This window comes from Catenuloplanes japonicus, from assembly GCF_000717135.1.
Taxonomy (GTDB): domain Bacteria; phylum Actinomycetota; class Actinomycetes; order Mycobacteriales; family Micromonosporaceae; genus Catenuloplanes; species Catenuloplanes japonicus.
On sequence record NZ_JNXY01000022.1, the window covers coordinates 1 to 56,639 of the forward strand.

General features: G+C 70.1%; 58 protein-coding genes, 1 pseudogene and 1 riboswitch (1 of these 60 running past the window's edge). Of the genes and pseudogenes, 6 read left to right on the plus strand and 53 right to left on the minus strand.

Features of this window, described 5'->3' with window-relative positions; all coding sequences use genetic code 11:
• Window positions 1-408: 408 nt before the first annotated feature.
• The 4 genes from OP04_RS27765 to OP04_RS27780 form a co-directional block, all read right to left on the minus strand.
• Entirely contained in the window at window positions 409-1,029 is a 621-nt protein-coding gene (locus tag OP04_RS27765; protein ID WP_033342827.1) for a GTP-binding protein, read from the minus strand.
• A complete protein-coding gene (locus OP04_RS27770) occupies window positions 1,010-1,375 on the minus strand; it encodes a DUF742 domain-containing protein (protein ID WP_033342928.1) in 366 nt (121 codons plus the stop codon). Before OP04_RS27770 ends, OP04_RS27765 begins: the two co-directional genes overlap by 20 nt.
• Before the next feature lie 80 nt (window positions 1,376-1,455).
• Window positions 1,456-1,869 carry a roadblock/LC7 domain-containing protein gene (locus tag OP04_RS27775; protein ID WP_033342828.1) on the minus strand — a complete coding sequence of 138 codons (414 nt, stop codon included), beginning with the start codon at window positions 1,867-1,869 and terminating at the stop codon, window positions 1,456-1,458.
• On the minus strand, window positions 1,866-5,018 hold the full coding sequence (locus OP04_RS27780) for a sensor histidine kinase (protein ID WP_051799243.1): 3,153 nt from the start codon (window positions 5,016-5,018) through the stop codon (window positions 1,866-1,868). Before OP04_RS27780 ends, OP04_RS27775 begins: the two co-directional genes overlap by 4 nt.
• A gap of 419 nt (window positions 5,019-5,437) precedes the next feature.
• Here OP04_RS27780 and OP04_RS27785 point away from each other — a divergent pair, with 419 nt between their 5' ends.
• Window positions 5,438-6,613: an ABC transporter substrate-binding protein gene (locus OP04_RS27785; protein ID WP_033342830.1), complete on the plus strand. Its 1,176-nt coding sequence runs from the start codon at window positions 5,438-5,440 to the stop codon at window positions 6,611-6,613.
• A 56-nt stretch (window positions 6,614-6,669) separates the two neighbouring features.
• On the opposite strand, the gene OP04_RS27790 is transcribed toward OP04_RS27785, so the two are convergent.
• A complete protein-coding gene (locus OP04_RS27790) occupies window positions 6,670-7,464 on the minus strand; it encodes an ABC transporter permease (RefSeq protein WP_033342831.1) in 795 nt (264 codons plus the stop codon).
• 138 nt (window positions 7,465-7,602) lie between these two features.
• Between OP04_RS27790 and OP04_RS27795 the strand changes: the two genes are divergently transcribed.
• Window positions 7,603-8,373 carry an ABC transporter ATP-binding protein gene (locus OP04_RS27795; RefSeq protein ID WP_033342832.1) on the plus strand — a complete coding sequence of 257 codons (771 nt, stop codon included), beginning with the start codon at window positions 7,603-7,605 and terminating at the stop codon, window positions 8,371-8,373.
• A gap of 72 nt (window positions 8,374-8,445) precedes the next feature.
• On the opposite strand, the gene OP04_RS27800 is transcribed toward OP04_RS27795, so the two are convergent.
• Entirely contained in the window at window positions 8,446-9,426 is a 981-nt protein-coding gene (locus OP04_RS27800; RefSeq protein ID WP_232323761.1) for an ABC transporter substrate-binding protein, read from the minus strand.
• A gap of 287 nt (window positions 9,427-9,713) precedes the next feature.
• Here OP04_RS27800 and OP04_RS27805 point away from each other — a divergent pair, with 287 nt between their 5' ends.
• From OP04_RS27805 to OP04_RS56855, 3 genes are all read left to right on the plus strand, one after another.
• Complete coding sequence (locus OP04_RS27805) at window positions 9,714-10,646, plus strand: LLM class F420-dependent oxidoreductase (protein WP_033342834.1); 933 nt, start codon at window positions 9,714-9,716, stop codon at window positions 10,644-10,646.
• A 28-nt stretch (window positions 10,647-10,674) separates the two neighbouring features.
• Complete coding sequence (locus tag OP04_RS50180) at window positions 10,675-12,402, plus strand: hypothetical protein (RefSeq protein WP_051799202.1); 1,728 nt, start codon at window positions 10,675-10,677, stop codon at window positions 12,400-12,402.
• 1,921 nt (window positions 12,403-14,323) lie between these two features.
• A complete protein-coding gene (locus OP04_RS56855; RefSeq protein WP_408606789.1) occupies window positions 14,324-14,587 on the plus strand; it encodes a pentapeptide repeat-containing protein in 264 nt (87 codons plus the stop codon).
• 3,467 nt (window positions 14,588-18,054) lie between these two features.
• Here OP04_RS56855 and thiC read toward each other — a convergent pair.
• The 9 genes and pseudogenes from thiC to OP04_RS27860 form a co-directional block, all read right to left on the minus strand.
• Window positions 18,055-19,647 (minus strand): phosphomethylpyrimidine synthase ThiC, encoded by a 1,593-nt coding sequence (gene thiC / locus OP04_RS27820; RefSeq protein WP_033342836.1) that lies wholly within the window; start codon window positions 19,645-19,647, stop codon window positions 18,055-18,057.
• Window positions 19,648-19,668: 21 nt separating this feature from the next.
• Complete coding sequence (gene thiD, locus OP04_RS27825; protein WP_033342930.1) at window positions 19,669-20,436, minus strand: bifunctional hydroxymethylpyrimidine kinase/phosphomethylpyrimidine kinase; 768 nt, start codon at window positions 20,434-20,436, stop codon at window positions 19,669-19,671.
• A 26-nt stretch (window positions 20,437-20,462) separates the two neighbouring features.
• A complete protein-coding gene (locus tag OP04_RS27830) occupies window positions 20,463-21,032 on the minus strand; it encodes a thiamine phosphate synthase (RefSeq protein WP_033342837.1) in 570 nt (189 codons plus the stop codon).
• Window positions 21,029-21,799: a thiazole synthase gene (locus OP04_RS27835; RefSeq protein ID WP_033342931.1), complete on the minus strand. Its 771-nt coding sequence runs from the start codon at window positions 21,797-21,799 to the stop codon at window positions 21,029-21,031. The genes OP04_RS27830 and OP04_RS27835 overlap by 4 nt, the downstream gene beginning before the upstream one ends.
• 5 nt (window positions 21,800-21,804) lie before the next feature.
• Window positions 21,805-22,005 (minus strand): sulfur carrier protein ThiS, encoded by a 201-nt coding sequence (thiS, locus tag OP04_RS27840; RefSeq protein ID WP_033342838.1) that lies wholly within the window; start codon window positions 22,003-22,005, stop codon window positions 21,805-21,807.
• Window positions 21,996-23,141, minus strand: coding sequence for a glycine oxidase ThiO (gene thiO / locus OP04_RS27845; RefSeq protein WP_051799205.1), 1,146 nt, complete (start codon window positions 23,139-23,141; stop codon window positions 21,996-21,998). Before thiO ends, thiS begins: the two co-directional genes overlap by 10 nt.
• A gap of 146 nt (window positions 23,142-23,287) precedes the next feature.
• Window positions 23,288-23,965, minus strand: a pseudogene (locus tag OP04_RS27850) (thiamine phosphate synthase); the annotation flags it as partial.
• Window positions 23,934-24,042, minus strand: a riboswitch (TPP riboswitch). (Overlaps the previous pseudogene by 32 nt.)
• A 112-nt stretch (window positions 24,043-24,154) precedes the next feature.
• Complete coding sequence (locus tag OP04_RS27855; RefSeq protein WP_033342839.1) at window positions 24,155-25,831, minus strand: ABC-F family ATP-binding cassette domain-containing protein; 1,677 nt, start codon at window positions 25,829-25,831, stop codon at window positions 24,155-24,157.
• Window positions 25,832-25,879: 48 nt separating this feature from the next.
• Window positions 25,880-26,488, minus strand: coding sequence for a class I SAM-dependent methyltransferase (locus OP04_RS27860; protein ID WP_033342934.1), 609 nt, complete (start codon window positions 26,486-26,488; stop codon window positions 25,880-25,882).
• 3,508 nt (window positions 26,489-29,996) lie between these two features.
• Between OP04_RS27860 and OP04_RS53640 the strand changes: the two genes are divergently transcribed.
• Window positions 29,997-31,523, plus strand: coding sequence for a hypothetical protein (locus OP04_RS53640; RefSeq protein WP_157240443.1), 1,527 nt, complete (start codon window positions 29,997-29,999; stop codon window positions 31,521-31,523).
• On the opposite strand, the gene truA is transcribed toward OP04_RS53640, so the two are convergent.
• From truA to OP04_RS55845, 38 genes are all read right to left on the minus strand, one after another.
• The gene (truA, locus tag OP04_RS27870) at window positions 31,513-32,328 is read right to left on the minus strand and encodes a tRNA pseudouridine(38-40) synthase TruA (RefSeq protein WP_033342840.1); all 816 of its coding nucleotides are present in this window, start codon (window positions 32,326-32,328) and stop codon (window positions 31,513-31,515) included. The genes OP04_RS53640 and truA overlap by 11 nt on opposite strands.
• Window positions 32,329-32,397: 69 nt before the next feature.
• Window positions 32,398-32,955 carry a 50S ribosomal protein L17 gene (rplQ, locus tag OP04_RS27875; RefSeq protein ID WP_033342841.1) on the minus strand — a complete coding sequence of 186 codons (558 nt, stop codon included), beginning with the start codon at window positions 32,953-32,955 and terminating at the stop codon, window positions 32,398-32,400.
• A 61-nt stretch (window positions 32,956-33,016) separates the two neighbouring features.
• Entirely contained in the window at window positions 33,017-34,039 is a 1,023-nt protein-coding gene (locus tag OP04_RS27880; RefSeq protein WP_033342842.1) for a DNA-directed RNA polymerase subunit alpha, read from the minus strand.
• A gap of 92 nt (window positions 34,040-34,131) precedes the next feature.
• Window positions 34,132-34,758 (minus strand): 30S ribosomal protein S4, encoded by a 627-nt coding sequence (rpsD, locus tag OP04_RS27885; RefSeq protein WP_033342843.1) that lies wholly within the window; start codon window positions 34,756-34,758, stop codon window positions 34,132-34,134.
• Window positions 34,759-34,774: 16 nt separating this feature from the next.
• Complete coding sequence (gene rpsK, locus OP04_RS27890; protein ID WP_033342844.1) at window positions 34,775-35,182, minus strand: 30S ribosomal protein S11; 408 nt, start codon at window positions 35,180-35,182, stop codon at window positions 34,775-34,777.
• Between the two features lie 39 nt (window positions 35,183-35,221).
• Window positions 35,222-35,602, minus strand: coding sequence for a 30S ribosomal protein S13 (gene rpsM, locus OP04_RS27895; protein WP_033342845.1), 381 nt, complete (start codon window positions 35,600-35,602; stop codon window positions 35,222-35,224).
• A 185-nt stretch (window positions 35,603-35,787) separates the two neighbouring features.
• Window positions 35,788-35,901 (minus strand): 50S ribosomal protein L36, encoded by a 114-nt coding sequence (rpmJ, locus tag OP04_RS52075; protein ID WP_085066825.1) that lies wholly within the window; start codon window positions 35,899-35,901, stop codon window positions 35,788-35,790.
• A gap of 114 nt (window positions 35,902-36,015) precedes the next feature.
• Window positions 36,016-36,237 (minus strand): translation initiation factor IF-1, encoded by a 222-nt coding sequence (gene infA / locus OP04_RS27900; RefSeq protein WP_007073013.1) that lies wholly within the window; start codon window positions 36,235-36,237, stop codon window positions 36,016-36,018.
• A gap of 240 nt (window positions 36,238-36,477) precedes the next feature.
• Entirely contained in the window at window positions 36,478-37,011 is a 534-nt protein-coding gene (locus OP04_RS27905; RefSeq protein ID WP_232323762.1) for a DUF1707 SHOCT-like domain-containing protein, read from the minus strand.
• 558 nt (window positions 37,012-37,569) lie between these two features.
• A complete protein-coding gene (map, locus tag OP04_RS27910; protein ID WP_033342846.1) occupies window positions 37,570-38,415 on the minus strand; it encodes a type I methionyl aminopeptidase in 846 nt (281 codons plus the stop codon).
• Window positions 38,416-38,478: 63 nt separating this feature from the next.
• Window positions 38,479-39,132: an adenylate kinase gene (locus OP04_RS27915; protein WP_033342847.1), complete on the minus strand. Its 654-nt coding sequence runs from the start codon at window positions 39,130-39,132 to the stop codon at window positions 38,479-38,481.
• 41 nt (window positions 39,133-39,173) lie between these two features.
• Entirely contained in the window at window positions 39,174-40,505 is a 1,332-nt protein-coding gene (secY, locus tag OP04_RS27920; RefSeq protein WP_033342848.1) for a preprotein translocase subunit SecY, read from the minus strand.
• Window positions 40,506-40,789: 284 nt separating this feature from the next.
• Entirely contained in the window at window positions 40,790-41,233 is a 444-nt protein-coding gene (gene rplO / locus OP04_RS27925) for a 50S ribosomal protein L15 (RefSeq protein ID WP_035086812.1), read from the minus strand.
• Window positions 41,234-41,416: a 50S ribosomal protein L30 gene (rpmD, locus tag OP04_RS27930; RefSeq protein WP_033342849.1), complete on the minus strand. Its 183-nt coding sequence runs from the start codon at window positions 41,414-41,416 to the stop codon at window positions 41,234-41,236.
• Window position 41,417: 1 nt separating this feature from the next.
• Entirely contained in the window at window positions 41,418-42,041 is a 624-nt protein-coding gene (gene rpsE / locus OP04_RS27935; RefSeq protein ID WP_033342850.1) for a 30S ribosomal protein S5, read from the minus strand.
• A 12-nt stretch (window positions 42,042-42,053) separates the two neighbouring features.
• A complete protein-coding gene (gene rplR, locus OP04_RS27940; protein ID WP_035086815.1) occupies window positions 42,054-42,449 on the minus strand; it encodes a 50S ribosomal protein L18 in 396 nt (131 codons plus the stop codon).
• The gene (gene rplF, locus OP04_RS27945; protein WP_033342851.1) at window positions 42,446-42,988 is read right to left on the minus strand and encodes a 50S ribosomal protein L6; all 543 of its coding nucleotides are present in this window, start codon (window positions 42,986-42,988) and stop codon (window positions 42,446-42,448) included. Before rplF ends, rplR begins: the two co-directional genes overlap by 4 nt.
• Before the next feature lie 12 nt (window positions 42,989-43,000).
• Window positions 43,001-43,408: a 30S ribosomal protein S8 gene (rpsH, locus tag OP04_RS27950; RefSeq protein WP_033342852.1), complete on the minus strand. Its 408-nt coding sequence runs from the start codon at window positions 43,406-43,408 to the stop codon at window positions 43,001-43,003.
• A 100-nt stretch (window positions 43,409-43,508) separates the two neighbouring features.
• Window positions 43,509-43,694: a type Z 30S ribosomal protein S14 gene (locus OP04_RS27955; protein WP_033342853.1), complete on the minus strand. Its 186-nt coding sequence runs from the start codon at window positions 43,692-43,694 to the stop codon at window positions 43,509-43,511.
• Between the two features lie 7 nt (window positions 43,695-43,701).
• Window positions 43,702-44,271 (minus strand): 50S ribosomal protein L5, encoded by a 570-nt coding sequence (gene rplE, locus OP04_RS27960; RefSeq protein WP_033342854.1) that lies wholly within the window; start codon window positions 44,269-44,271, stop codon window positions 43,702-43,704.
• Window positions 44,271-44,591, minus strand: coding sequence for a 50S ribosomal protein L24 (gene rplX, locus OP04_RS27965; RefSeq protein ID WP_198154004.1), 321 nt, complete (start codon window positions 44,589-44,591; stop codon window positions 44,271-44,273). The genes rplE and rplX overlap by 1 nt, the downstream gene beginning before the upstream one ends.
• Window positions 44,588-44,956: a 50S ribosomal protein L14 gene (gene rplN / locus OP04_RS27970; RefSeq protein ID WP_007465279.1), complete on the minus strand. Its 369-nt coding sequence runs from the start codon at window positions 44,954-44,956 to the stop codon at window positions 44,588-44,590. The genes rplX and rplN overlap by 4 nt, the downstream gene beginning before the upstream one ends.
• Window positions 44,957-45,086: 130 nt before the next feature.
• Window positions 45,087-45,368, minus strand: coding sequence for a 30S ribosomal protein S17 (rpsQ, locus tag OP04_RS27975; RefSeq protein ID WP_033342855.1), 282 nt, complete (start codon window positions 45,366-45,368; stop codon window positions 45,087-45,089).
• On the minus strand, window positions 45,368-45,601 hold the full coding sequence (rpmC, locus tag OP04_RS27980) for a 50S ribosomal protein L29 (protein WP_033342940.1): 234 nt from the start codon (window positions 45,599-45,601) through the stop codon (window positions 45,368-45,370). Before rpmC ends, rpsQ begins: the two co-directional genes overlap by 1 nt.
• Window positions 45,601-46,026 carry a 50S ribosomal protein L16 gene (rplP, locus tag OP04_RS27985; protein ID WP_033342856.1) on the minus strand — a complete coding sequence of 142 codons (426 nt, stop codon included), beginning with the start codon at window positions 46,024-46,026 and terminating at the stop codon, window positions 45,601-45,603. Before rplP ends, rpmC begins: the two co-directional genes overlap by 1 nt.
• 3 nt (window positions 46,027-46,029) lie before the next feature.
• Complete coding sequence (gene rpsC / locus OP04_RS27990; protein WP_033342857.1) at window positions 46,030-46,878, minus strand: 30S ribosomal protein S3; 849 nt, start codon at window positions 46,876-46,878, stop codon at window positions 46,030-46,032.
• Window positions 46,878-47,330 carry a 50S ribosomal protein L22 gene (gene rplV / locus OP04_RS27995; protein WP_035086821.1) on the minus strand — a complete coding sequence of 151 codons (453 nt, stop codon included), beginning with the start codon at window positions 47,328-47,330 and terminating at the stop codon, window positions 46,878-46,880. Before rplV ends, rpsC begins: the two co-directional genes overlap by 1 nt.
• Before the next feature lie 38 nt (window positions 47,331-47,368).
• Window positions 47,369-47,650 (minus strand): 30S ribosomal protein S19, encoded by a 282-nt coding sequence (gene rpsS / locus OP04_RS28000; RefSeq protein ID WP_033342858.1) that lies wholly within the window; start codon window positions 47,648-47,650, stop codon window positions 47,369-47,371.
• 25 nt (window positions 47,651-47,675) lie between these two features.
• Complete coding sequence (rplB, locus tag OP04_RS28005) at window positions 47,676-48,515, minus strand: 50S ribosomal protein L2 (RefSeq protein WP_033342859.1); 840 nt, start codon at window positions 48,513-48,515, stop codon at window positions 47,676-47,678.
• Window positions 48,516-48,527: 12 nt separating this feature from the next.
• Window positions 48,528-48,830: a 50S ribosomal protein L23 gene (rplW, locus tag OP04_RS28010; RefSeq protein ID WP_033342860.1), complete on the minus strand. Its 303-nt coding sequence runs from the start codon at window positions 48,828-48,830 to the stop codon at window positions 48,528-48,530.
• Window positions 48,827-49,474, minus strand: a complete 648-nt coding sequence (gene rplD / locus OP04_RS28015; protein WP_033342861.1) for a 50S ribosomal protein L4 — start codon at window positions 49,472-49,474, stop codon at window positions 48,827-48,829. The genes rplW and rplD overlap by 4 nt, the downstream gene beginning before the upstream one ends.
• Window positions 49,471-50,133, minus strand: a complete 663-nt coding sequence (gene rplC, locus OP04_RS28020) for a 50S ribosomal protein L3 (protein WP_033342862.1) — start codon at window positions 50,131-50,133, stop codon at window positions 49,471-49,473. The genes rplD and rplC overlap by 4 nt, the downstream gene beginning before the upstream one ends.
• 13 nt (window positions 50,134-50,146) lie before the next feature.
• Entirely contained in the window at window positions 50,147-50,455 is a 309-nt protein-coding gene (rpsJ, locus tag OP04_RS28025) for a 30S ribosomal protein S10 (protein WP_007073037.1), read from the minus strand.
• 419 nt (window positions 50,456-50,874) lie between these two features.
• On the minus strand, window positions 50,875-52,068 hold the full coding sequence (gene tuf / locus OP04_RS28030; protein ID WP_033342863.1) for an elongation factor Tu: 1,194 nt from the start codon (window positions 52,066-52,068) through the stop codon (window positions 50,875-50,877).
• Window positions 52,069-52,247: 179 nt separating this feature from the next.
• Window positions 52,248-54,344: an elongation factor G gene (gene fusA, locus OP04_RS28035; protein ID WP_033342864.1), complete on the minus strand. Its 2,097-nt coding sequence runs from the start codon at window positions 54,342-54,344 to the stop codon at window positions 52,248-52,250.
• Between the two features lie 120 nt (window positions 54,345-54,464).
• On the minus strand, window positions 54,465-54,935 hold the full coding sequence (rpsG, locus tag OP04_RS28040; protein WP_033342865.1) for a 30S ribosomal protein S7: 471 nt from the start codon (window positions 54,933-54,935) through the stop codon (window positions 54,465-54,467).
• Between the two features lies 1 nt (window position 54,936).
• Window positions 54,937-55,311: a 30S ribosomal protein S12 gene (rpsL, locus tag OP04_RS28045; protein ID WP_033342866.1), complete on the minus strand. Its 375-nt coding sequence runs from the start codon at window positions 55,309-55,311 to the stop codon at window positions 54,937-54,939.
• 515 nt (window positions 55,312-55,826) lie between these two features.
• Window positions 55,827-56,639, minus strand: the 3' portion of a protein-coding gene (locus tag OP04_RS55845; protein ID WP_232323763.1) for a phage holin family protein. 216 nt of this gene lie beyond the right edge of the window; 813 of the gene's 1,029 nt are visible here — the last part of the coding sequence; the start codon falls outside the window, past its right edge; it ends in the stop codon at window positions 55,827-55,829.

A 56,639-nucleotide genomic window follows, 5' to 3' on the forward strand; every position in this document is an offset into this window, starting at 1 on the left:
CAGACAATCCCTGGACCACAGCGCTACAGCACCGCCGTGTGCGACCAAGCCAGCAACCCTCGATCTACCCGTGCGCTCAAACCTCAACAGCGCACCCCGTAAAACCACTGCCCAGCGGCTACGCCAAGCCCCCAATACAAACTGCCACCGCCCCACCCAAAGTGACCACCGGAGGGGTTCGGGGCGTGGTGCCTCACTGAGGGATCAAGCCTGACCGCCCGAAGTGAGGCACCATGCCCCGAACCCCCACCCAACGCCACCCGCGCAGACCACGTCAGACGTCGCGGAAATCGCGTAAAACGCAACCACCCACAAGCTGAAAGCCCGCGGGAGCACGCCCAAAGCGGGAAAACAAAAAAACGGCGACGCGGGAAAACCCCCGCGCCGCCGTTCAAAAAAGTAAGGCCGTCAGCCGACAAGCTGCCCATGATCACGCTGCGACCGCAGCATGATCATGGCGTGCTCAACAACCGTGACCAGGACATTCTTCGTCGACTCGCGTTCACGAGCATCACAGAGAACGAGCGGAACATGGTTCGGAATGGCCAGCGCCTCCCGAACCTCCTCGATCTCGTACTGAGTAGCCCCGTCGAAGCGGTTGAGCGCCACAACGTACGGAAGCTTACGGTTTTCGAAGTAGTCCAGCGGTGCGAACGCATCGGAGATGCGACGGGTGTCGACCAGGACGGCCGCACCCACCGCACCCTTGATGATCTCGTCCCACATGAACCAGAAACGAGTCTGCCCGGGGGTGCCGAACAGGTAGAGGATCAGGTCATCGGCCATGGTGATACGGCCGAAGTCCATGGCGACGGTGGTGGTCTGCTTACCAGGCACCTTCGACGGGTCGTCGATCCCGACGCCCGCCGCCGTCATGACGGCCTCCGTGGTCAGTGGAGTGATCTCTGAGACGGCGCCGACAAGAGTGGTCTTGCCGACGCCAAATCCGCCGGCGATCACGATCTTGGCGGACGTTATCTCTTTTCGCCGCTCCGGGCCCCCCGCTCGGTCAAAGCCTGCGAAGTCCACTTAGCACCCTTTCAAGGAGATCCATCCGCTCCTCATACGCTTCAACGGGAGCGGCACTGTGCAGGGTCAGCAGACCGTCGACCACCATGTCGGCGACGATGACGCGTGCGACACCGAGCGGCAGGCGGGCGTACGCGGCGATCTCCGCCAGAGACATCGCATTACTCTCACAGAGAGAGGCGATGCGGTGCTTGTCGTGACCGGCGAAGCGCGCCTCCTGCACATTGGCGACGCTTGCCGTAAGGATCGCCTCGACGGCGATGTCTCGGCGCGCCTCTGTGCGGCCACGAGTGACCGCGTAAGGACGGACCAGTGACCCACGTGGATCATTATCTGGTTGCACCATGACGGTCACCTCCTAGTAGCGCACTGCCCCGTTATCAGAACCATCGATGATATTAACTGCTATCCGGCGTGGCCGGGGGGTCATACCGAGTGACCCACGGCCTCGCGTGGGAGCGGGCGGAGAGCCGCACCGACCCGCTCCACGAGAAGCGCCATCTCGTAGCCGACCTGGCCCACGTCGCAGCTGCGGGCGGCCAGGACGGCCATCGAGCTTCCGTCCGAGATGGACATCAGGAAGAGATATCCGCTGTCCATCTCGATGATGGTCTGCTGGACGCCGCCGCCGTGGAACATGCGGGCGGCGCCCTCGGTCAGGCTGACCACACCGGAGGTGATGGCCGCCAGCTGGTCCGCCCGGTCGTGCGGGAGGTCCCGCGACGACGCGAGCAGCAAGCCGTCCGCCGACACGGCCACCACGTGGGCGATACCGGCGACACTGTCGGCGAAGTTGGTCAAAAGCCAACCCATGTCCTGCATCGCAGCTTGGCGGGTCATCCGTTGGTCTCCTTGGGGTTGGACTCGGCGTCGCCTTCGGCACCGGCGCTGCGGCCCCGGTGCACGCCGCGGTGGTACGCGGACAGCAGGCCACGAACCTCGTCGGGGGTACGACGGGATCGCTCGGCAGGCTTCGTCTCGACCCCACCGGGGACGAGCTGAGCCTGCGGCACGCGCTTCGGCAGACCGGACCGGGTCTGACCGCTGACCGCCGGCTTGGCGGCCTCCTGGGCCCGCTTCCAGCCGTCGTCGGCCGCGGTCCGCCAGGCCTCGTCACCGGGGGCTGCCGCAGGGGCGGCCACCGGGGCGGGGGTGACGGGCGCCGCGGGCGCCGGAGCTGCGGGCGAGCCGAACGACGACGCCGACTCCGTGCCGTACGAGGTCGTACGGCTCTCGGTCCGGCGAGGGGCCGCCGGCTCGGGCGTGCGGACCGGCAGCACCGTGGTGTCCGCGGACAGCGCGGACGAGTGGGCCACCGGAGCCGGAAGGGCCGCGGCGGGCGCCGGGGCCGGAGCCGCCGTGGTCGTGCCACCACCGACCGGCGGCGGCGCGTAGCCGGCCGTCGGCATGGACCAGACCGCGGTGTCCGCCTGACCGTGCGTGCGGAACCAGACCGCCTCCATCTGCCGGAAGATCGGCGCTTCGGCCTGCTCTCCCGGGGCTCCACCGCGCTCGAACGGGGCCGTGCTGACCCCGCCCGCCGATGCGGACATCGGGTGGACGGTGGCGGAGATGGTCTGCGCCTCGGGCGCCGAGGCGACCGGGGGCACGATCGGCGCCTGCATCGGCGCGGGCGGTGCGACCGGCGGCGGGGCGATCGCGGGGGCCGAGGCCGGAGCGATCGCCGCGGGCTGGGTCTGCCGCTGGCTCGGGAACGCGGAGCCGCCGATGGTCGGCAGCTGCTGCGTGGCGCCGTGCTGCGGCCGCAACGGGCTCTGGCCGGCGACCGGGAGCGCCTGGGTGGCGCCACCGGCGTTGACCTGGAAGTCGCGCGGCTGCTGCGGTGCGGGTGCCGGGTCACGCGGCGGGGTGAGCGTCGCCGTGCGTGAAGGAGTGAACGACTCGCCCCACGCGGGCGGTGAGCTGACCGGCGCCGACGGGCCCTGCTCGACTGCGAGCGGGCTGCGCGGGCGCGGCAGGGCAGGCTCGCGCCCACGGGTGCGAGGAAGCACCACCACACCGTGCGGGAGTGTCACTTGTGCGACAGTACCACCCTCCACATTGGGTCTGAGCTCGACTCGGATCCCGTAGCGGGAGGCCAGACGGCCGACGACGGCCAGACCCATGAGGCGGAACGCGCCGACGTCCACCGTGGGCGGGCTCTCGAGCCGCTGGTTCAGCGACTCCATCTGCTCCTCGGTCATGCCGAGGCCGCGGTCCTCCACCTGGATGAGCACGTAGTCCCGGACGCGCCGGGCGTCCGCGACCACCACCGTGTTCGGCGGGGAGAAGCGGGTCGCGTTGTCGAGCAGCTCGGCGACGAGCCGGACGACGTCGTTGACCGCGTGCGCGGAGACCGAGATGTCCGTGTCGACCGTGCCGAACTCGATGCGGTTGTAGAGCTCGACCTCGGACTGCGAGGCCCGCAGCACGTCGATGAGGAGCGCGTCCTCGCGCCGCGGAGGCGCGGAGTCCGCACCGGCGAGGACCAGGAGGTTCTCGTCGTTACGGCGCATTCGGGTGGCGAGGTGGTCGAGCTGGAAGAGCTGGGCGAGGCGCTTGGGGTCCTCCTCACCTCGCTCGATCTTGTCGAGCTCACCGATCATGCGGTCGACCAGCGCCTGCGAGCGGCGGGCCAGGTTGAGGAACATCGCGGAGACGCTGGTACGCAGCGCGGCCTGCTCGGCCGCGATCCGGACCGCTTCGCGGTGGACCACGTTGAAGGCCTGGGCGACCTCACCGACCTCGTCACGCGTGTTGAGGCGGATCGGGTCGCGCAGTTCCTTGACGATCTCGTCCGCGCCGCCCTCACCGAGGCTGCGCACATCACGGAGCCGGGCGACCGCGTCGGGCAGGTCGTGGTTGGCCACCGTCATGGCACCCTCACGCAGCCGCCGGAGCGATGCGTTGAGCGAACGGGCGAGCAGGAACGCGAGCGCGATGGCGATCGCCAGCGCGATGAGGACGGCGGTGATCTCGATGACCACCTGACGGACGACCGTGCTCTGCTCGGTCTCCGCGTCCCTGATCAGCTGCGCCTCGATCCGGATCTCGGCGTGCCGCATCAGGTTCGCCACCGCGCCGATCGCGGCGGACGCGGCGTCCGCGGTGATCTCGGGTGCGTCCGTCGAGGAGGCCGTCGTGATGATCGTGTTCGCGACACGGTCGGCGAACGTGACGGCATCACCGGTAATGGTGGTGTTGACCACGTTCTTCAGCTCGGTGTTCTCGGACGATGCGACCGAGACCTGCGCCTCCTGCTGCTCCGCCATGGTGGCGAGGAACGACGCGAGCTGCTCCTGGCCGAGGTTCCGGTTGCCGAGCAGCGAGACGTACGCGACCGCCTGCTCCTCCGCGGTGGCGTTCTTCGCGTTGGAGAACGCGAAGGACGTGCGCAGGGAGTCGGCTAGGTCACCCTCGCCGGCGGTCTGGCTGATCACCTCCAGGTAGGCCATCAGGTCGTCCATCGCCACGCCGTAGCGCAGGACGGCCGCCTGGGGTGTGGTCTTGGCCTGCGACAGCACGTCCTGGCGGGTGGTTTCCAGCCGGTCGATGTTGTCGTCGATGGCGCTCAGCCTGGTCTCGACGTTCGCGGCACTGTCGGGCAGATCGAGATCTGCCCTGGAGGCCTTGTACTTCGCGATCCGCTGATCCGTCGACGCGGTCGCGGCCGTGAACGCGTTCGACGCGTCGGCGTTGTTCCCGGCTGCGAGCAGGCGAGCGGCTGCCATCCGCTCGCTGTGCAGATCATGGGAAAGCGCCGAAACATCGGTGCTGAGCGCGGTCAGTGACCGCACCAGCCCCGCGTCCGCGGCCCGGTTGGTGCTGTCCCAGAGCCGCATACTTGCGAGCACGAGGATGGCGGCCACCGGGACCACGAGGATCATGGCGAGCTTTGTACGGATCCGGGCGTCGCGAAGTCGCGGCAGTCCGGATCGACGCGCGGGACGCGCGAGGTTGCCCAAATTCGCTTTGGGGTGCGTGCTCACGAGACCTCCGTCGTTCTCGTCCACGCGCAACCCGCCTTCATGACGGCATGGGGGGTGGGGTTGTCACACGCGGCACGATCCGCGATTTCACCAGAAGAGCCAGCGAATGGGAAGCCTCAGGTAGGCAGGAATCGGTCGGGGAGGACCGAACAACCGCTAACACTCACCTTGTGTGGAGTCGGTCTCACCGCGTTGAACTGCACGAATGACTCGTTGCGTGCTATTTATCACCGCAAAGTTATGCCTAATGCACCCCACCCCCGTCCGCATCGTGGGACAAAGTGTCCACGAACGAGCGTCTACTCCGGCTTGACCAGTAGACCGCTAGGTTGGCACAGTTCTCGCGTTTGCCGCCTCGTTCGCGAGGCGCACGTGAGCGCGCGCAGCCGTCGCTGCGCCGCGAAGAGGAGGACTGACCCTTGAGGCCAACCCGCGCCACGCTCGCGGTGGTCACCTCGGCCGCACTGCTGGCATCGGCCGCCGGATGCGATTCAGCGACCACTGAGGACACCGCCGCAACAACTATTCTCATCGCCGCTGATCTGGAGCTGACCGGTTCCGCTGCATCGGTCGGCAACGCCTACCGGCAGGCGCTGGAGCTGAAGAGAGATCAGCTCAACGCGGCCGCGGGCCCGAACGGTCTCAGGATCGAACTGGACATTAAAGACAACCGCTCCGACAGCAAACTGTCTGCTCAGAACATCACCCAGTTTGCCAACAACTCGAGCGTTGCGGCGCTCATCACAGGCACGTGCGCCGAGTGCTTGACCGCATCCCTGGAGACGATCAAGCAACGGAAGCTTCCGACGATCTCTCTGTCACCGTCGTCCGATGTGGTGACGCCGCTCGACGACTCACGTCAATTCGTGTTCAAGATCGCGTCGAATCCGCTCGACAACGCGTCCGCACTGGTGTCCGAAATGGAGAGCGCGGCAATCGATCGCGTCGCACTCGTCTGGACCGAGGACGCGTACGGCAAGAATGCACGTGACGCGATCGTCGGTGAGACCGGGGCCGCGGACATCCGCATCGTAGCCAACCGGCAGATCACGCCGGGCGACGAGAAGGTGGACACCGCCGTCGGCCAGGCGATCGCGAGCAGCCCGAAGGCCCTGGTGGTCGCCGCGCTGCCGGACCGCGCGCAGGAGGTGGTGATCAGCGCCCGCAACGCCGGTTTCGAGGGCCAGATCTTCCTGGACGCGGCCGCGGCCGGCGACCTGTTCCTGTCCAAGGAGGGCCAGGCCGCGACGGACAACGCGACGCTCGTCTTCTCGCAGACGCTCAGCATCAACGGCGTGATCGCGAACACGCCGATCAAGGCGCTGCGCCAGGCCTGGGCCGCGGAGTACACCTCGCGGTACGGCACGTACTACGGCCCGTCCTCGTTCGCCGCGGACGCGATGCAGATCATCGCGAACTCGGTGGACCGTGCCGGTGGCACGAACGGTGACGCGCTGCGCGGTGCGATCGAGACGGCCCAGCTGGACGGCCTCACCGGCCCGATCCGCCTGACGCCGACGAACCACTCCGGTCTGATGCCGCAGACGCTGGTCACGCTGGTCGCGAACGGCGGCCGCTGGCAGCTCAAGGCCTGACGCCGTAGAACGCAGAAGGGGGCCCGCCGTCCGGCGGGCCCCCTTTCGCATGCGTGTCAGGCCGAGGTCTCGCTGGCCCACGGCAGCAGCAGCTTCTCCGCCCACACGATCAGGTAGTACGACAGCACGCTCATCAGCGCGAGCATGAAGATCCCGGCGAACGCCAGGTCCGTCGCCAGCTGACTGCGCGCCGAGATGATCACGTAGCCGATGCCCTCCGCGCCGCCGCCGATGAACTCACCGACCACCGCGCCGACGAACGCCAGCGAGATGCCGAGCTTGAGCCCGGTGAAGAACTGCGGGAGCGCCCACGGCACCCGGACCTTCAGGAACGTCTTGATCCGGGACGCGTCCATCGACTCGGTCAGCTCGATCAGCTCGGCCGGCACCGACTTCAGGCCCGCCATCGTGGACAGCACCACCGGGAAGAACGAGAGCAGCACCACCACCAGCACCTTCGACTCGTAGCCGAAGCCGAACCACATCACCAGCATCGGGCCGACGGCGATCTTCGGGATGGCGTTGAAGCCGACCAGGATCGGCGAGATCGCCTTGTCGAGCGTCCTGGAGCCGGTCAGCGCCAGCGCCAGCAACACACCGACCACGATGGCGATGCCGAAGCCGAGCCAGACCTCCCAGAGCGTGAAGAGCGACTGGTCGATCAGGTACTCGGCGAGCGTGCCGGTCAGTGCCTTCACGGCCAGCTCCGGCGACGGGACCACCGACTCCGGCACGTCCCAGATCCGGACCGAGGCGTACCAGCCGGCTATCAGAATCGCGAAGGCGATCAACGGCAACACGATGCCGCTGATCTGCGGCCGTTTGAAACGCCCTGCGGCCTGCGTGGTCATGGAAACTCCTCTGTGGAGCACGGGGGCGAGAAACACGCGATCATGTCAAATCATGAGATATGACGCTATGTACGGGTGAAGTAGGCAGGGACTAGCCTGTGCGCTCAGAGTGCTCGACGACCGCACAGGAGAGGGCAAATGATCCAGCTCAACAACGTCTCCCGGACGTTCCACGGACGCCGCGGCACCGTGGAGGCGCTGCGGGGCATCAACTTGCACATCCGCGAGGGCGAGTTCGTCGCCATCGTGGGACGCTCCGGCTGCGGGAAGTCCACGCTGCTGCGCCTGATCGCCGGCCTGCTGCCGGTGACCGACGGCAACATCGTGGTCGGCGGCACCACCGTCACCAAGGCCCGGCGCGAGACCGCCATGCAGTTCCAGCGCCCGGCGCTGCTGCCGTGGCGGACCGTGCTGGGCAACGTGCTGTTCCCGACCGAGATCTTCGGCTGGAAGCGGCGCCAGCACATCGACCGGGCCCGCCAGCTGCTGGCCACCGTGGGCCTGGAGGGCTTCGAGGACCGCATGCCGCACGAGCTCTCCGGCGGCATGCAGCAGCGCGTCTCGCTGTGCCGGTCGCTGATCCAGTCACCCAAGGTCATGCTGATGGACGAGCCGTTCTCCGCGCTCGACGCGCTCACCCGCGAGGAGATGAGCGTCGAGCTGCAGCGCATCCACATGGAGGAGCGGACCACCACGGTCTTCGTCACCCACTCGATCGACGAGGCGGTGCTGCTGGCCGACCGCGTGGTCGTGCTCAGCCCGCGGCCGGGCCGGATCAAGGAGGTCGTCGAGATCGACGTGCCGCGTCCCCGCTCGCTCGGCCGGAGCGTGCACCTGGAGACGCTGGCGCGCCACCAGGCCCGTCTGCACGAGCTGCTGATGCACAAGGACGAGCCGGTCGCCGCCTGACGACCTATGTGGACACACATTCGGCCGTGCCCCGCGAGGGACACGGCCGAATGCTTGTGCGGCATGGCTCGATCAGGCCTTGGGAGCCAGATCGATCTTCACGAAGTCCGCCGGGGTCTTGCCCGCCGGGATCTGGTTGGCGCTCTCGAGCAGCGCGACGACCTTGGCCACGCGGGCCTCGTCGACGACACCCAGCTTCGGCGCGTCACCGATGGTGTAGACCTTCATGATCTCCATCTCGGCGGCCGCGATGGTGGCGTTACCGGTCGGCACCGCCTTGAGCAGGATGTCGGCCGACTCCTTCGGGTTGCTGTTCGAGTACTCGAGGCCCTTGAGCAGCGCGCGGGTGAACTTCTGCGCCACCTCGGGGTTCTCGTTCGCCATCTTGTCCGAGGTCAGCAGGAAGTGACCGTAGAGGTCGGTCAGCACGTCCGAGAACGGCAGCGAGACCGCCTTGCGGCCGTCCTTGGCAGCGCCCTCGATCAGCGGCTTGCCCACGACGAACTGGCCGATCGCGTCGACCTTCTTCTGGGCGAGCGCGCCGGCCAGGACACCGGCCTCGGTCGGGACGATCGTGACCTTGCTGGCGTCGATGCCCGCCGCGCTGGCGTACAGCGGGAACAGGATGGTGGTGGTGGCACCGGCCTGGTCGCCCATCTTCTTGCCCTCGAGGTCCTTCGGCGTGGTGATGCCGGTGTCGTCGAGGGTCATGATGCCGACCATGGACCGCTGCTGGATCGCGGCGATCGCGGTGATGCCCTTGGTCTTGCCCGAGCCCTTGGTCAGCATGTAACCGGTGGAGTCCACCGGCGCGAAGTCGGCGGTGCCGGTCTCCACGGCGGTCATGTTCTCGCCGGAACCCTTGCCGACCTGGATGTCGACGTCCAGGCCCTCCTCTGCGAAGAAGCCCTTCTCCTTCGCGACGTACGCGTAGGCCTCACGGCCGAACGTGTTGAATGCGGTGAGGTACGTCACCTTCGTCAGCTCGCCCGAGGCGTTGCCGCCGTCAGACTCCTCCGAGTTGGTGCAACCGGCCACTGCCACCACTGCCATGGCAGCAACAGCCGCCGCGAGCCCGCGGAAAGCTCTCATGGGTTTCTTGCCCTTCCTCCAGCCACCCTGGCTAGGCCATCTAGGTCAGGTGTGAGCGTTCCGGGCAGCTGTGGCATCAATGAAGATCCCCCTGCCGACAACCCCCGGCGTAGCGGGCAACAGAGTACGAGACCATCCGTTACCGGTCACCGGGGCATCGCATTGCGAGACGGCAACGAATTGGACAGTGTTGGTTTAACCACTTCTAAGGTGCGAGAACACCGAGATAGGAGCTAACCTCTCCGGCCATGCGGGTCTGCGTGTTCACCGAGCCACACCGTGGCGCCACTTTCGATGAGCTGCTGCGCGCGGCCCAGCATGCCGAGGCGGCCGGTTACCACGGCTTCTTCCGCGCGGACCACTTCATGCCGATGCACAGGTCGGACGGCTTCCCCGGCCCGACGGACGCGTGGGTGACACTGGGCGCGATCGCCCGCGAAACACGCACGATCAGGCTCGGCACGCTTCTCACTTCCGCAACTTTCCGTCACCCTGCGATTACAGCGATAACAGTCGCGCAGGTCGACGAGATGAGCAACGGACGCATCGACTTCGGTCTCGGTGCCGGATGGTTCGGCGCCGAGCACACTGCGCTCGGTATTCCTTTCTACACACCGCGTGAACGATTCGAACGTCTCGACGAACAGCTCCAGATCATCACCGGCCTGTGGGCGACACCGCGCGGCGAGCGCTATTCGTTCGACGGCAAGCATTACCAGCTGCAGGACGCGCTCGCGCTGCCCAAGCCGGTGCAGACGCCCGGCCCGCCGGTCATCGTCGGCGGCCGCGGCGCGAAGAGCACCCCGCGGCTGGCCGCGCTCTACGCGGACGAGTACAACGTCCCGCCGGACTCCGTCGAGAAGTGCGCCACGCAGTACGCGCTGGTCCGCGAGGCCAGCGAGAAGCACGGCCGCACCAAGCCCCCGGTCGTGCTCGGCGCCAGCGTCGCGGTCGCGTGTGGACGGACGGACGCGGAGATCAAGGAACGTCACGCGCTGATGCAGCAGGTCTCCGCACTCCCGTCGGAGGACGCGATCTACGGCCCGCCGGACAAGGTGATCAAGGAGCTGACCCGGTTCGCCGAGGCAGGCGCCACCAAGCTCTACATCCGGCTGCGCGACCTGTCCGACCTCGACCACCTTGACCTTCTGGCCTCCGAGGTCATCCCGCACCTTCCGTAACGATGCCCACTTCCGTAACGTGCCCCACATGGCCATTCGGACCTGGGGAAGGGTGCTGCTGACGTCACTCGGCGTGAGCATCATGGCCGGTGCGGGTCAACTCGGCATCGCGTACGGCTTCGGCCTGGTCCGTTTCGGCCGCGCGTTCACCGGCGGCGTCGAGAACCAGTGGAATGCGCAGCTCACCTGGGTCGCCTGGTGCGCCGTCACCGCGGCCGTCGCCGGCGCCCTGGTCGCGGATCGCGCCGCCCGCCGCCTCGGCCACGACGGCGGCCCGCTCGCGCTCGCCGGCATCGCCGTCGCCTCATCCGCCGGCGCCGCCACAGTGGCGCTCATCACCATGCCCGCCGCCCGCACCGCCATCCTCACCGCCGACGCCGACCCGGTCTCCGCCGTCGGCACCGTCGCGCTGCTCGGCGCCGCCGCCGGCCTCCCACTCGCCGCGCTCGCGCTCTGGCAGCGCGCCTACGCCTGGACGCTGACCCCGGTCGCCACCGCGGCCTGGCTGCTCGCGGTCGGCTCGGCCGCCCCCTCGTTCGGCCCCGGCGACGCCCTGCAGCCCATCCGCCTCGGCGTGCTCGACCCGGCCGCGCTGAGCACCGGCACCGTGCAGCGCCTCGCCGTGGTGGTCATGCCGTCGCTCGCGCTGATCGCCGGCGCCACCGTCGGCGCGATCGCCCGCCGCCGCGAGCACCACCCCGTGATCGTCGCCACGACCGGCCTGCTCGGCCCCGCGCCGTTCGCCGCCGCCTACCTGATCGCCGGCCCCGGCACCGCCGCCGACGCCTACCAGGCCGCGCCGTACTGGGGCGCGCTCGTCGCCGTGGCCGCCGGCGCGCTCGGCTCGATGCTCGCGCTGGTCGTCCCCCGCTCCGGCGAGGCCACCCCCCAAGATCAAGATCAAACGCCTTCGCCGGTACGCCCGGAGCCCTCCACCCCCTCCGCTCCGAGCCCGTCCCGGCCGCCCGCCGTTTCCGGACTCCCCACCGCTCCCCAAACCTCCACAACCTCCGGCCCCACCGGACCCGCCGGCGCGGCCGGCCCCGCTGGAGCCTCCGCCGCATCCAGGTCCGCCCGCTCCTCCGGGGCCTCCTCCACGTCCGGGCCCGCCCGCGCTTCCGGGGCCTCCTCCGCACCCGTGCCCGCCCGCGACTCCGAAGCTGCCGGACCTGCCAGCGCGTCCCAGCCCTCGTCTACTGCCAGGTCTGCCCGCACTTCCGGGGCTTCCTCCGCGTCCGCCCCTGACCGTGCCTCCGAAGCTGCCGGGCCGGCCAGCACGTCCAAGCCCTCGACCGCTCCCCGACCTGCCCGCACTTCCGGCCGGTCGGGCACCTCCGGCACCTCGGACATTCCCGTCCCTTCGGACGCCTCCGGGTCCTCGGGCCCCGCCGCCACGGCCGGACCCGCACGCGCTTCCGGAGGCGCCACGGCTTCCGGGCGTTCCGGGCAGGGATCGCCGCGGGCCGGTGCCGCGGATGCCGAGCCCACGGGCACCGGAACCCCGGGTTCCCCGCGCCGGGCGCCCGCCAGAGGACGCCGGACCCGCTCAGGTGCTGACGCCATTCCCGACCCGGTGAGGCGCGAACCGTCCGATACTGGACCCGAGGCACACGACACGGCCCGGACCTCGGCGGATCCGCCTGATCCTCGTACTCCGATAAGCTCCATCGGCTCGACCGGCACGGACAATCCGGTCAGCACAGAAATATCGGCCACCTCAGGGAAGCCAGACAGCCCGGAAAAAGAAGGACGATGATCTTCCCGGCACGGAACCCCACGCGTCCCGAGCCGCACTCTTTGATCTCTCCGAAGCCGGACAACGTGTTGTCTCCCAAGGAACGCAAAACGCAGGAAGAGGGCGGGAGCGGCATGTTCACCCCCGAAACGAACGGCGGCAACCCCGACCGTCAGGGGCACCCGTCTCTGTGGGACGACGCTGCCCCCGTACCGGGCACCGAACCCCGCCCAGACCCCGATCCCGGCCTGGACCCCGAGGACCACCGCGAGCCCGGCCACCACCCGGAGCCCGGCCACCACCCGGGTTCCGACCCCGGCGCAGACCTCGAATATCGCCCGGACTCCGAGAGCGGCGCGGATTTCCCGCCCCGCTCGGAGGGCTCGGTCTGGCCGCGCCGGTCCGACGCCCGCTCGGTCGGCCGCAGCGGCCTGGAGCGCATCGAGGAGCGCCGGCCCGCCGTCGCCACCGACGCGCTCCGCGCCCCCACCGGCGCATTCCGCCAGGCCAACTGGTCCGCCGCGTTCGGTGCCAACCAGCCCTGGGAACTCGACGGCGCCGACCGCGAGCCCACCCCCTTCGAACTCGCCGACCGCGCCCGACGCGCCGACGCGGACCGCGCACTGGCAGCCGGCGAGGGCACCGACGCCGACCGCGCGCTGGTCGCCGGCGACCCCGCCTTCGCCCATCTCACCGCGGACCTCCCCGCCGACACCGACGCTCCCCCCACGCCGGGCCACGACGCCGCTCCGGCACCCGCCGCACCTCCCGCGTCCCCGCCCCTCGGCGACAACCGATTCTCCCCGCCTACCGCGAATTCAGACTTCCCGGGACAGTCCACCGAATCAACTCTTTCCGGCCTCCCGGCTACCAACGAGCCCCGCGAGCCGATCTCCAGCGCCCCGGCCACCGCCGATCTCGCCACACCGGCCTCCGCCGCCCCCGCTGCGCACGAGCCCCTCGCACCGATCTCCGGCGGCCCGGTCACGGGCCATCCCGTCACATCGGTCCCCGGCGGCCCGGTCACAGGCGAGGCCGTCGCATCGATCTCCGGCGACCCGGCCACGGGCCATCCCGTCACCCCGATCTCCGGCAGCCCGGTCACAGGCGAGGCCGTCGCGCCGATCTCCGGCAGCCCGGCCACGGGCTATCCCGTCACCCCGATCTCCGGTGGCCCAGTCGTGGGCGAGGCTGTCGCGCCGATCTCCGGCGGTCCGGGCGCGGGCGAGGCCTTGCAGGACACGTCCGTTTCATGGGACAGCGGGCAGGACAGCGGTTCGGCACCTCAGAACCCCGACGATCGCGATTCCTCCAGCGACACCGGCCACACCATCACGCTGGACTTCGCGCCGCACGCCACACCCGTGGCCGACGCGCCAACCGAGCCCATCACCGGCCTGATCCCCCGGATCGGTCCGACCGGTCTCCGGGCGGAGTTCGAGGCCGGCCGTCGCGCCGCTTCCGAGGAGGCAGCCGCTTCCCAGGAGACCGCCGGGACTCCCGCCACCGCGCCTGCCATCCCGCCACCGCCCGCGCCCGGCCCGCCGCCCCCGATCCCGCCAGCCACGGTCCCGCCGGCGTCCGGCGCCCCGGTCTCCGGCGCCTCGGTTCACGGCGCCCTGGTTCATGGCGACTCGGTCCAGGATGACCCGGCCCACGGCGGAACTGCCTCCCGCGGATTCGACCACGCCGGGCCGGACACGTCCCGATCTGACGTCTCCGAGCCGGTTTCCGGTGGTTCCGTCCCTCACGAGCCCACCAACCTCGAACCCGACTACGCCAGGCCGGACACCTCCGGCGGTCTCGTCGCCAACGGCCCCGGCCATACCCGCTCTGCCTCCGACGAGCCGATCACCGGTGCTCCGGTATCAGGCGCGCCCGTCTCCGGCGCGCCAGTGTCAGCTGTGCCGGTATCCGGTGTGCCGATCTCCGGTGTGCCGGTATCCGGTGTGCCGATCGTCGACACGCTGACCTCTGCGCCCTTCGGCGTGGCCGTGCCGGTCTCGGATGCTCAGATCTCCGAGGCGCCCATCTCCGGCGCACCGATCCCGGGAGCGCCTGTCTCAGGGGCGCCTGTCTCAGGAGTTCCGATTTCGGGAGCACCCACCTCCGGCGCGCCCGTCTCAGGCGTGCCCACCTCCGACGCACCGATCTTGAGCGCACCGGTAACGGGAACGCCTACCTCCGGTATGACGAGTTTCGGTGAGTCGAACTCGCCAAGCCAGGTCTCCGGAGTGCCGGCGCCAGGAACGTCGATCGCCGGCGAGGTAAGGCCGACAAGGGCGGTGTGGGACGAGCCGGTCGACCCCGGGGCTCAGCCGACCGCGGTCCTCCCCGTCGTGGCAGCCCCGCAGCCGGTCGCAGCCACACCGGTCGCGGCTACGCCGACTGCGGACACCACGGCAGCTGCCGTTCCCGCAGCGGACACAACGACCGCGGACACATCGGCATCGGACGCGCCGGCGTCGGACACGTCGGCAGTCCGCCCCACGTCCGGGGCGGGTGTGACGGGCAGCGGCGGCGAGGCCGGGACGTTCGCGGCGGAGGTGAAGCGGCCGGCGCCGCCGAAGATCGAGCCGGAGTTCCGGGTGGCTCCGCCGGAACCGCCGGCCGACGACTCCCCCACCGTCCCCACGTCGATCGTGAGCCCGCTGACCGGTCAGCCGATCACGGGGCTCAGCCTCGGTGAGCGCCTGATCGCCGCGCGGGCCGTCGAGTCCACCGGCTTCTTCACGCCGCACGCGCCGCTCGGCGCGGACCCCGCCCCGCCCAGCCGGGACGACGACCCGCTCTCCTCCAGCGCATCCGGCACGGCGGACTACGCCGGCCAGGCGATCCGTCCCGATCACTCGGGCCAGGCAGGCCACCCTGGCCGATCGGACCAGGCGGACTACGCCGGTCAGGCGGACTACGCCGGTCAGGCGGACTACGCCGGTCAGGCGGACTACACAGACCGACCCGCACGAGACCGAGCGGCATACGCCGACCAGGCCAACTCCCCAGACGGGCCCGCGCGAGACCAGGCGGCATACGCCAGTCAGACCGACTCCGCAGACCGACCCGCGCGAGACCAGGCGACATACGCCGGCCAGACGGACTCCGCGGGCCGGCCCGCACGCCCGGAGCACCTTGGCCACGCCGGGCAGAGCGGGCAGGAGCATGCTGACGAGCCGGGCTCGTGGGACGTTCCGGGTAGCGGTGCGCGGGAAAGCCATCTGCGGCTGGTTCCGCCGGTCCAGGATGACGGCTGGGCCTCGCCTCGGGAAACCGCGGGAGAGGACAGCCGCCCGGGGTCGCCGGATCGGGGTGGAGCGGGACGTACCCCCGAATCTGGCAGTGCTTCCACGGCCTATCCGGCGCGGGTCTTCCCGCGAATCTTCGAGCCGCTGGAGCCCCCGGCGGAGATGCCCGGCCTCTTCGAATCCAGGAAGCCCGCGGCACCGGCGCCGTCGCTCTTCGAGCCGGTCCAGCACCGGCTCAGCGAGCCGCCCGCCGAGCAGCACGACGTTCGTAGCGCGGCCGAGCGCCTGTCGGCCCCGCCGATGGACACGACCGCGCCGCGGTCCGGCGACGCCACTCCGTGGTCCGCCACCGGCTCGCGGCAGCACGACCCGGAAGCCTCCCGGCCCGGCAGCCAGCAGCACGACCCCCGGAACACCGGCTGGCAGCAGCCCGAGAGCGCGGCGTCGCAGTCGGTCGATCGGGAGCAGTACGACCAGCCGGGCCGGTCCACCGGCTGGCAGCAGCCCGCCGACCAGCAGCAGCCGTGGCAGGCTGACCGGCAGCAGTCCGAATCGCAGACTGCCGACCAGCAGCCGTGGCAGACCGACCGGCAACAGCCCGACTTCCGGTCGGCCGGCCAGGAGTCGTGGTCGGCAGAGCAGCAGCAGGCCGAACCGACGCTGCCTCAGGAGCGTCCGTTCCTGCCGCGCTTCGCGGTCAGCAAGCCGGAGAACACGCGGTTCCCTGCCACGCCGGAGGCCGACCCGCCGCAGGGTCTGATCACTCCGCGGTTCCCCACCGGCGGTCCTCCGCAGCCGGACGGCGCCGATCACCTGCCGGAAGCCGGCGTGTTCCCGCTGCCGGTGCGCCCGGCGGGGTCCGGATCCGCCGCCACCGGCGATGCCGCGGAGCAGGACACGACCGCATTCTCCCTGCCGACTCGCCCGGCGGCGGCCGGATCCCTCGGCACGGGCAGTGCCGCGGAGCAGAACACGCGCGCATTCTCACCGCCGGCGCGCCCGGCGGGGCCCGGCTCCACATCCACCGGCACCAGCAGCGGCGCAGATCAGGACACCAGCGCGTTCCCGCTGCCAGGGCACCCGGCGGCGGCCGGATCCACGTCCACCGGCGGCACCGGTCCGGTCGACGCACCCACGGCGGAGAACATCGTCACCTCGTCTGCCGGTACCGGAGCGGCGACGACCGGAGCGCAGCCGGACACCTCATGGCCGGCCTCGGGCGACGATTCATGGCAGCAGCGAAGCGCGACCGCAGGGCCGTCCTGGCAGCGCGCCGAGGACGCTCCCCCGACGACGACCGACACCTCCTGGCTGCAGCCGGACGCCGGCGCCGGATCGGTGGGCGCGGCCGAGCCGACCTGGCAGCGGGCCGAGGATCTGCCGCCGTTCCCCGCGCCGCCGACGACGACCGACACGCCCTGGGAGCGGCAGGACTTCGGCGGGTCGCTGTTCGGGTCCGATTCCGTGGCAGCCGTCCCGCAGCCGGATGCCTCCGCCGGTGACCCGGCCGTGGGCAGCGCCGATTCGTGGCCCGGCTCCGGCACGTCGCCGTTCACCGCCGATGCCCCCTGGCAGCAGCGGGACACGGCCACGCCGACGCCCACCGACCGGCAGCCGCCGGTCGCGACGCCCGCCGACGCTCCCTGGCAACAGCAGGCCACATCCCCGGGCGCGCCCTGGCAGCAGGAGACCGCACCGACGGACACGCCCTGGCAGCAGCAGAAGGCCGCGGACGCGCCCCGGCAGCAGCGGGATACGGCCGGATCTGGGCAGGATCCCTTCGCCGCGAGCCCCAAGGAGACCGGTTTCCCCTGGTCGGAAACCACTTCCGGCAGTACGGCCGGCAACGGTGCGAACGCGTCGGCTGCCGAGACCGTCCACGAGGGTGTGCTGCTGCCCCCGGAGGAGCCGCGGGCCGACCGGAACTCCTGGTCGACGCCGGGCTCCTGGGGTGCGGACGACGCCTGGGCGGCCACGGACGACTGGACGCCGACCGGGCCGCGGGCCGCGGGCCGCACCGCCGCACCGAACGAGGCCCGGCCCACGCCCGGCAGCGGCAACGACGCCCGGAGCACCGGCGGCGACGCCCGGACCGCACCCGGCGCCGGCAATGACGGCTGGGTCATGCCCGGCGCGGACGACGACGGCTGGAACGTCGGCGCCGTGCGGGCCGCCAAGCCCACCAGCCCGCCGCCTTCGGGCGCACCGGCCGCCGGGGACGACCAGCCGGACGAGCAGAAGCCGGAGAAGCGCCGTCGCGGTCTCTTCCGTCGGCGTAACCAGCCGCCGCAGGCCATTCCGGCCGAGCCGGTCCCGTTGCGCGACGAGGAGTACGTGGACTGGGTCAGCGGCCTCGGCGACCGATCCGCCGACGACTAGATCCGGACCTGAAGGGCCCGGTGGCGATCGTCGCTACCGGGCCCGAGCCGGTTCAGGGCGTGGTCAGCGGCAGGTACACCCGCCCGCCCGACGCGAGGAATTCCTCGGACTTCTCGTGCATGCCGCGCTCCGCGTACCCCCGGAGCTCTTGGCTGATCTTCATGCTGCAGAACTTGGGGCCGCACATCGAGCAGAAGTGCGCGGATTTGGCGGGCGTGGCGGGGAGGGTCGCGTCGTGGTACGACCGGGCCGTCTCCGGGTCGAGCGACAGGTTGAACTGGTCCTCCCAGCGGAATTCGAACCGTGCCTTGGAGAGCGCGTCGTCCCAGGCCTGCGCGCCCGGATGCCCCTTGGCCAGGTCCGCCGCGTGGGCCGCGATCTTGTAGGCGATCACGCCGGCCTTCACGTCGTCGCGGTCCGGCAGTCCGAGGTGTTCCTTGGGCGTGACGTAGCAGAGCATCGCCGTGCCGAACATGCCGATCATGGCGGCGCCGATCGCGGACGTGATGTGGTCGTACGCCGGCGCGATGTCCGTGGTCAGCGGCCCGAGCGTGTAGAACGGCGCCTCGTGGCACAGCTCCTGCTGAAGGTCCACGTTCTCCTTGATCTTGTGCATGGGCACGTGTCCCGGCCCTTCGATCATGACCTGGACGTCGTGCTCCCAGGCGATCGTGGTGAGCTCGCCGAGCGTGCGCAGCTCCGCGAACTGGGCCTCGTCGTTCGCGTCCGCGATGGACCCGGGCCGCAGCCCGTCACCGAGGGAGAATGTGACGTCGTAGCGGGCCAGGATCTCGCACAGCTCCGCGAAGTGCGTGTAGAGGAAGTTCTCCTCGTGGTGGGCGAGGCACCAGGCCGCCATGATCGAGCCGCCGCGCGAGACGATCCCGGTGACCCGGTCGACGGCGAGCGGCACGTAGGCGAGCCGCACCCCCGCGTGCACGGTCATGTAGTCGACGCCCTGTTCGGCTTGTTCGATCACGGTGTCCCGGTAGATCTCCCAGGTCAGCGCGACCGGATCGCCGCCGACCTTCTCCAGCGCCTGGTAGAGCGGCACCGTGCCGATCGGGACCGGCGAGTTCCGGACGATCGCCTCGCGCGTCTCGTGGATGCGTTTGCCGGTGGAGAGGTCCATGACCGTGTCCGCGCCCCAGCGCGTGGCCCAGCTCATCTTCTCCACCTCCTCCGCGATGGACGAGGTGACCGCGGACGTGCCGATGTTCGCGTTGACCTTCACCAGGAACGCCTTACCGATGATCATCGGCTCGATCTCCGGGTGGTTGATGTTGGCGGGCAGCACGGCGCGGCCGGCCGCGATCTCGTCCCGGACCAGCTCCGGCGCGACGCCCTCGCGGATCGCCACGAACTCCATCTCCGGCGTGACGGTGCCGGCCCGCGCGTAGGCGAGCTGGGTCGGCCTGGTCCCGGCCAGCGGCGTGCCGGGCCCGCGCACCGGGGCCACGTCGCCGCGTGCGGCGATCCACGGCCCGCGCAGTGCCGGCAGGCCGATCTCCGGGTCGCTGCCCGGCCCGGACGTGTCGTAGAGCCGCACCGGCTCCGTGCCGTCGGTCAGATCGACGCAGGCAAAGGGCACCCTGACGCCGGGGTTCTGACCGTCCACATAGGACTTACGTCGTACAGAGGTCATGGGGGTTCCTCCCGCAGAGAGTTAGGAAACGGACCAGCCGAAGTGATCGATCGGGCCGCGGCCGGCGCCGACCTTCCAGTCACGCGCGCCGCGCAGCCCCGTGGCCACGTACTTCTTCGCGACGGCCAGCGCCGCCGCCAGGTCGTCACCGTGCGCGAGCCGAGCCGCGACCGCGGCCGAGAACGTGCAGCCGGTGCCGTGGTCGTTGTCGGTCCGCACCCACGGCGACCGCAGGAACCGGATCTCGCCGCCGCTGCACAGCACGTCCACCGCGTGGCCGTCGGCCTCGCCGCCGGTCACCACCACGTGCCGCGCGCCGCCGGACGCGATCTCCCGCGCGGCCGCCGCCATCTCGTCCGGACCACGGACCGGCGCGCCGACCAGCGCGGACGCCTCGTCCCGGTTCGGCGTGACGAGCAGCGCGAACGGCAGCACGCGCTCCACCACGGCCAGCGCGCCGAGCCTGTGCCCGCTGGTCGCGTAGAGCACCGGGTCCAGCACCAGCTGCGGCAGCAGTCCGTCGCGGGCGCGCGCGGCCACCTCGGCCGCCACGCCGTCGCCGCCCAGCATGCCGACCTTCACGGCCGCGACCTGCATGTCGTCGTGCACGGCGTCGATCTGGGCGCCGACCACCGCGCCGGGCAGCGGGTGCACGTCCAGGACGCCGCGCGTGTTCTGCGCCGTGATCGCCGTGATCGCGGACGTGCCGAAGACGCGCAACGCCGCGAACGTCTTCAGGTCCGCCTGGATCCCGGCGCCACCGCCCGAGTCCGAGCCCGCGATCGTCATCGCCACCGGAGGCGTGCCCACGCCGTTCACGCGGACACCAGCTCGGCGACCAGGGCCGCGGGGTCGGACGCACGCATCACGGCACCCATCACGGCCACGCCGTCCGCGCCCGCGTCGAGACAGACCCGCACCTGCGCCCCGGTCTCGACACCCCCAAGGGCAAAAACCTTCGCGGGGGTACGCGAGGAGAGCCGCCTCAGCCCGGCCGGGCCGAGCTCCGGCCCGTACCCCGGCTTGGATCTGCTCGCGAAGACCGGCGACACGGTGACGTAGTCCTCCGTGGTCAGCCGCGACAGCTCGCCCTCGTCATGGCACGAGCGCCCGACCAGGGGGAACGCCGGTGGTGGAAACGGCCCGGCCGCGCTCAGGTGCACGGCGTCGCCGCCCAGCGGGTCAGGCCCGGCCACGATCAGCCGCCCGCCCGCCGGTGTCAGGATCGCCCTCAGCTCATCCGCCAGCCTCCTCCGTGTCGTCGCCGGCAGGTCCTTCTCCCGGAGCAGCACCCACCGCGCGCCGCCCCGGACCGACCCTTCCACGACCGACACCAGGTTGTCCCGGGCCTGCGCACGATCGGTCACGATGATGACCGCGCTCATAGGTCCGGCCGCCCCTCGTCCGGTGTGGAGGCGAGCGCGTGGAAGCGTCGCGGGATGCGGCCCGCGCGCGCGGCCAGGTATCCGGCCTCAACCGCCAGGCGCATCGCGGTGGCCATCCGCTCCGGGTCCTCCGCCCTGGTCACGGCGCTGGCCAGCAGCACCGCGTCGCAGCCGAGCTCCATCGCGAGCGCCGCGTCCGAGGCGGTTCCCAGCCCGGCGTCGAGGATCACCGGCACGTCCACGGCCTGGCGCAGCAGCCGCAGGTGGTGCGGGTTGCCGATGCCGAGCCCGGAGCCGATCGGCGAGCCGGCCGGCATGACCGCGGCGCACCCGGCGTCCGCGAGCCGGCGGGCCAGGATCGGGTCGTCGTTCGTGTACGGCAGCACCGTGAACCCGTCCGCGACCAGGCGTTCCGCGGCCGGGACCAGCTCCACGCCGTCCGGCAGCAGCGTCCGCTCGTCGCCGATCACCTCAAGCTTGATCCACGGCGTGCCGAACGCCTCGCGGGCCAGGTGCGCCAGCTTCACCGCCTCGGTCGCGGTACGGCAGCCGGCCGTGTTCGGCAGCAGCCGCACGCCGGTCCGCGCCACCACGTCCAGTAGCCCATCTGCTGATTTCTGCGCATTTATCCGGCGTAGCGCGACCGTCACCATCTCCGTGCCCGACGCCTTGACCGCGCGTTCCAGCACGTCCAGGTTTGCCGCGCCGCCGGTGCCCAGGATCAGCCGCGAACCGAACCGCTCGCCGCCCACCACCAGGTCATCCATGATCATCACCCGCCCTGCGCCGCGCTGAGCACCTCGATGCGGTCCCCGTCGGCCAGCGGCGTCTCCGCCCACTGCCCGCGCGGCACCACCTCACCGTTCACCGCGACCGCCACGCCCCGACGCAGCCCGGTCAGCTCCACCACCGCGTCCGCGACCGTCGTTCGTCCCGCGAGATCTCGGTCGTCGCCGTTCACCGTCACGCGCATGCCACCCTCCGTTCCGTGAATCTGGCCGCCTCGAACGCGTCCGGCAACGCCACGCCGTCCACCAGCAGCCCCGCGATCAGGTCAGCCGTGACCGGGGTCAGCAGGATCCCGTGCCGGTAGTGGCCGGTCGCCACCACCACCTCGCGCGAACCCGTCCGCCACCCGCCCAGGATCGGCCGGTTGTCCGGTGTGCCCGGTCGTGCGCCGGACTGCGCCTCCACCAGCGCGTACTCCTCGATCTCCGGGATCAGGTCCGCGGCCGCGCGCAGCAGCTCCAGCACGCCGCCCGCGGTCACGGCGCCGTCCGCCCGCTCGTGCGACGTCGCACCCAGCACCACCTCGCCGTCCCGCCTCGGCACCAGGTAGATCTCGCGGCCGTCCGCGTACCCCCTGATCACGTGCCGGAAGCCCGGGTCACCGCCGGGTGCGCGCAGCCGCAGCACCTCACCCCGGACCGGACGCACCGGCAGCCCGGTCAGCCGTGCCGCACCGCAGCCGGCCGCGACCACCACCCGGTCCGCATACACCTCGCACACGTCCGCAACGCGCCGGCGCACGAACCGCACGCCCGCACGCCCGGCCGCGATCCGCAGCGCGGACGTCAGCCGCCTCGGGTCGACCTGGTGATCGCCGGGCGCCAGCGCGCCGCCACGCACCCTCGGGCTCAGCACCGGCTCCAGTTCGCGCAGCGCCGACGGCGTCAGGCGGTCGATCCCCAGACCCAGATCGCGCTGGTACGCCGTGATCCGCACCGCCGCCGCCAGGTCATCCGCGGTGAGCGCCACGACCAGCGTGCCCTCGGCCCGGTATCCGACCTCCGCGCTCGCGGCCGCCTCCAGCTCCGCGGCGAACCCGGGCCAGCGCGCGGCGGAGTCGGTCAGCAGCGCGGTCAGCTCCGGCTCACCGAAGCAGGACTCCCCGACCGGCGCCAGCATGCCGGCCGCGACCTCCCACGCGCCGGTCCGTTCGCCGATCGCCTTCCGGGCCGGCGGCCGCTGCCCGTCCTCCGGCGTCGCGTCGTCGTAGACCGCCACGTCCAGGCCACGTTGCGCACACCGCCACGCGACGGCCAGCCCGATCGGCCCGCCGCCGACGATCCCGAGATCCACCCGCCCCGCCCGCCGTCCGATGCTCATGCCACGCCCCCTCGGCCGTCGTTCCGCACGACGCCGACGCGCTGCGGAACACCGGTGTCCTGCGGTGCGCCGTCCTTCTGCCGAACGCCGACGTTCGGTGCGGCAGCCACATTCGGTGCGGGAGCTGCATTCGGTGCGGCGGCGGCCAGCTCCTGGAGAAGCTCCGACACCGCCCGGCCCGGGTCCGCCGCGCCGCTGACCGCGCCGACCACCGCCACCCCGTGTGCGCCCGCCGCGACCAGCTCGGCCACCCGCTCCCGCGTCACACCCGCGATCGCAATCACCGGAATCGGCACCGCGGCCGCGACCAGCGCGAGCCCGCCCGGTCCGAGCGGCGTGGGCAGCCCGGTCTTCGTGCTGGTCAGATAGCAGGGGCCGACGCCCAGATAGGACGCTCCGTCCACCGCCGCGGCCAGCCCGGAGGCAGCCACCCGCGCGGTCGCGCCGAGGATCGCGTCCGGCCCGAGCACGCGCCGCGCCGCCGTGACCGGAAGGTCCAGCGCGCCCACGTGCCCGCCGGCCGCACCCGCCGCGACCGCCACGTGCAACCGGTCGTTGACCAGGCAGGTCGCACCGGCCGCCGCGCACAGCTCACGGACGCGGACCGCGAGGTCGTAGGCGTCGCGATCGGTCGCGTCGTCCTCCACGCGCACCTGCACGACGAGCGGCCCCGCCGTGGCACGGACGCGCTCGCCCGCGCTCGCATGGGCGGTCAGCGCGGCACGCACGCATCCGATCGGATCCCGTCCGGGACGTGTGTCGGTGATGAGATGCAGTCGTCCTAGGGTCGAGTCCACATCGTCCACTCCTCCCTGCGCCGGCATGACCCGGATCAGGTTCGACGGTCGGGGGCTGCAGCCCCCCTCTCAGCCCGGTGCACCGGACTCCCGTGGGGTTTGTTGTGTTCCGTGGCCGACCATACGCCGACGATTACGGAGACGTAAAGTCCCGTGACGCAGCGCTCAGAACCTTGCGCACGCCGGCCGGGCGCGGCCAGAATCGCGCGGGCGCGGTCAGGCCACGTCCCAGACCGGCTCCGGCGTCTCGACGACCTCGCCGTCCCCCTGGAACAGCACGAACCGGTCGAACGAGCGCGTGAACCAGCGGTCGTGCGTGACCGCCAGGACCGTGCCGTCGAACGCCTTCAGGCCCTCCTCCAGCGCCTCCGCGGACGCCAGGTCCAGGTTGTCCGTCGGCTCGTCGAGCAGCAGCAACGTGGCGCCGGACAGCTCCAGCAGCAGCACCAGGAAGCGCGCCTGCTGGCCGCCGGAGAGCGTGCCGAACCGCTGATCGCCCTGCGCGGCCAGCTCGTACCGGTTGAGCACCCGCATCGCGCCGTGCCGGTCCATGCCGGAACGGTGCTCGTCACCACGCCAGAGGATCTCGACCAGGGTACGTTCGCGCAGCTCAGGACGGTCGTGCGTCTGCGAGAAGTGGCCGGGCCGCACGCGGGCGCCGAGCCGGGCCACACCGCCGTGCGGGACCGGTTCCAGCGCCGTGCCGGAGATCGGCATGCTGTCCGGCTCCGGGTCGGTGCCGCCGCGCGCGAGCAGGCGCAGGAAGTGCGACTTCCCGGTGCCGTTCGCGCCGAGCACGGCCACCCGGTCGCCGTACCAGATCTCCAGGTCGAACGGGTACGTCAGCCCGTCCATCTCCAGCTGCTCGCAGACGATCGCGCGCTTGCCGGTGCGCCCGCCGCCGAGCCGCATCGCGATGTCCTGGTCCTTCGGCGGCAGCGGCGGCGCGCCCGCCTCCTCGAACTTGCGCAACCGGGTCTGCGCCGCCTGATAGCGCGACGCCAGCCCGTCGTTGAACGCGGCCTTGTTCTTCAGCGTCAGCACGAGTTCGCGCAGCTTGACGTGCTCCTCGTCCCAGCGCCGCCGGGCCTCCTCCATCCGCTCGTGCCGGGCGCCGCGCGCGGCGTGCCAGCTGGCGAACCCGCCCGGATGCGTCCACGCGCCGCCGCCCTCGACCGCGACCACCCGGTCCGCGGTCTGGGCCAGCAGTTCCCGGTCGTGCGAGACGTAGAGCACCGACTTGCCGGACTCGCGCAGCCGCGCCTCCAGCCAGCGTTTGCCGGGCACGTCGAGGAAGTTGTCCGGCTCGTCCAGCAGCAGCACCTCGTCCGTGCCACGCAGCAGCAACTCCAGCGCGAACCGCTTCTGCTGGCCGCCGGAGAGCGTGGCGACCGGGCGGTCACGGACGCCGTCCCACGGGAGCTTGAGCGCGGCGACGCTGGCGGTGTCGAACGTGACCTCGGCGTCGTATCCGCCGGCCTCGCCCCAGGCTGCCAGCGCGGAGGCGTACCCCATCTGGGTCTTCTCGATCGTGGCCTGTAACGCGCCGTCGCTCTCCGCGCGGTGCATGGCGGTCTCCGCCGTGGCCAGACGTGCGCCGGCCTCGCGCAGCGCCGGCGGGGAGAGCGACAGCGCCAGCCCGCCGAGCGTCGTCTCGTCCGCGATCATGCCGATGAACTGGCGCATCACGCCGAGGCCGCCGACCCGCGCGATCGCGCCCTCCTGCACCGCCAGGTCCCCGGCGATCATGCGCAGCAGCGTCGTCTTGCCGGCCCCGTTCGGCCCCACGAGCGCGATCTTGGCACCTTCGCCGACGCGGAACGAGACGTCCTCGAACAGCACCCGCCCATCGGCCAGCGTGTGTCCCGCTCCGGCCACGTCCACATATCCCACGGGCGGATAATCTCCGATTCAGTACGGCGTCGACCAGCGGTTTTTCTGTTACGGGCGGCTGACCCGCAGCACGCGGTAGCCCTTCTGGCTCGCGTGCCGCTCGACCTCCCAGCCGAGGTCCACCAGCCACTGGTGCAGCGAGTCGCCGCCCAGGTGCCGCGCGATGACCAGCCAGGCCACTCCGTGCGGCGCGAGCCGCGGCAGCCAGCGCGTGAGCATCTCGTGCAGCTCCGCCTTGCCGACGCGGATCGGCGGGTTGCTCCAGATCTGATCAAAAACCACATCAGGGGGTACGTCGTCAGGGGTGCCCACCCGGACCCGGTCCGACGCGCCGAGTCGCTTCGCGTTCTCGGCCGTGAGCTCGCGGGCGCGCGCGTTGACGTCCACCGCGTAGACGGTCGCGGACGGCACCTCGGCCGCCAGCACGGCCGTGATCGGGCCGAAGCCGCACCCGAGATCGAGGAACGATCCGGATGTGTCCGGTTCGGGGAGGAATGCCTTTTTGAGCAGAACGGCGGTTCCGGGGTCCAGCCGGGCCGCCGAGAACACGCCACGCGCTGCGACGAGGGCGTAGTCCCGCCCCTGGACGGTGAACGACACCTCGTGCCGCTCCGCGGGGGCGGCGGGCTCAGCGCTGAAGTAATGCTCGGCGGTCACGCCCCGCATTCTTCCCTCCCGCCCAAGACCATCTGAACCCACCCTCCACCGCCCGGATAGAGCAAATTGTCCAATCTGTCGACTGGCGCGCTATGTGGATAGAGGCGCGTGGGCCGGAATGTCCATTACCCTGTGCGACATGGCGTACGGGCAGCACGGCGAGGCGGAGGACGGCCGCCCACCCGCGGAACACGAACCCCGCTCGCGCCGCGCCGAGTGGTCCGCCCTCAACGCCCCCGGCCCCGACGTCAAACTCTGGGACACCGACCGTGGCGCGCCTCCCGGCCGCCGTGGTGCGGCCTCGGACTACTGGCCTTCGTACGACGATCCGGAGGCCGCCCCCGCCGGCGGTCGGCGGCGCGCGCCCGAGGCACCCGGCGGCCGCCGGCGCGCCGAGCCGTCCGGCGGTGGACTCGCCGGTGGCGATGCGGCTCCCGGGCTGATCGCCGGCCTCTCGGCGCCGTCAGGAGCGGGGCTTCCAGGGCTGTCACCGCAGAGTCCGGCGGGCACTCCGGCCGGGGAACAGGGTCCGCTCAGGGCCGAGCCTCCGGCAGGGCGCCGGGCCGCACCGGAGCCCGGGTCCGGGCCGAGGTCCGATTCAGGGCCGGGTTACGGTTCCGGGCCGGCAGGCCAGGGCACAGGGCGCCGGGCTGCGCCGGAATCGGCTTCCGCGCCGGCCGTCGGCGCCGGATCGGCCGGCCAGGGTGGTGCGGGGCGGCCGGCCGCGCCAGAGGTTCCGGGACACACCGTCACGCCGGTTCCGGCGCTCGGCGACCATCAGACGACCCGGGACGACGCCGCGGCCTTCATCCGGCAGGCAGCCGGAAACGGGCCGTCCGGGCGACGCGCCGCACCGGGAGACGCCGCTGCCGGCCTCGCCCGACCCGACGAAACGGCCCCCGCCGTTCGGCGCGGCATCTCGGACGGCGCCGTCGCCGCGGGCCGCCGCGCGCTGCCGGACCAGCCACTGACTGCGGTTCCCGGCGGGCGACGCGGGCTTCCCCTCACCACGGCCTCAGGCGACGCTGCCGCGGCAGGCCGCCGCGCACTACCGGACCAGCCGCACACGGCAGTTCCCGGCGATGCCGTCCCCGCCGGGCAACGTGGGTTCCCGGACAGGACGGCCCCGGCCGGGCGTCGCGGGTTCCCCGGGGAAGAGGGCTCCCCCGCTTTCCCCGGCACCTCCTCCGCGGACGGGCGCGCGCTGCCGGACAGGGCGATCCCCGCGGACCGGCTCGCTGTCCCGCGCGGGACCTCGGGTGAGTCGCCCATCGCCGCGCGCCGGGCGGCCTCCGAGGAGGCGGCTCCCGCAGGCCGGCGGGCGCGCCTGGACGATTCGGCCACGCCGGGGCGTCGCAGCGCGGACGAGCCGCCTGGCACTGCACGCCGCGCCGCGCCGGATGACGGGCCCGCCGGCCGCAGAGCCGCCCCGGACACCGCGTGGTCCTCGCCTCCCGGCGGACGCCGCACCGCGCCCGACCACGATCCGGAGCCGCCGAGGGGCCGGCGAGCAGCACCACAGGATCCTCCCCCGGCCGCGGGCCGACGCGCCGCCGACAGCGCTGCTACCGGCGGCGGGTGGCAGGGGTCGCCGGAGTCCTCCGGCAGCGCCCCGACCCAGGGCGGTCGGCGGGCGGCTCCGGACGAGAGCCGGACCGGCAGACGTGCGGCGCCCAATGACAGCGAGGCCGGATCCCCAAGCAGCTCGTGGCAGCTTTCGGCAGGCGATTCCGGTGGCAGCCGGAAGCCGAGCGGGCGGCGGGCGGCTCCGGACGAAGACCGGACCGGCAGACGCACGACACCCGACGACGGTGAGGCCGACGCCGCAAGCGGATCCTGGCAGCTCTCGCCTGGCGATTCCGGTGCGAACCGGACACCCGGTGGGCGACGGGCGGCTCCGGACGAAGACCGGACCGGCAGACGCGCGACACCCGACGACGCCGCAAGCGGATCCTGGCGGCTGTCGCCAGGCGATTCCGGTGGCAACCGGATGCCGGGCGGCCGTCGGGCTGCGTCGGAGAACGAGCCGACCGGGCGGCGCGCCGCCCGGGAGCCCGGCGCGAGCGGTCCGCACGCGTTGCCCTCGGCCGCGTCGGGCCGGCGCGCCGCACCGGAGCCGGACACGTCCGGCTCGCACACGCTGCCGGACGGACCGTCCGGGCGACGTGCCGCACCTGAGCCGGGCGCCAGCGGCTCGCACGCGCTGCCCGGGGCCGGGCCCGGCCGACGGGCGGCACCCGAGCCCGGGGCCAGCGGGTCCCATGCTCTGCCCGAAGCCGCGTCCGGCCGACGAGCAGCTCAGCCGCTCGGAGCGAGCGGGTCCCGCACCGAGGCCGAGGCCTCCTCCGGCCGCCGTGTCTCGCCGCCGCCCGGCGCGAGCGGTTCTCACACGCTGCCCGAGACCGCGTCCGGCCGACGCGCGGCGCCCGAGCCGGGAGCCAGCGGCTCGCACGCATTGCCCGACGCGGTATTCGGGGGCCGCACAAGCGGTGGACCGCACGCGCCGTCGCAGCCTGCGGCGGGCCGCCGAGCCGCGCCCGGATCGGGCGTATCCGACCCGCACCCGCTCCCCGGCACCGCACCCGGGCAGCGTGGATCTCAAGGATCCGGCCCATACCCGCTCTCCGGCGCCGCACCGGGACAGCGTGGAGCGCAGGAATCGAACTCGCCCTCCGGCGCCGCACCGGGACAGCATGGCCCTCAGGGACCCCACCCGCTCTCCGGCGCCGCGCCCGGACAGCGTGGAGCGCAGGATTCGGCTGCCGGCGGCCCAGAGACGATGTCCGGCCGCCGGGCCCTGCCTGAGGCTCCGGCCGGACGGCGGGCAGCAGAGGATGCCACCGGGCGACGCGCGGGCGACGACACCGCAGGACGACGCGCGGCTGCCGAATCTGCTGGTCGGCGCACGTCCGACGAGCCCGCGGGGCGCCGTGCGGCCGACGATCCGTCGGTGCGTCGTGCCGTCGGCGGGCCGCCGGGGCGGAGTGAGGCCGATACCGGCCATCGGACCGCCCGCACCGCTGGAGCCGCCGGGATGCCGGCCGCCTGGTCGGCGCCGCCGGGCCGGAGCGGCGGGCCGCAGGGACATGATCCGCGTGGGCGGTTCTCGGCCGCGGAGGAGCGGGCGCAGGGCGGCGACCAGGCCGACCGTGGCGCCGGACCGTGGAACAGTCCGCCCGTCGAGCGGCGTGGCAGCGGACCCGACTCGCTCGGCGACCGGAACGCGGCGGGACACCTGCGGCCGCGTGACGGGCGCGCCACCACGCCGCCCGGATCCGAGAACGATCACCGCGCGGGTCAGAACGGTCGTCCCGGACGGGCCGCGATCCCCTCGCAGGTACCGCACGACGTCGCCGGCCCGTCGGGCGCGCGTACCCCGCCACCGTCGGCCGACCGTCCTCAAAGCTCTCAGGGGTCCAAGAACACTCAGGGCCCACAGCACCCCGGACAGCCCGCCGATCGCCCGGCACAGGGCTCCGCAAGGCCGCCGCAGGGCGCGGCCGGCCGCATGTCCCCCGGTGCCGGACCGGCCGGCGGCAGCCCCGCGGTCTCCGGACAAGCCCACACAGCCGGGCACGGCCAAGCAGCCACACACAGCCAAGCAGCCGGGCACGCCCAAACGTCCGGGCCCGTCTCGGCCTCCGGGAACGCCCCCGTCTCCGGCGGCGCACCGGTTCCCCCCGCGCGCGGCGGAGCATCCGTCCCCGCGCGGCCCGAGCTACCAGGACGACCCGGTCAGGCCGGACGCGCTCAGCCGCCCGGCCGCGCGTCCGCCGCCGTCCGCGGCCCAGGCTCCCCGCCGCCCCCGCCGACCGGCGCAGCCCACCCGCCGGCAGTCCACCCACCGACCGGCGCAGTTCGCCCGGCCGACGGCCCGAACCCGGCGTTCCGCCCCGGCCAGCAGCGTCCCGAGACGACCGGCGGCATCCGGACCGGCAACGCCCAGGTCCCCGAGGCCTCCGGCAGCATCCGCCTCGGCGCTGCCCAGGGCCCGGACACTCACGGCCCGGACCCCTCCGGCGTCTACCGGCCCGGCCGTCGTCCCGAGGCCGCCACCGGTCACCCGGATGCCTCCGGCAGCCACCGCTCCGGCGCGCTCGCCATCGGCCCCGGCCCGGATCGCGCGCCCCGGCAGCACCCGGGCGACCTCGACGAACCGCAGACGCCCGGCACCGCGCTGGCCGGCCGCCCGCCGAGCACCGTGGCCAGGATCAAGGCGCCCTCGGTCGTACCCACGCAGCCTGAAAAGCCTGAAAGCCCGGCCCCGGCGGCACCGCAGCGGCCGACGGGCGGGGCCGAGGAGAAGGCCGCGCCGGCGGCGGAGCCGCGGAAGCCCTGGCAGGTGCTGGTCGGCGCGCTGGCCGTGCTGGTCCTGGTGGGCGTGTGCGGGCTGAGCTCGTTCTTCATCCTGGCGGATGAGCGGAACAACGGCCGCGGCGCGCAGGCGTCGAACGCGAATCCGCAGGCCACGGCGCAGCCCCGGGACATCACGTCGCGGAGCGTGGACGGTGAGCCGCTGAGTACGAACGAGGTGTTCCCCGGCGATTCGATCGCGATCACCGCGCAGGAGCAGCCCTACCGCGTGCTGAAGACCGAGCAGCTGGACGACTGCGGCAAGGCCGCGGCCGGCGAGATTCCGCAGCTGCTCATCGATCTGGGCTGCAATCAGGTGGTGCGCGGCACGATGCGCTCGCCGGACGACGGCTACCTGGTCACGGCCGGCGTGTTCAACCTTGAGGACGAGACCGGCGCGAAGTGGGCGCATGAGCAGATCAAGGCGATGGTCGACGGCCAGAAGGGCCGCTTCTCCGGCATGAACGCAGGTGCCGGCACGGAGGCGGTGGAGCTGTCGTCCGCCCAGGTCGGGTGGAACATCCGCGGCCACTACCTGGCGTACTGCGTGATCGCGCGCGCGGACGGCGAGAAGATCATCGATGGTGACCCGCAGGCGCGCCGGATCCTCTACGACATGGTCGAGCTGCACCTGCGCAACGGCGTGCTGGAGAAGCGGGCGACGCAGCCGATCACGAACTGAGGGTCCGGATCTTCCGCGTCGCGTCCGCGCGCGCCGCGAACTCGGAGGCGTCCGGGTAGCCGACCGCGACCAGCGTCAGCCCGTGCGCGGGCGCGACCGTGACCTCGCTCGACCGCGCCGTGAGCCGCAGCAGCGAGGCCGGCCACTCCGGCGGGCGGCGGCCGTCGCCGACGTGCAGCATCGCGCCGACCAGGCTGCGCACCATGGCCTGGCAGAACGCGTCCGCCTGCACGGTCGCGACCAGCACGCCGTCGAGGTCACGGCCCCACTCCAGGCGGTTGATCGCCCGTACCGTGGTGGCGTGCTCCTTGCGGCGGCAGAACGCGGCGAAGTCGTGCTCCCCGAGCAGCCCGGCCGCGGCCGCGTTGAGCAGCCCGGGGTCGAGCGTGCGCGGCCAGGCCAGCGTGTCGTGCCGGCGCAGCGGCTCCGCGCCGTGCACCGCGTCCGTGACCCGGTAGTGGTAGCGGCGGAACGTGGCCGAGAACCGCGCGTCGAACGTGTCCGGCACCTCGGTGGCCGCGTGCACGCGCACGTCGCCCGGGAGCAGCGCGGCGAGCCGCCGCAGCAGCGAGGGCTGCAGGTCGTGCCAGGACTCGGCGGGCAACTCGATGTGGCACACCTGCCCGGTCGCGTGGACGCCCGCGTCGGTCCGGCCGGCGACGACCATGCGGAAGTCGGTGACCTCGCCGAACAGCCGCCCCAGCGCCTCCAGCACCGCGCCGGCGACGGTCCGCCGGGACGGTTGCACCGCCCAGCCGGAGAAGTCGGTCCCGTCGTAGGCGACGTCCAGGCGTACCCGCGGCATCAAGAACTCCTGATCTAGAAGCAGGGCCCGGTCCCCATGACGGAGACCGGGCCCTGCGGAAAAACAGACTTACTTGTCGTCGCCCTCGGCCTGCGTGCCCGGACCGTCGGCGTCCTTGTCGCCGGACGCCGAAACCGGCGCCTCGGAGTCCTGGTCCGCGTCGGCGGACGCCACCGGGGCGTCGTCCTCGCGGGTCAGGGCCTCGACCTTGTCCTGCTGCTTCGCGGCCTTCTTGGCGGCCTTGGACGGGCCGGTGACGGCCGCGACCTCAAGCGCCTCGACAAGCTCGATGATCGCCATCGGAGCGGCGTCGCCACGGCGCAGCCCGGTCTTCACGATCCGGGTGTAGCCACCGGGGCGGTTCTCGAACCGCGGCGCGATCTTGTCGAACAGCTCGAAGACCACGTCCTTGTCGGTGACGACGGTCAGCACCCGGCGGCGGGAGTGAAGATCTCCGCGCTTGGCCTTGGTGATGAGCTGCTCGGCCAGCGGACGCAGCCGCCGGGCCTTGGCTTCGGTGGTCTTGATCTTCCCGTGCCGGAAGAGCTCCGTGGCCAGGTTGGCCAGGATGTGCTTCTCGTGCGCGGGGCCGCCGCCGAGGCGGGCTCCCTTGGTAGGCGAAGGCATTTCGGTGCTCCCGGATTCGCTTCAGATTCAAGCCGGCGATCGTCAGAGCCGGCGGGGAAAGTTACAGCTGCTCGGTCTCGCGGTAGTCGTCGCTGTCGTAGTCGACCTCGCCGAACGAGTCCACGACATTGGTCGGGTCGAAGGAGGGCGCGGAGTCCTTCAGGCCCAGGCCCATGCCGGCCAGCTTCATCTTGACCTCGTCGATGCTCTTCTGACCGAAATTCCTTATATCCAGAAGATCGGCTTCCGTGCGACCGATGAGTTCGCCGACGGTGTTGATGCCCTCGCGCTTGAGGCAGTTGTACGACCGGACCGTGAGGTCCAGCTCCTCGATCGGGAGCGCCAGGTCGGCCGCCAGCTGCGCGTCCTGCGGGGACGGCCCGATGTCGATGCCCTCGGCGGTCTCGTCCAGCTCACGGCAGAGACCGAACAGCTCGACCAGGGTCGAGCCGGCGGACGCGAGCGCCGTACGCGGAGAGATGGACGCCTTGGTCTCGACGTCGATGATCAGCCGGTCGAAGTCCGTGCGCTGCTCGACACGGGTGGCCTCGACGCGGTAGGTCACCTTCATCACCGGCGTGTAGATCGAGTCGACGGGGATCCGCCCGATCTCCGCACCGGCCTGCTTGTTCTGCGCGGCGGTGACGTAACCACGGCCCCGCTCGACGGTCAGCTCCATGTCGAGCCGGCCCTTGCCGTTCAGCGTGGCCAGCTTCAGGTCGGGGTTGTGCACCGAGACGCCAGCCGGGGGCTGGATGTCGCCCGCGGTGACGTCGCCCGGACCCTGCTTGCGCAGGTACATGCTGACGGGCTCGTCGTGCTCGGAGCTGACGCACAGCTCCTTGACGTTCATGACGAGCTCGACCACGTCCTCCTTGACGCCCGGGATCGTGGTGAACTCGTGCAGCACGCCGTCGACCTTGATGCTGGTGACGGCCGCACCCGGGATCGAGGAGAGCAGGGTACGCCGGAGCGAGTTGCCGAGCGTGTAGCCGAAGCCGGGCTCGAGCGGCTCGATGATGAACTTCGAGCGGGTCTCGCTGATCGGCTCTTCGGAGAGGGCCGGCCGCTGGGTGATAAGCACAGAACTTCTTCTTTCGTTCGGGGCAGCCGCTATTTGCTGCCCAAACTTGACGACCGGCGGCACCCCGCGAGAGGTGCCGCCGGACAACAGCCTTACTTCGAGTAAAGCTCGACGATCAGCTGCTCCTGGACCTGCGTGTCAATGACCTGCCGGCTCGGGAGCGAGTGGACCAGAACCTTGAACTGGCTCGGGATCGACTCCAGCCACGCCGGGATCGTGCGGGAGCCGGCCTGGGCCGACGCGACAACGAACGGGGTCATCTCGCGAGACTTCTCGCGGACCTCGATGATGTCGTGCTCCTTGATCCGGTACGACGGGATGTCGACCTTCTTGCCGTTCACCAGGAAGTGACCGTGCTTGACCAGCTGCCGCGCCATGTCTCGCGACGAGGCCCAGCCGGCCCGGTAGACGGCGTTGTCGAGACGGGTCTCCAGGATCTGGAGCAGGACCTCACCGGTCTTGCCCTTCTTGGAGACGGCCTCGTCGTAGTAGCCGCGGAACTGCTTCTCCAGCACGCCGTAGACGCGGCGGGCCTTCTGCTTCTCGCGGTGCTGGAGCAGGTACTCCGACTCCTTGGTCCGACCACGGCCGTGCTGGCCGGGCGGGAACGGACGGGACTCGAAGGGGCACTTCGGTCCGTCGCACTTGCTGCCCTTGAGGAACAGCTTCATCTTCTCCCGCCGGCAGCGGCGGCAGTCGGCACCCGTGTAACGAGCCATCTTCTTCCTCTACCTCTCAGACCCGGCGACGCTTGGGCGGACGGCATCCGTTGTGCGGCTGCGGCGTGACGTCGGAGATCTGTCCGACCTCGAGGCCGACGGCCTGCAGCGAACGGATGGCGGTCTCCCGGCCGGAGCCAGGGCCCTTCACGAACACGTCGACCTTGCGCATGCCGTGCTCCATCGCGCGACGCGCGGCGGCCTCGGCGGCCATCTGCGCGGCGAACGGAGTCGACTTGCGAGAGCCCTTGAAGCCCACCTGGCCGGCCGAGGCCCAGGAGATGACAGCACCGGTCGGGTCCGTGATGGACACGATGGTGTTGTTGAAGGTGCTCTTGATGTGCGCCTGCCCGTGGGCGACGTTCTTGCGTTCCTTGCGCCGGACCTTCTTGACTGCGGCCCCAGCGCGTGCCTTGGGTGGCATAAGTTCTCTGCGCTCCTATATGGGTGAGATCGGGACTTACTACTTCTTGCCGGGCTTCTTCTTGCCGGCGACGGTGCGCTTCGGACCCTTGCGGGTACGCGCGTTCGTCCTGGTCCGCTGTCCGCGGACCGGCAGACCCCGGCGGTGCCGGATGCCCTCGTAGCAGCCGATCTCGACCTTGCGGCGAATATCCGCGGCGACCTCGCGGCGCAGGTCGCCCTCTACCTTGAAGTTCCCCTCGATGTAGTCGCGCAGCTGCACGACTTCCTCATCGGTGAGGTCCTTGGCGCGCTTGTTCGGGTCGATGCCGGTGGCGGCGAGCGCCTCGACGGCGCGAGTCCGTCCGACCCCGAAGATGTAGGTGAGCGCGATCTCCATCCGCTTTTCGCGGGGGAGGTCGACGCCGACTAGACGTGCCATGTGCGGGCGTACTCCTCGTGTTCTATTCGCGGAGGTCTGCGCCGTTCCCTCCCCCGCACTGGCGCGTCAGCGCCTGCCCGGCGGGGCCCCGGCCTCCGACCGGGGGTGTGCCGCGACGGATCGCGGCGGGAACGGACTCAATCAAGTTGTGCTGCGGGGACGCGTCGAGCCCCTACCGCCAGAGATCAGCCCTGACGCTGCTTGTGGCGCGGGTCTTCACAAATGATCATGACCCGGCCGTGCCGGCGAATGACGCGGCACTTGTTGCAGATCTTCTTGACGCTCGGCTTGACCTTCACGGTGCGCCTTTACTGGTTCATCCGTGTTCCCCACGCGGCAAGAACAGCCGCCCGGCGAGGCACGGGTGACGGACACAGGGATTTCCCGAACCGTCGATCAGTCAGCGGTGGGCCCTACTTGTACCGATAGACGATGCGCCCACGAGTGAGATCGTATGGAGAGAGTTCCACCACGACCCGGTCCTCGGGCAGAATGCGGATGTAGTGCTGCCGCATCTTGCCGCTGATGTGAGCCAGCACCTTGTGACCGTTGGCGAGCTCCACCCGGAACATTGCGTTCGGCAGTGGCTCGATCACTCGGCCTTCGATCTCGATGGCTCCGTCTTTCTTCGGCATATCCTCCGCTACCTGACGTTCGGTTATGGGACTTGCACACAACGCCGTTTCGCAGGACCGTGGGGTCCTACGCCAGCCGCGGCTCCCTCGACCATCGAAGCGCTGATGGACACGACGGAGTGGACGCTGCGCGCCAATCAACGAGTGTACGCCGCACGTAACATCGACACCAAACCGAGGTCACGTATCCCGCGGTCGGGTGTGTCGCGGCACCCCTATAACCGGATTTAACGGTACGAATCACTCATCGTCATCACGAATCTCGCGCGCCTTCTCGCGGCGGCGAGCCTCCTTACGCGCCTGCTTCGCGGCCCAGCGCTGCGGCTCGCCGTTCACCAGGCCCGCGATCGTGCCGACCACCAGCACCGCGCCCCACGGCCCGCCGACCCACGCCGGCCAGAAGTACGTCAGGTCGGCCTGCGCAACCGCGGAGACCGCCCACACCGTCGACGTGATGCCGAACGTCGCGGCCCACGGCGTCCAGTTCTCCGCCAGCCAGCGGCGGGTCGCGGTGGGATAGCGCCCGTCCGGCCGCGGCGCCCACTCCACCGCACTGTCGGCCGGGACCGCCAGCTGCTGCGCCGACGGCGGCGTCACACCGGGCAGATCGGTCAGCAGCCCGTCCAGCTCGCCGTAGGTCTTCGCGCCGTACGCCCGCTGCAACCGCTCGTCGAACTCCGCCAGATCTATCCGGCCCTCGTTGAGCGCGGTCCGCAGCCGCTCCGCGACCATCTCGCGATCAGCGTCCGCCGCACGCATCTCCTCGCGCCCCATGCGTTCCAGCATGGCACCGCCCGACAAGCCAAATCAAGATCATCCGTGGGTACGCCCTGGGCACTGCCCCCGCCATCGCGGAGAACCCGGCCCGCGTGCGCGAAGAAGCGCCGGCGGCAGCCTCCGCGCCGGTCCGGCCGCGTCGCGCGCCGCCGGGTGGGGCCGTGGCCACCGAGGGTGCCGCCAGTCCTCGGGCCCGCCTGCCCGCCCGGACCTCAGAACGACCGGCGGCTGGCTGTGCACCCGCCCACCTCCCGGACCCAGAACGACCAGCGGCGGCAGGCCACGCAACGGGTGCCAGCTGCCGGCACAGCCGCTCTTAAGCCTCCGCGCCTCAGAACGACCTGCGGCAGGCTGCGCGCCCTTCGCATGACCCGGGGCGCTGCGCGCCCGAAATTTCGGCATTTACCGGTTTTTAGGCTTCGCGGTCTTGCCCGCCTCGATCAACGGGCACTCCGTGCCCGAAATTTCGTGACTTAGCGGCCTGCGCCGCGGCATCCGACCCTGTCGGCAAAAGCTCGCCAGGCCGAGAGGCGCCAGACCTCGGGGAACGGCAATTCAGACGGCCGCAGCGGGCTGTCGCGCGGTCACCAGGTCGCCCAGGCGCTCCCGGCCGCCGTCCACCGCGGTCAGCACCCAGATGCCGTCCTCCAGCAGCGCCATCGAGTGCTCGACGTGCGCGGCCACCGACCGGTCCCGGGTGATCACGGTCCAGCCGTCGGAGAGCTCCACCGACTTCGGCGAGCCGAGCGTGATCATCGGCTCGATCGCCAGGCACAGGCCGTTGGTGAGCGAGATGCCCCGCCCCGGCCGCCCGTAGTTCAGCACGTGCGGGTCCTGGTGCATCTCGGTGCCGATGCCGTGCCCGCCGTACCCCTCGACGATCCCGTAGCGGCCACCGGCGCGCACCGCGCGCTCCACCGCGTACGAGATGTCGGACAGCTTGCCCCGCCCGGACGCGGCACCACGGGCCGCGGCGGCCAGACCGGCCCACATCGCGTCCTCCGCGACCTGGGCCATCTTCAGCAGCTCCGGCCGCACCTCGCCGACGCCGACCGTGATCGCGGAGTCGCCGTGCCAGCCGTCCAGCACCGCGCCGCAGTCGATGGAGATCAGGTCCCCCTCCTGGAGGACCTGCTTCTCCGACGGGATCGCGTGCACGATCTGCTCGTTGACCGAGGAGCAGATCGAGGCCGGGTAACCGTGGTAGCCCTTGAAGGACGGCACGGCCCCGGCATCCCTGATCACGGACTCGGCGATCGCGTCCAGGTCTCCGGTGGAGACACCGGGCGCGACCGCCTGACGCATCCGCTCCAGCGCTTCGGCCACGACGAGCCCTGCGGCCCGCATCTTGACTATCTGGTCCGTGGTCTTCAGCTGAATCCTCAGCTGCTGGCGGCGCATGCGTACCCTCTTGCTCTCGTGCACGTGACGGCGCCGCTCAGCGACGCCCTGGGCCGGGCTAGGTCAGCCGCCGTAGGACCGCAGCGCGTCGATCGCGCGGACCGTGACGTCCTCGACCGGGCCGGTGGCGTCGATGCCCACCAGCTTGCCCTGCGCCCCGAAGTAGTCGACCAGCGGTGCGGTGTCACGGGCGTAGACCCGCAGCCGCTCCGCGATCGTCTCGGCCTTGTCGTCGTCGCGCTGGAACAGCTCGCCGCCGCACCGGTCGCAGATGTCCTCCCGCGACGGTGCGTCGAACTCGACGTGCCAGATCTTCCCGCAACCACGGCAGGTGCGCCGGCCGGACAGTCGCCGGATGACCTCGTCGTCGTCGACGACGAGCTCCAGCACGATGTCCAGGCCGGTGCCCAGGTCCGCCAGCAGCTTGTCCAGCGCGTTCGCCTGGGGCGTGGTGCGCGGGAACCCGTCCAGCAGGAAGCCGTCGGCCGAGTCGGGCTCGGCCAGCCGCTCCCGGACCATGTTGATCGTGACCTCGTCCGGGACGAGCTGGCCGGCGTCCATGTAGCGCTTGGCCTCTACGCCGAGCGGCGTGCCCTGAGCCACGTTCGCCCGGAAGATGTCACCGGTCGAGATCTTCGGCACCGCCAGGTGGGCGGCGATGAACTCGGCCTGGGTCCCTTTGCCCGCCCCGGGGGGACCAACCAGTACGAGTCTCACCTATGCGCCCCCCTGGCTCGCTCGCTCGTTTCGCCCGCCCACTAGCGCAGGAACCCTTCGTAGTTCCGCTGCATGAGCTGGCTCTCGATCTGCTTCACCGTCTCCAAGCCCACACCAACCATGATGAGCACCGCGGTGCCACCGAACGGGAAGTTCTGGAACTGGTTGTTGTCGAGCCAGATGAAGAAGAAGTTGGGCAGGATGGAGATCACACCAAGGTACAGCGAACCGGGCAGCGTGATCCGACTAAGGATGAAGTCAAGATAGTCCGCCGTCGGCTTCCCCGGGCGGATGCCCGGAACAAACCCGCCGTACTTCTTCATGTTCTCCGCAACCTCGGTGGGGTTGAACGTGATGGAGACGTAGAAGTACGTGAAGAAGATGATCAGCAGGAAGTAGATCACGATGTGGATCCACGACGCGGGGTCGACGATGTTGTTCTGCACCCAGGACTGGACCGGACCCGGATCGTTCTGATCGAAGAACTGCAGGATCAGCTGGGGCAGGTACAGCAGCGAGGACGCGAAGATCACCGGGATGACACCGGCCTGGTTGACCTTGAGCGGGATGTACGTCGACGTTCCGCCGTACATCTTGCGGCCGATCATGCGCTTCGCGTACTGCACCGGGATGCGGCGTTGTGCCTGCTCGATGAAGACGACCAGCGTGATGACCAGCAGGACCAGCGCCAGGACCGCGATGAACCAGGCCCAGCCGCGGGACTCCTTGATCGCCCAGCCCTCGCTGGGAAGGCGCGCCGCGATCGAGGTGAAGATCAGAACGGACATGCCGTTGCCGACGCCACGGTCGGTGATCAGCTCACCGAGCCACATCACCACACCGGTGCCGGCGGTCATCGTGATGACCAGGGCCACCAGCGTGATCCACATCGGCAGGCCGGTGTTCTCCGGCACGATGGGGAACTGGTCGCACTGGTTGCTGAACAGCTGGCCGGACCGCGCCAGGGCCACGAAGGCCGAGGACTGCAGGACTGCCAGGCCGAGCGTCAGATAGCGCGTGTACTGGGTGATCTTCGCCTGCCCGGACTGCCCCTCCTTGCGGAGCTGCTCCAGGCGCGGGATCACCACCGTCAGGAGCTGAAGGATGATCGACGCGGTGATGTAGGGCATGATGCCCAGCGCGAAGACCGAGAGCGATAGGAGCGCGCCACCCGAGAACAGGTTCAGCAGCGAGAAGACGCCGCTGGTAGCCCCGCTCTCCATGATGTCGATGCACTTCTGCACGTTGCTGAACGAGACGCCAGGGCTGGGGAGTGTGGCTCCGAGCCGGTAGACCGCGATGATGGCGACTGTAAACAGCAGCTTTTTGCGCAGGTCAGGCGTGCGGAACGCACTGAGAAAGGCGGAGAGCAACTTCTTCCTCCTGCGCGAGGTAGCCGCCACGGTGGCGGTCGGAGCGGGTCCCGGTTGCGACACCCGCGTATCCATGGGCTGGAAACGGACTCTAACAGTCGGCGACGTATCCGGTCAGCGTGGCCGGGCACATACACCGGCCCCGATATTAACGGCACGGCGTAGTCGAATCGACACCGCACCACCCCTTTTAACGGAGCGATGCCCCACCAGACACTACGACGAGGGTGCTGATCCGCCCACCAACGGCAGGCGAATTCAGCACCCTCGTACGCATGTCCGAACTACAGCTCGGTCGCCGACCCGCCGGCGGCCGCGATCCGCTCCTTGGCAGACGCGCTGAACGCATCCGCCTTGACCTGGAGCGCGACGCCGTTCAGGTCGCCAGTGCCGAGCACCTTGACCGGGTGGCCGCGGCGAACCGCGCCCGCCGCTGCCAGCTCGTCCGGGCCGACCTCGCCGCCGTTCGGGAACAGCTCGGCGAGGCGGTCCAGGTTCACGACCTGGAAGACGACCTTGTTCTTGTTCTTGAAGCCCTTCAGCTTCGGCAGGCGCATGTGGATGGGCATCTGCCCACCCTCGAACGCAGCCGAGATGTTCTTCCGGGCCTTGGAACCCTTGGTACCCCGACCGGCGGTCTTGCCCTTCGAGCCCTCACCGCGACCAACGCGGGTCTTGGCCTTCTTGGAGCCGGGCGCCGGCTGGAGGTCATGAATCCTGATGGCCATTTACTCCACCTCCTCGACCTTCACGAGGTGGTTCACGGCGAAGATCATGCCGCGAATCTCCGGCCGATCCTCCTTGACCACCACATCGTTGATCCGCTTCAGTCCAAGCGACCGCAGCGACTCGCGCTGGTTGTGCTTGCAACCGATCGTGGACCGGAGCTGCGTCACCTTGAGGCGTGCCATATCAGGCCCCCGCCCCGGCCCGCGTGGCGAGCATGGCGGCCGGAGCAACGTCCTCCACCGGCAGCCCACGACGCGCGGCGACAGCCTCGGGCGACTCGAGCATCTTCAGAGCCGCCACGGTCGCGTGCACGATGTTGATCGGGTTCGACGAGCCCAGCGACTTCGAGAGCACGTCGTGGATGCCCGCGCACTCCAGCACGGCACGCACCGGGCCACCGGCGATAACACCGGTACCGGCGGAGGCCGGCTTCAGGAGCACGACACCGGCGGCGTCCTCACCCTGCACCGGGTGCGGGATGGACGCGGCGATACGCGGCACCTTGAAGAAGTGCTTCTTGGCCTCCTCGACACCCTTGGCAATCGCCGCGGGCACCTCCTTGGCCTTGCCGTAGCCGACACCGACGGTTCCGTCGCCGTCGCCCACGATCACGAGCGCGGTGAAGCTGAAGCGACGACCGCCCTTGACGACCTTCGCAACACGGTTGATCGCGACGACCCGCTCGAGGTGCGGGGTCTTCTCGGCCGGAGCGTTGCCCCGGCCGCCGTCCCGGCCGCGGCCCTCGCGACGGCCGCCGCCACCTTCAGAGCCACCGGACCCGCCGCCTCGGCGCTGTTGACCTGGCATTGGTCTTCCTTCCTAGAACTCGAGTCCGGCTTCGCGGGCGGCCGACGCCAGAGCGGCGATGCGCCCGGCGTACTTGTTGCCGCCGCGGTCGAAGACGACCTTGCTGACACCCGCGGCCTTGGCCCGCTCGGCGAGGAGCGTGCCGACCTTGCCGGCCAGGGCGCTCTTGTCGCCCTCGCCGCCACGGATGGTGGCGTCCAGCGTCGAGGCCGACGCGAGGGTGTGCCCCTTGTTGTCGTCCACGACCTGGGCCGTGATGTGCCGCAGCGAGCGGGTGACGACCAGGCGAGGACGCTCCTCCGTGCCACGCACGACGGTGCGCAGCCGGAAGTGACGACGCGCACGGCCCACGGCCCGCTTCGCGGCGACTCCGCCGCCGTTGCGGCGCTTGAGCAGCTTGGCGCTCACTTCTTGCCTGCCTTTCCAGCCTTACGGCGGATGACCTCGCCCTGGTACTTCACACCCTTGCCCTTGTAGGGCTCCGGCGGACGGATCTTGCGGATGTTCGCGGAGACCTCGCCCACCAGCTGCTTGTCGATGCCGGCCACGTGGAACAGGGTCGGGCGCTCGACGGTGAAGCTGATGCCCGCGGGGGGCTGCACTACCACCGGGTGCGAGAAACCAAGAGCGAACTCAAGGTCGTTGCCCTTCGCGGTGACCCGGTAACCGGTGCCGTTGATCTCCAGCGACTTCCGGTATCCCTCGGTCACGCCGACGATCATGTTGGCGACGAGCGTCCGGCTGAGGCCGTGCAGCTCCTTCGCCTTGCGCTCGTCATTGGGCCGGCTGACCTCGATGGTGCCGTCGTCAGCGCGCTGGGCGGTGATCGGCTCGGCCAGGGTGTGCGACAGCTCACCCTTCGGGCCCTTCACGGTCACCACAGCGCCGTCGATCTTGACATCGACGTTGGCCGGCACGGAGATCGACTTACGTCCGATTCGCGACATTAGAGCTCTTCCTCACCAGACGTAGGCGAGGACTTCCCCGCCCACCCCTCGCTTGCGGGCCTGCCGGTCGGTGAGCAGCCCCTGGGACGTCGAGATGATCGCCACGCCGAGGCCGCCGAGCACGCGCGGCAGCTCCGGGGACTTGGCGTACACCCGCAGACCGGGCTTGGAGACCCGGCGGATACCGGCGAGGCTGCGCTCGCGGCTCGAGCCGTACTTCAGCTCGACCACCAGCTTCTTGCCGACGACGTCCTCTTCCGGGTTCTCAACGGACCAGCTGGCGATGTAACCCTCGGCCTGGAGGACCTCGGCGATGTTCGCCTTGATCTTCGAGTAGGGCATCGCCACCCGGTCGTGATACGCCTGGTTGGCGTTACGCAGACGCGTCAGCATGTCTGCGATCGGGTCAGTCATGGTCATTGGTTTGTCAGCCTTTCTCGCCGGGGTTCCCAGGCGATGTGCCGGGGCCTACGGCGAAGAGGTGCCACTGTCTTCTGTGAATTCGCAGCGTGGCGGATGGTTACCAGGAAGCCTTCGACACACCGGGCAGCTCGCCGCGGTGGGCCATCTCCCGGATGCAGACGCGGCACAGACCGAACTTGCGGTAGACGGCCTTCGGCCGGCCGCACCGCTGGCAACGGGTGTACGCGCGCACCGCGAACTTGGGCTTCGCGGCCGCCTTCAGGATCAGCGCCTTCTTGGCCATGTATCGCTCACTGCTCCTTGAACGGGAAGCCAAGGAGCTTCAGCAGCGCCCGGCCCTCATCGTCGGTCTTCGCCGAGGTCACCACGGTGATGTCCATGCCCCGGGTACGGTCGATCCGGTCCTGGTCGATCTCGTGGAACACCGACTGCTCGGTCAGACCGAACGTGTAGTTGCCGTTGCCGTCGAGCTTGCGCCCGTCGAGTCCGCGGAAGTCGCGGATACGCGGGAGCGCGATCGACAGCAGCCGGTCCAGGAACTCCCACATCCGGTCGCCCCGCAGGGTGACCTTCGCGCCGATCGGCATGCCCTCACGCAGCTTGAACTGCGCGATGGACTTGCGGGAGCGGCGGATCAGCGGCTTCTGGCCGGTGATCGTGGCCAGGTCGCGGACGGCACCGTCGATGAGCTTCGCGTCGCGGGCAGCCTCGCCGACACCCATGTTGACCACGATCTTCACCAGACCGGGGACCTGCATGGCGTTCGCGTACTGGTGCTGCTCACGCAGCTGCGCGATGATCTCGTTCCGGTACCGCGCCTTGAGACGCGGCTGGATCTTGGTTTCGGTAGCTGCCGTCATCACAGTTCCTTGCCGTTACGACGCGAGATACGGATCTTGGAACCGTTCTCGTCGATCCGGTAGCCCACACGGGTCCGGTTGCCGTCGGAGTCGACCACCATCACGTTGGACACGTGAATCGGGGCCTCCTGCGTAACGATGCCACCGGTCTTCGCGCCACGCTGAGTGGTCTGGATGCGCTCGTGCTTCTTGACTCGGTTCACGCCCTCGACCAGGACCTTGTCCAGGCGCGGGTAGGCGGCAATGACCTTGCCCCGAACGCCCTTGTCCTTCCCGGCGATGACCTCGACCGTGTCGCCCTTCTTGACCTTCACGGTCACAACACCTCCGGGGCGAGCGAAATGATCTTCATGAACCGCTTGTCCCGCAGCTCACGGCCCACCGGGCCGAAGATACGGGTACCACGGGGGTCACCGCCGTCCTTGATGATCACGGCGGCGTTCTCGTCGAAGCGGATGTACGACCCGTCGGGCCGGCGCCGCTCCTTCGCGGTGCGGACGACGACCGCCTTGACGACGTCGCCCTTCTTGACACCGGCGCCCGGGATCGCGTCCTTGACGGTGGCCACGATGACGTCGCCGATGCTCGCGTAGCGCCGACCCGAGCCGCCGAGCACCCGGATGCACAGGATCTCCCTGGCACCCGTGTTGTCGGCGACACGCAGTCGCGACTCCTGCTGGATCACGTCTATCTCCTATGTCTGCCAGTTCTCCGCCCGATGCTGGGGCGGAGCTTGGCGGAACCTGGTCCGCGCTAGGCGCGGGCTGATTTCCCGCACCGACACGTGCCGGGGCCGAAGCCCCGGTCGTGTCGGGCTACTTCGCCTTCTCGAGGATCTCGACGATCCGCCACCGCTTGGTGGCGGACAGCGGCCGGGTCTCCATCAGGGAGACACGGTCGCCGACGCCGGCGGCGTTCTGCTCGTCGTGGACCTTCAGCTTGCGCGTACGGCGGATGACCTTGCCGTACAGCGCGTGCTTGACGCGGTCCTCGACCTCGACAACGACGGTCTTGTCCATCTTGTCGCTGACCACCAGGCCCTCACGGACCTTGCGGCGGCCGCGGACCTCGGCGGTCTCGGCGGTGTTCTCACTCATCAGGCAGTCACCTCAGACGGCGCGGACGAGAGACCGAGCTCCCGCTCACGCAGAATCGTGTAGATCCGGGCAATCTCCCGGCGGACGACAGGCAGCCGCCGGTTGTTGTCCAGCTGACCCGTGGCGCCCTGCACCCGGAGGTTGAACAGCTCCGCCTTGGCCTCCTTGAGCTTCGCGATCAGCTCCTCCTCGGAGAGCTCACGGAACTCGGTAGCCTTGGTACCGGCTGCCATCACGCCTCACCCACTTCGCGCTTCACGATGCGGCACTTCATCGGCAGCTTGTGAATCGCGCGGCGCATCGCCTCGCGCGCGATCGCCTCGTTCGGGAAGGACATCTCGAACAGGACGCGGCCCGGCTTGATGTTCGCGACCCACCACTCCGGCGAACCCTTGCCGGAACCCATGCGGGTCTCGGCCGGCTTCTTCGTGAGCGCCTGGTCCGGGAAAATCGTGATCCAGACCTTGCCGCCACGCTTGATGTGGCGGGTCATCGCGATACGGGCCGACTCGATCTGACGGTTGGTGACGTAGGCCGGCTCCAGAGCCTGGATACCGAACTCACCGAACACCACCCGGTTGCCGCCCTTGCTCGAACCGTGACGGTCCGGGTGGTGCGGCTTGCGGAAGCCCTTCGGGGGCTTGCGCGGGATCAGCATCTGTCAGCCCTCCTGCTGCTTCTCTGCGGCGGCCGGCGCGGAGCTCTCCGCGGCCGGAGCCGACGAGGCCTCAGAGGCCTGCGCGGCGGCGGCCGCACGACCGGCCTCGGTGCCGCCCGCGGTGGTGCCGGACGAGCCGGACCGGCCACGACGCGGCCGCTCGGGCCGGTCGCCACGCTCACGGCGCGGACGGGACGGAGCCGTGTCCTGCGGGGCCTCGCGGCCCGGCACGGCGTCACCCTTGTAGATCCAGACCTTCACGCCGATACGGCCGAAGGTGGTACGGGCCTCGAAGAAGCCGTACTCGATGTTGGCCCGCAGCGTGTGCAGCGGAACGCGACCCTCACGGTAGAACTCCGTGCGGCTCATCTCGGCGCCGCCGAGGCGACCCGAGACCTGAACCCGAATGCCCTTGCAGACCGGGTTCTTCATCGCGGACTGCATCGCCTTGCGCATGGCCCGGCGGAAGCTGACGCGGCTGGACAGCTGCTCGGCAACGCCCTGGGCAACCAGCTGCGCGTCCGACTCGGGGTTCTTGACCTCGAGGATGTTCAGCTGCACCTGCTTGCCGGTGAGCTTCTCCAGCTCGCCCCGGATCCGGTCCGCCTCCGCGCCCTTACGGCCGATGACGATGCCCGGACGGGCGGTGTGGATGTCGACGCGAACCCGGTCACGGGTGCGCTCGATGTCCACCTTGGAGATGCCGGCACGCTCGAGGCCCTTGGACATCATGCGGCGGATCTTGACATCCTCGCCGATGTAGTCCTTGTAGAGCTTGTCCGCGAACCAGCGGGACTTCCAGTCGGTCGAGATGCCGAGTCGGAACCCGTGCGGGTGAACCTTCTGACCCATTACTCGGCCGCCTCCGTCTCGTTCTTGGGCTGCTCGGCCGCGGGAGCGGCCTTCTTGGCAGCGGCCTTCTTGGCGGGCCGCGCCTTCGGCGCCACTGCCTCGACGGCGATCGTGATGTGGCAGGTGCGCTTGCGGATGCGGTAAGCCCGACCCTGAGCGCGCGGCCGGAACCGCTTGAGCGTCGGGCCCTCGTCCACAAACGCCTCGGCGACCAGCAGCGCGTCAGGATCCAGCCGCTCGTTGTTCTCAGCGTTCGCGATCGCGCTGGCCAGCACCTTGTAGACCGGCTCGCTCGCCGACTGCGGTGCGAACTGCAGCACGGTGAGTGCCTCCTTCGCGGGCAGACCACGAACGAGGTCGACCACCCGACGCGCCTTCATCGGCGAGACGCGGACGTGCCGCGCCACCGCCCGCGCGCCCGGCAGCACCGGAGCGTCGCCTTTTCCTGGCATCGCTGTAACCCCTTGATCCTCTAATCCGTGACTTCTGCTCAGCGCCGGCGGCTCTTGCGGTCGTCCTTCTCGTGACCCTTGAACGTGCGGGTCAGAGCGAACTCACCGAGCTTGTGGCCGACCATCGCCTCGGAGATAAACACCGGGACGTGCTTGCGCCCGTCGTGCACGGCGATCGTGTGCCCGAGCATCTCGGGGATGATCGTCGAGCGACGCGACCAGGTCTTGATGACGTTCTTCGAGCCCTTGTCGTTCTGGACTTCCACCTTCTTGAGGAGGTGGTCGTCGATGAACGGGCCCTTCTTCAGGCTGCGAGGCATGTCTTCTCCAGTCCAGCTGTCTCTATCAGCCGCGCTTGCGGGTTGCGTAGCGGCGGCGGACGATCAGCTTGTCGCTCGCCTGGCCCTTGCGACGGGTACGGCCCTCGGGCTTACCAGCCGGGTTGACCGGGTGGCGACCACCGGAGGTCTTGCCCTCACCACCACCGTGCGGGTGGTCGACCGGGTTCATGGCGACACCGCGGACGGTCGGGCGCTTGCCCTTCCACCGCATACGGCCGGCCTTGCCCCAGTTGATGTTCGACTGATCGGCGTTGCCGATCTCGCCGACGGTGGCGCGGCAGCGCACGTCGACGCGCCGGATCTCACCGGACGGCATACGCAGGGTCGCGTACTGCTCCTCGCGGCCCAGCAGCTGAATGCCGACGCCGGCCGAACGGGCCAGCTTGGCACCGCCGCCCGGACGCAGCTCCACGGCGTGCACCTGGGTGCCGACCGGGATGTTGCGCAGCGGCAGGTTGTTGCCCGGCTTGATGTCGGCGCCGACACCGGCCTCGACCTTGTCGCCCTGCTTCAGGTCCTTCGGCGCGAGGATGTAGCGCTTCTCGCCGTCGACGTAGTGCAGCAGCGCGATACGGGCGGTGCGGTTCGGGTCGTACTCGATGTGAGCGACCTTGGCCGGGATGCCGTCCTTGTCCGCCCGCTTGAAGTCGATCAAGCGGTACTGGCGCTTGTGGCCACCACCCTGGTGACGGGTGGTGATCCGGCCGTGCGCGTTGCGGCCGCCCTTCTTGGGCAGCGGCACGAGCAGCGACTTCTCCGGGGTGGAGCGCGTGATCTCGGCGAAGTCCGAGACGGAGCCGCCACGGCGGCCCGGCGTCGTCGGCTTGTACTTACGAATAGGCATGTCCTACACCCCTCAGCTGACCGGGCCGCCGAAGGCCTCGATGCGGTCCCCGTCAGCCAGCTTCACCAGCGCGCGCTTGGTAGCCTTGCGCTGACCGAAACCGGTCTTGGTCCGCTTCCGCTTGCCCTCGCGGTTAGACGTGTTCACGGTCAGAACGCGCACGTTGAAGATCTGCTGGATAGCGATCTTGATGGCGGTCTTGTTCGCGTCCGGGTGGACCAGGAACGTGTACCAGTTCTGGTCGAGAACGCTGTAGCTCTTCTCAGAGACCACCGGCGCGACGATGATGTCGCGCGGATCCGAGATCGTGGTCACTTGTCACCCTCCTCGCTCTTGGAGCGGCCGCCCACGAACTGGTCGAGAGCGTCCTTGGTGAAGACCACCGCGAGGGAGTTCAGCACGTCGTACGTGTTGAGCTGCCCGACCTCGATCAGGTGCACGGTCGGCTCGTTGCGCAGCGAGAGCCAGTTGAGCTCGTCCTCGCTGGTCAGCACGACCAGGACCTTGGTCTCCCCGGTCACCTTGGCCAGCGTGGCCAGGGCGGCCTTCGTCGACGGCGTCTCGCCGGTGACGAACGCCTCGACCACGTGCAGCGCACCGTCGCGGGCCCGGTCGGAGAGGGCGCCACGCAGGGCGGCGGCCTTCATCTTCTTGGGGGTCCGCTGCGAGTAGTCGCGCGGCACGGGGCCGTGCACGACGCCACCGCCGGCGAACTGCGGCGCACGGGTCGAGCCCTGACGGGCGCGGCCGGTGCCCTTCTGCTTGTACGGCTTCCTGCCGCCGCCGGAGACCTCACCGCGGGTCTTCACCTTGTGCGTGCCCTGGCGGGCGGCCGCCAGCTGAGCCACCACGACCTGGTGCATCAGCGGGATGTTGGCCTGCACGTCGAAGATCTCCGCGGGCAGGTCGACAGAGCCGGCCTTCGCGCCCTCGGCGTTCAGCACGTCAATGGAGCTCACTTGACGGCACCCTTCTTCACCGGGGCCTTCGCGGCGGAACGCACCAGGATCAGCGCACCCTTGGGGCCAGGAATGGCACCACGGACGAGCAGCAGGTTGTTCTCCACGTCGACCGCCTGAACGGTCAGGTTCTGCACGGTGTAGCGCGCGCTGCCCATCCGGCCCGCCATGCGGACGCCCTTGAACACGCGACCAGGGGTCGCGCAGGCGCCGATCGAGCCCGGGGAGCGGTGCTTACGCTCGACACCGTGGCTCGCGCGGAGGCCGTGGAAGCCGTGCCGCTTCATGACACCGGCGAAGCCCTTGCCCTTGGTCCGGCCGGTCACGTCGACCGGAGAGCCCACCGGGAACGAGTCCACGGTGACTTCCTGACCGAGCGAGTACTCGCCCGCGTCGGAGGTCCGCAGCTCGACGATGTGACGGCGCGGAGCGACGTCGGCCTTGGCGAAGTGACCTGCCCGCGGCTTGTTGGCCTTGCGGGGGTCGATCGCACCGAACGCCAGCTGGACCGCGGAGTAGCCGTCCGTGTCAGCGGTGCGGACCTGGGTCACGACGCACGGGCCGGCCTGCACCACGGTCACCGGGACAACCTTGTTGTTGTCCCAGACCTGGGTCATGCCGAGCTTGGCGCCCAGGATGCCCTTCACTTGCCTGTCCATGAGTTCGCAGTCCCTACAGCTTGATCTCGATGTCGACGCCGGCCGGCAGGTCGAGGCGCATAAGCGAGTCGACCGTCTTCGGGGTCGGGTCGATGATGTCGATCAGACGCTTGTGCGTACGCATCTCGAAGTGCTCGCGCGAGTCCTTGTACTTGTGCGGCGAACGGATCACGCAGAAACGGTTGATCTCCGTGGGCAGCGGCACCGGTCCCGCGACCTGCGCCCCGGTGCGCGTCACCGTCTCGACGATCTTCCGCGCCGAGGAATCGACCACCTCGTGGTCGTAGGCCTTGAGCCGGATGCGGATCTTCTGTCCCGCCATGGTGGCTTCTGTTTCCTTCTCTCGATGCCGCTACCTGCCGAGTAGAACTCCTCGGCATGCCCCCGGATCAGACTCGGCCAAGTTGTTCACTCGGCCGGATTTGACCCGGGGCACAGGACCCTCGGCCCTGTGCTGTCCGACCCCCGCGGTCGGGCGTGTCGCGTTGTAACTTCACGCTCCGCCCCAGAATTCGGAGCGATTGCCCTGCACCCCCACAATCAGGGGCAGCCCTTCGTCAGAAGGACTCGTCCGCCGGGATCGGGGCGCTCAGGTAAAGATCAAACTTTCCCCGAACGCCGGGCGAGGGCGACTGGACGCGGCGTCACAAAGACACAGCACATCCAGCCGCCCCGCGCGGACGCAACCTGACTAGTATGCCGTATTACCCAACGGCAATGCTAATCGGGGTACCTGTTTACTTACTTGATGATCTTCGTGACCGTGCCGGCGCCGACGGTGCGGCCACCCTCACGGATCGCGAACTTCAGACCCTGGTCCATGGCGATGGGCTGGATCAGCTTGACGGCCATGGAGGTGCTGTCGCCCGGCATGACCATCTCGGTGCCCTCGGGGAGAGTCACGACGCCGGTCACGTCCGTGGTACGGAAGTAGAACTGCGGGCGGTAGTTCTGGAAGAACGGCGTGTGCCGGCCACCCTCCTCCTTGGAGAGGATGTAAACCTGGCCCTCGAACTCCGTGTGCGGAGTAGAGGTGCCCGGCTTCACGATGACCATGCCGCGCTCGACGTCCTCGCGCTTGATGCCGCGGAGGAGCAGACCGACGTTCTCGCCGGCGCGCGCCTCGTCCAGCACCTTGCGGAACATCTCGATACCGGTGCAGATCGTCTTGGTCGACTTCTCGCGGATGCCGACGATCTCCACCTCCTCGTTCGGCTTGAGGATGCCGCGCTCGGCGCGACCGGTCACCACGGTGCCACGACCGGTGATCGTGAAGACGTCCTCGATCGGCATGAGGAACGGCTTCTCGGTCTCGCGCTCGGGCTGCGGGATCGCGGTGTCGACCGCGTCCATCAGCTCGAGCAGCTTGCCGGTCCACTCCGGGTCGCCCTCAAGCGCCTTGAGCGCCGAGACGCGCACGACCGGCAGGTCGTCGCCCGGGAACTCGTAGGTGCTGAGCAGCTCGCGGACCTCGAGCTCGACGAGCTCCAGGAGCTCCTCGTCGTCGACCATGTCGCTCTTGTTGAGCGCCACGACGATGTACGGAACGCCGACCTGGCGGGCCAGGAGCACGTGCTCCTTGGTCTGCGGCATCGGGCCGTCGGTCGCCGCGACCACCAGGATCGCGCCGTCCATCTGCGCGGCACCGGTGATCATGTTCTTGATGTAGTCCGCGTGGCCGGGGCAGTCGACGTGCGCGTAGTGCCGCTTGTCGGTCTGGTACTCGACGTGCGCGATGGAGATCGTGATACCACGAGCCTTCTCCTCCGGCGCCTTGTCGATCTCGTCGAACGGCGTGTAGGGGTTCAGGTCCGGGTACTGGTCGTGCAGGACCTTCGTGATGGCCGCGGTCAGCGTCGTCTTACCGTGGTCGATGTGACCAATGGTGCCGATGTTGACGTGCGGCTTAGTCCGCTCGAACTTCGCCTTCGCCACTGGTGTCCTCCTGTGGACTGTGTTTCGTCATCCGCGATGCCGGCTGGGGCTCCGCGGACATTGTCGACTGTGCGCCACGGGCCGGATTCACATCCGACCCGTGACACTGCGGTCTTTGAGGCCGCTTCGGCCGTCAGGCCAGGTCTCACGCAGCCCGCCGGGGCGGGCCTGGGGAAGAACTACTCCCCGGTCGCCTTGGCGATGATCTCCTTCGCCACGCTGTTCGGAACCTCAGCGTAGGAGTCGAACTGCATGCTGTAGCTCGCCCGGCCCTGGGTCTTCGACCGCAGGTCGCCGACGTAGCCGAACATCTCCGACAGCGGCACCTGGGCGCGGACGACGCGAGCGCCGCTCCGCTCCTCCATGGCCTGGATCATGCCGCGGCGGGAGTTGAGGTCGCCGATGACGTCACCCATGTTCTCCTCAGGAGTGGTGACCTCCACGGCCATCATCGGCTCGAGCAGCGCCGGGTCGGCCTTGCGAGCCGCCTCCTTCAGCGCCATCGAGCCGGCGATCTTGAACGCCATCTCGGACGAGTCGACCTCGTGGTACTGACCGTCGAGCAGCGTCAGCTTCACGCCGACCAGCGGGTAGCCCGCGAGGATGCCGTACTGCATGGCGTCCTGTGCACCGGCGTCGACCGAAGGGATGAACTCCTTCGGGATGCGACCGCCGGAGACCGCGTTGACGAACTCGTACGTCGGGCCGTCGTTCGTCAGCGGCAGCGGCTCGATGCTCACGATGACGCGGGCGTACTGACCCGAACCACCGGTCTGCTTCTTGTGCGTGAACTCGACCTTCTCCACCTTGCGGCGAACGGTCTCGCGGTACGCCACCTGCGGCTTGCCGACGTTGGCCTCGACGTTGAACTCGCGGCGCATGCGGTCCACCAGGATGTCCAGGTGGAGCTCGCCCATGCCGGAGATGACCGTCTGACCGGTCTCCTCGTCGTTGCGGACGCGGAAGGTCGGGTCCTCCTCGGCCAGACGCTGGATCGCGGTGCCCAGCTTCTCCTGGTCGGACTTGGTCTTCGGCTCGATCGCCACCGAGATGACCGGCTCCGGGAACGTCATCGACTCGAGGATGACCGGGTTCGCCGGGTCGCACAGGGTGTCACCGGTGGTGGTCTGCTTCAGACCCTGGACGGCGATGATGTCGCCGGCCTGCGCTGTGGGGCGCTCCTCACGCTTGTTCGCGTGCATCTGGTAGATCTTGCCGATCCGCTCCTTGCGGTCCTTGGTGGAGTTGACCACCTGGGAACCGGAGTCGAGCGTGCCGGAGTAGACCCGGACGTACGTGAGCTTGCCGAGGTGCTTGTCGGTCTGGATCTTGAAGGCCAGACCGGAGAACGGCTCCGAGTTGGACGGCTTCCGCAGCAGCGGGGTCTCGCCGTCCGTCTTGGTGCCCTCGATGGCCGGGATGTCCAGCGGCGACGGCAGGTACTCCACCACGGCGTCGAGCATGGGCTGCACGCCCTTGTTCTTGAACGCCGAACCGGTGAGCACCGGGTTCGCCTTGCCGGCGATCGTGGCACGGCGGATGCCGGCCTTGATCTCCTCGATCGAGAGCTCCTCGCCCTCCAGATACTTCAGCATGATCTCGTCGTCGTTCTCGGCGAGCGTCTCCAGGAGCGTCGAGCGCCAGAGCTCGGCGTCGTCCTGCAGCTCGGCCGGGATCTCCTCGATCGCGTAGTCCTCACCCTTCTGGGTCTCACCGCGCCAGGTGAGAGCCTTCATGGTGATCAGGTCCACGACGCCGATGAAGTCGGACTCGTTGCCGATCGGAATCTGCAGCACCAGGGTGGTGGCGTTGAGCCGGTCCTTCATCATCTGCACGCAGCGGTAGAAGTCGGCGCCGGTGCGGTCGAGCTTGTTGACGAAGCACATACGCGGAACGTTGTACTTGTCGGCCTGCCGCCAGACGTTCTCGGTCTGGGGCTCCACGCCGGCGACGCCGTCGTAGACCGCCACCGCGCCGTCCAGGACCCGCAGCGACCGCTCGACCTCGACCGTGAAGTCGACGTGGCCGGGCGTGTCGATGATCTGGATCGTGTGGCCCTTCCACTCGCACTTCGTGGCGGCGGAGGTAATGGTGATGCCCCGCTCCTGCTCCTGCTCCATCCAGTCCATGACGGCGGCGCCCTCGTGGACCTCACCGATCTTGTACGTGATGCCGGTGTAGAACAGGATTCGCTCAGTAGTCGTGGTCTTACCAGCATCGATGTGCGCCATGATGCCGATGTTGCGTACGTTGGCGAGCGCGTCTGCGGCGGCCACTTTAATCCCTACTTCGTCTCGTCGGGTTGCTAGATCACCCGGCAGGCACCGGATGAGAGTGCGCCGGATGATCCAGCGGTGTGCCCGGCAACCGGTACGAGACCGGCGCCGGGCGGCTGATTACCAGCGGTAGTGCGCGAAGGCCTTGTTCGACTCGGCCATCTTGTGCGTGTCCTCACGCCGCTTGACCGCGGCGCCGAGGCCGTTGCTCGCGTCGAGCAGCTCGTTCTGCAGCCGCTCGATCATGGTCTTCTCACGACGCGCCTTGGAGTACGTCGTCAGCCAGCGCAGGCCCAGCGTGAGTGCGCGGGTCGGGCGGACCTCGACCGGCACCTGGTAGGTCGCGCCACCGACACGGCGGCTGCGGACCTCGAGGGTCGGCTTGACGTTGTCCATCGCGCGCTTCAGCGTGACGACCGGGTCAGTGCCGGTCTTCTCGCGGCAGCCCTCGAGAGCGCCGTACACGATGCGCTCGGCGAGCTGGCGCTTGCCGTCCGCCAGGATCTTGTTCACCAGCTGCGTGACGAGCGGCGAGTTGTAAACCGGGTCCGGCGTCAGCGGCCGACGGGGAGCGGGGCCCTTACGCGGCATGTCAGCTCTTCTCCTTCTTCGCGCCGTAACGGCTGCGCGCCTGCTTGCGGTTACGCACACCCTGGGTGTCGAGCGAACCGCGGATGATCTTGTAGCGAACGCCCGGAAGGTCCTTCACACGACCGCCACGCACGAGCACGATCGAGTGCTCCTGCAGGTTGTGACCCACACCGGGGATGTACGCGGTCACCTCGATCTGGCTGCTGAGCTTCACACGAGCGACCTTGCGCAGCGCCGAGTTGGGCTTCTTCGGGGTGGTGGTGTAGACGCGCGTGCAGACTCCGCGACGCTGGGGACTCCCCTTCAGCGCCGGCGTCTTGGTCTTACTCGTCTTCGCCTGGCGGCCCTTGCGGACCAGCTGCTGGATCGTGGGCACCGGGTACTCCGCTCCCTGTCCTATCCGGGCCTGCTTGCCTGGCCCGTTAAATTCCGTGGCGGCCGCCCTTGTGGCGACCGGACCGTCTGTCTTACCTGCCCGGCTGCGCCGGTCTTACCTGTTGCTCCGATCGGGGGGCCCGCGTTAGTAGGCCTCTCGACCCCCGCGGTCGGGCGTGTCGCCCGGCGCTACGGTCGCGCGGAGAAGACTCGCGCTGGTCTGCCATTGTCGTGGTGCGCATCGTTGAAACGGCGCACGCACAAGTTGCCCGAGCGAACCCGGGCACGAAGGGAAAGAGTACCCACCGTGAGGGCGTCGGTCAAAACCGGATGGCAAGGAGGAACTATCTCCCCACTGCATTGACTCCCAACGAATCTCCGGCTTTGGACCTTGCCTCAGGGAAAACCTGAAGCTGGCACCATCAGCGACGAACCACTCTGCAAAACAAGTGTACCCGGTCCCCAGGGACGCCATTCACTGACTCCCTACATGCCCGCGGCCTGCCGGGCAAGTACCTACGACAGGCTCAGGACCACGACGATCAGCAGGGACAGCAGCGCCACCGCGGCACCACCGCCACCGCAGGACAGACCCGCGATCGCCAGCCCGCGCCCACTGAACCGGATGGACGACGCCTCGGCCGGCCGGCGCACCTGACGCAGCGCGCCGAGACCCTGCACGGTCGCCCCCACGCCCGCGATCACGGCCAGCAACGCGAACGCACCGGCGACCAGCGCACCCCAGCCGCTCTCCGCGCCCAGCAGCCCGAAACACGCCACCGCGAACGACACCAGCAGCGCCGTGATGCCCGTGACCAGCGACCCGATCGCCAGCCCGGAGACCACGGACGGCACCTCCAGGTGCACCACCGCGAACGGCGTCTCCGGCACCGGCTCCACCCGCTCCGCGCGACCCCAGCCCTCCCGCGGCGGCGGAGGACCACCAAAACCATTCACACCCATCGGGGGGTACGGCGAGAGCGGCGGCCCGGCCGGCGCGGGCGCGGCGACCGCGGTCGCGTAGCCGTAGGCCTGCTGCGGCGCCGGATATCCCTGCTGCGGCATCGGCGCACCCGGGTAGCCCGCATACGCCCCCTGCTGCCCCTGATAACCCGGATACGCCCCTGGCTGCGCCGGGTGCCCCGGATACGCGCCCGGCTGCCCCGGATACCCCGGGTACCCTCCTGGCTGGACCTGATACGCCGCCGGCGGGCCGGGATGCCCCTGATACGCCCCGGGATACCCCGGGTACGCCGGCTGCTGCCCCGGATGTCCCTGGTAGGCCACAGGGTGCCCCGGATGCCCCGGGTACGCCTGCTGCCCCTGCGG

Bases quoted from the DNA above. Each gene is read 5' to 3' on its own strand.
- OP04_RS27770 (WP_033342928.1), bottom strand. From the start codon at position 1,375: ATGGTGCAACCAGATAATGATCCACGTGGGTCACTGGTCCGTCCTTAC.
- OP04_RS27775 (WP_033342828.1), bottom strand. From the start codon at position 1,869: ATGACCCGCCAAGCTGCGATGCAGGACATGGGTTGGCTTTTGACCAAC.
- OP04_RS27790 (WP_033342831.1), bottom strand. From the start codon at position 7,464: ATGACCACGCAGGCCGCAGGGCGTTTCAAACGGCCGCAGATCAGCGGC.
- OP04_RS27795 (WP_033342832.1), top strand. From the start codon at position 7,603: ATGATCCAGCTCAACAACGTCTCCCGGACGTTCCACGGACGCCGCGGC.
- OP04_RS27800 (WP_232323761.1), bottom strand. From the start codon at position 9,426: ATGGCAGTGGTGGCAGTGGCCGGTTGCACCAACTCGGAGGAGTCTGAC.
- OP04_RS27805 (WP_033342834.1), top strand. From the start codon at position 9,714: ATGCGGGTCTGCGTGTTCACCGAGCCACACCGTGGCGCCACTTTCGAT.
- OP04_RS50180 (WP_051799202.1), top strand. From the start codon at position 10,675: ATGGCCATTCGGACCTGGGGAAGGGTGCTGCTGACGTCACTCGGCGTG.
- thiC (WP_033342836.1), bottom strand. From the start codon at position 19,647: ATGACCTCTGTACGACGTAAGTCCTATGTGGACGGTCAGAACCCCGGC.
- thiD (WP_033342930.1), bottom strand. From the start codon at position 20,436: ATGACGATCGCGGGCTCGGACTCGGGCGGTGGCGCCGGGATCCAGGCG.
- OP04_RS27830 (WP_033342837.1), bottom strand. From the start codon at position 21,032: ATGAGCGCGGTCATCATCGTGACCGATCGTGCGCAGGCCCGGGACAAC.
- OP04_RS27835 (WP_033342931.1), bottom strand. From the start codon at position 21,799: ATGGATGACCTGGTGGTGGGCGGCGAGCGGTTCGGTTCGCGGCTGATC.
- thiS (WP_033342838.1), bottom strand. From the start codon at position 22,005: ATGCGCGTGACGGTGAACGGCGACGACCGAGATCTCGCGGGACGAACG.
- thiO (WP_051799205.1), bottom strand. From the start codon at position 23,141: ATGAGCATCGGACGGCGGGCGGGGCGGGTGGATCTCGGGATCGTCGGC.
- OP04_RS53640 (WP_157240443.1), top strand. From the start codon at position 29,997: ATGTCCCCCGGTGCCGGACCGGCCGGCGGCAGCCCCGCGGTCTCCGGA.
- truA (WP_033342840.1), bottom strand. From the start codon at position 32,328: ATGCCGCGGGTACGCCTGGACGTCGCCTACGACGGGACCGACTTCTCC.
- rplQ (WP_033342841.1), bottom strand. From the start codon at position 32,955: ATGCCTTCGCCTACCAAGGGAGCCCGCCTCGGCGGCGGCCCCGCGCAC.
- rpsD (WP_033342843.1), bottom strand. From the start codon at position 34,758: ATGGCTCGTTACACGGGTGCCGACTGCCGCCGCTGCCGGCGGGAGAAG.
- rpsK (WP_033342844.1), bottom strand. From the start codon at position 35,182: ATGCCACCCAAGGCACGCGCTGGGGCCGCAGTCAAGAAGGTCCGGCGC.
- rpsM (WP_033342845.1), bottom strand. From the start codon at position 35,602: ATGGCACGTCTAGTCGGCGTCGACCTCCCCCGCGAAAAGCGGATGGAG.
- infA (WP_007073013.1), bottom strand. From the start codon at position 36,237: ATGCCGAAGAAAGACGGAGCCATCGAGATCGAAGGCCGAGTGATCGAG.
- OP04_RS27905 (WP_232323762.1), bottom strand. From the start codon at position 37,011: ATGGGGCGCGAGGAGATGCGTGCGGCGGACGCTGATCGCGAGATGGTC.
- map (WP_033342846.1), bottom strand. From the start codon at position 38,415: ATGCGCCGCCAGCAGCTGAGGATTCAGCTGAAGACCACGGACCAGATA.
- rplO (WP_035086812.1), bottom strand. From the start codon at position 41,233: ATGGCCATCAGGATTCATGACCTCCAGCCGGCGCCCGGCTCCAAGAAG.
- rpmD (WP_033342849.1), bottom strand. From the start codon at position 41,416: ATGGCACGCCTCAAGGTGACGCAGCTCCGGTCCACGATCGGTTGCAAG.
- rpsE (WP_033342850.1), bottom strand. From the start codon at position 42,041: ATGCCAGGTCAACAGCGCCGAGGCGGCGGGTCCGGTGGCTCTGAAGGT.
- rplF (WP_033342851.1), bottom strand. From the start codon at position 42,988: ATGTCGCGAATCGGACGTAAGTCGATCTCCGTGCCGGCCAACGTCGAT.
- rpsH (WP_033342852.1), bottom strand. From the start codon at position 43,408: ATGACCATGACTGACCCGATCGCAGACATGCTGACGCGTCTGCGTAAC.
- OP04_RS27955 (WP_033342853.1), bottom strand. From the start codon at position 43,694: ATGGCCAAGAAGGCGCTGATCCTGAAGGCGGCCGCGAAGCCCAAGTTC.
- rplE (WP_033342854.1), bottom strand. From the start codon at position 44,271: ATGACGGCAGCTACCGAAACCAAGATCCAGCCGCGTCTCAAGGCGCGG.
- rpsQ (WP_033342855.1), bottom strand. From the start codon at position 45,368: ATGAGTGAGAACACCGCCGAGACCGCCGAGGTCCGCGGCCGCCGCAAG.
- rpmC (WP_033342940.1), bottom strand. From the start codon at position 45,601: ATGGCAGCCGGTACCAAGGCTACCGAGTTCCGTGAGCTCTCCGAGGAG.
- rplP (WP_033342856.1), bottom strand. From the start codon at position 46,026: ATGCTGATCCCGCGCAAGCCCCCGAAGGGCTTCCGCAAGCCGCACCAC.
- rpsC (WP_033342857.1), bottom strand. From the start codon at position 46,878: ATGGGTCAGAAGGTTCACCCGCACGGGTTCCGACTCGGCATCTCGACC.
- rplV (WP_035086821.1), bottom strand. From the start codon at position 47,330: ATGCCAGGAAAAGGCGACGCTCCGGTGCTGCCGGGCGCGCGGGCGGTG.
- rpsS (WP_033342858.1), bottom strand. From the start codon at position 47,650: ATGCCTCGCAGCCTGAAGAAGGGCCCGTTCATCGACGACCACCTCCTC.
- rplB (WP_033342859.1), bottom strand. From the start codon at position 48,515: ATGCCTATTCGTAAGTACAAGCCGACGACGCCGGGCCGCCGTGGCGGC.
- rplC (WP_033342862.1), bottom strand. From the start codon at position 50,133: ATGGACAGGCAAGTGAAGGGCATCCTGGGCGCCAAGCTCGGCATGACC.
- rpsJ (WP_007073037.1), bottom strand. From the start codon at position 50,455: ATGGCGGGACAGAAGATCCGCATCCGGCTCAAGGCCTACGACCACGAG.
- rpsG (WP_033342865.1), bottom strand. From the start codon at position 54,935: ATGCCGCGTAAGGGCCCCGCTCCCCGTCGGCCGCTGACGCCGGACCCG.